51 protein-coding genes (1 of these 51 cut by a window edge) are annotated in these 55,405 nt (G+C 72.1%); 27 read left to right on the top strand and 24 right to left on the bottom strand.

The window, feature by feature from the left end; translation table 11 throughout:
- The 3 genes in view from DPQ23_RS03915 to DPQ23_RS03905 are tightly spaced (at most 16 nt apart) and all read left to right on the top strand, a layout consistent with a single transcriptional unit that may run on beyond the window.
- Nucleotides 1–618, top strand: partial view of a glycosyltransferase family 2 protein gene (locus tag DPQ23_RS03915; RefSeq protein WP_112873392.1) — the 3' portion only. It extends 351 nt beyond the left edge of the window; only the last 618 of its 969 coding nucleotides appear in the window; its start codon lies beyond the left edge, outside the window; its stop codon occupies nucleotides 616–618.
- Nucleotides 615–5,264 carry a MupA/Atu3671 family FMN-dependent luciferase-like monooxygenase gene (locus DPQ23_RS03910; RefSeq protein ID WP_112873391.1) on the top strand — a complete coding sequence of 1,550 codons (4,650 nt, stop codon included), beginning with the start codon at nucleotides 615–617 and terminating at the stop codon, nucleotides 5,262–5,264. Before DPQ23_RS03915 ends, DPQ23_RS03910 begins: the two co-directional genes overlap by 4 nt.
- A gap of 16 nt (nucleotides 5,265–5,280) precedes the next feature.
- Nucleotides 5,281–5,916: a 4-phosphopantetheinyl transferase gene (locus DPQ23_RS03905; RefSeq protein ID WP_112873390.1), complete on the top strand. Its 636-nt coding sequence runs from the start codon at nucleotides 5,281–5,283 to the stop codon at nucleotides 5,914–5,916.
- On the opposite strand, the gene DPQ23_RS03900 is transcribed toward DPQ23_RS03905, so the two are convergent.
- On the bottom strand, nucleotides 5,879–7,063 hold the full coding sequence (locus tag DPQ23_RS03900; protein WP_112873389.1) for a glycosyltransferase family 4 protein: 1,185 nt from the start codon (nucleotides 7,061–7,063) through the stop codon (nucleotides 5,879–5,881). The genes DPQ23_RS03905 and DPQ23_RS03900 overlap by 38 nt on opposite strands.
- A gap of 174 nt (nucleotides 7,064–7,237) precedes the next feature.
- On the opposite strand from DPQ23_RS03900, the gene DPQ23_RS03895 reads away from it, so the two are divergent.
- Nucleotides 7,238–7,465, top strand: a complete 228-nt coding sequence (locus DPQ23_RS03895; protein ID WP_112873388.1) for a hypothetical protein — start codon at nucleotides 7,238–7,240, stop codon at nucleotides 7,463–7,465.
- Here DPQ23_RS03895 and DPQ23_RS03890 read toward each other — a convergent pair.
- From DPQ23_RS03890 to DPQ23_RS03845, 11 genes are all read right to left on the bottom strand, one after another.
- Entirely contained in the window at nucleotides 7,459–8,139 is a 681-nt protein-coding gene (locus DPQ23_RS03890) for a sugar transferase (protein ID WP_112873387.1), read from the bottom strand. The two genes, DPQ23_RS03895 and DPQ23_RS03890, sit on opposite strands and share 7 nt — an antisense overlap.
- A gap of 259 nt (nucleotides 8,140–8,398) precedes the next feature.
- Complete coding sequence (locus DPQ23_RS03885; RefSeq protein ID WP_112873386.1) at nucleotides 8,399–9,226, bottom strand: glycosyltransferase; 828 nt, start codon at nucleotides 9,224–9,226, stop codon at nucleotides 8,399–8,401.
- Nucleotides 9,223–10,212 (bottom strand): glycosyltransferase family 2 protein, encoded by a 990-nt coding sequence (locus tag DPQ23_RS03880; protein ID WP_112873385.1) that lies wholly within the window; start codon nucleotides 10,210–10,212, stop codon nucleotides 9,223–9,225. Before DPQ23_RS03880 ends, DPQ23_RS03885 begins: the two co-directional genes overlap by 4 nt.
- Nucleotides 10,213–10,346: 134 nt before the next feature.
- Nucleotides 10,347–11,894, bottom strand: a complete 1,548-nt coding sequence (gene xrtE, locus DPQ23_RS03875; RefSeq protein ID WP_112873384.1) for an exosortase E/protease, VPEID-CTERM system — start codon at nucleotides 11,892–11,894, stop codon at nucleotides 10,347–10,349.
- Nucleotides 11,895–11,965: 71 nt separating this feature from the next.
- On the bottom strand, nucleotides 11,966–12,112 hold the full coding sequence (locus DPQ23_RS15315; protein ID WP_162630631.1) for a hypothetical protein: 147 nt from the start codon (nucleotides 12,110–12,112) through the stop codon (nucleotides 11,966–11,968).
- A 143-nt stretch (nucleotides 12,113–12,255) separates the two neighbouring features.
- On the bottom strand, nucleotides 12,256–13,584 hold the full coding sequence (locus DPQ23_RS03870; RefSeq protein ID WP_276310545.1) for an oligosaccharide flippase family protein: 1,329 nt from the start codon (nucleotides 13,582–13,584) through the stop codon (nucleotides 12,256–12,258).
- Between the two features lie 24 nt (nucleotides 13,585–13,608).
- Nucleotides 13,609–14,550 (bottom strand): hypothetical protein, encoded by a 942-nt coding sequence (locus tag DPQ23_RS03865; protein ID WP_162630630.1) that lies wholly within the window; start codon nucleotides 14,548–14,550, stop codon nucleotides 13,609–13,611.
- 39 nt (nucleotides 14,551–14,589) lie between these two features.
- A complete protein-coding gene (locus DPQ23_RS03860) occupies nucleotides 14,590–15,423 on the bottom strand; it encodes an SDR family NAD(P)-dependent oxidoreductase (protein ID WP_112873381.1) in 834 nt (277 codons plus the stop codon).
- Nucleotides 15,424–15,447: 24 nt separating this feature from the next.
- The gene (locus tag DPQ23_RS03855) at nucleotides 15,448–17,031 is read right to left on the bottom strand and encodes a GMC oxidoreductase (protein ID WP_112873380.1); all 1,584 of its coding nucleotides are present in this window, start codon (nucleotides 17,029–17,031) and stop codon (nucleotides 15,448–15,450) included.
- Nucleotides 17,032–17,040: 9 nt separating this feature from the next.
- Complete coding sequence (locus DPQ23_RS03850) at nucleotides 17,041–19,107, bottom strand: acyltransferase family protein (protein WP_112873379.1); 2,067 nt, start codon at nucleotides 19,105–19,107, stop codon at nucleotides 17,041–17,043.
- A gap of 43 nt (nucleotides 19,108–19,150) precedes the next feature.
- Nucleotides 19,151–20,563 (bottom strand): hypothetical protein, encoded by a 1,413-nt coding sequence (locus DPQ23_RS03845; RefSeq protein WP_112873378.1) that lies wholly within the window; start codon nucleotides 20,561–20,563, stop codon nucleotides 19,151–19,153.
- Between the two features lie 335 nt (nucleotides 20,564–20,898).
- Between DPQ23_RS03845 and DPQ23_RS03840 the strand changes: the two genes are divergently transcribed.
- From DPQ23_RS03840 to DPQ23_RS03805, 8 genes are all read left to right on the top strand, one after another.
- Complete coding sequence (locus DPQ23_RS03840; RefSeq protein ID WP_112873377.1) at nucleotides 20,899–21,762, top strand: P-loop NTPase family protein; 864 nt, start codon at nucleotides 20,899–20,901, stop codon at nucleotides 21,760–21,762.
- Entirely contained in the window at nucleotides 21,763–23,226 is a 1,464-nt protein-coding gene (locus DPQ23_RS03835) for a GumC domain-containing protein (protein WP_112873376.1), read from the top strand.
- Nucleotides 23,196–24,404, top strand: a complete 1,209-nt coding sequence (locus tag DPQ23_RS03830; protein WP_112873375.1) for a GDSL-type esterase/lipase family protein — start codon at nucleotides 23,196–23,198, stop codon at nucleotides 24,402–24,404. Before DPQ23_RS03835 ends, DPQ23_RS03830 begins: the two co-directional genes overlap by 31 nt.
- Before the next feature lie 115 nt (nucleotides 24,405–24,519).
- Nucleotides 24,520–25,575 (top strand): glycosyltransferase family 61 protein, encoded by a 1,056-nt coding sequence (locus tag DPQ23_RS03825; protein WP_162630629.1) that lies wholly within the window; start codon nucleotides 24,520–24,522, stop codon nucleotides 25,573–25,575.
- Nucleotides 25,572–26,186 (top strand): serine O-acetyltransferase, encoded by a 615-nt coding sequence (locus DPQ23_RS03820; RefSeq protein ID WP_112873373.1) that lies wholly within the window; start codon nucleotides 25,572–25,574, stop codon nucleotides 26,184–26,186. Before DPQ23_RS03825 ends, DPQ23_RS03820 begins: the two co-directional genes overlap by 4 nt.
- A 67-nt stretch (nucleotides 26,187–26,253) precedes the next feature.
- Nucleotides 26,254–27,780 (top strand): AMP-binding protein, encoded by a 1,527-nt coding sequence (locus tag DPQ23_RS03815; RefSeq protein WP_112873372.1) that lies wholly within the window; start codon nucleotides 26,254–26,256, stop codon nucleotides 27,778–27,780.
- Nucleotides 27,767–27,994, top strand: a complete 228-nt coding sequence (locus tag DPQ23_RS03810) for an acyl carrier protein (RefSeq protein ID WP_112873371.1) — start codon at nucleotides 27,767–27,769, stop codon at nucleotides 27,992–27,994. Before DPQ23_RS03815 ends, DPQ23_RS03810 begins: the two co-directional genes overlap by 14 nt.
- Nucleotides 27,975–29,273, top strand: coding sequence for a type III PLP-dependent enzyme domain-containing protein (locus DPQ23_RS03805; RefSeq protein ID WP_240602403.1), 1,299 nt, complete (start codon nucleotides 27,975–27,977; stop codon nucleotides 29,271–29,273). Before DPQ23_RS03810 ends, DPQ23_RS03805 begins: the two co-directional genes overlap by 20 nt.
- Nucleotides 29,274–29,342: 69 nt before the next feature.
- On the opposite strand, the gene DPQ23_RS03800 is transcribed toward DPQ23_RS03805, so the two are convergent.
- Nucleotides 29,343–30,554, bottom strand: coding sequence for a glycosyltransferase (locus DPQ23_RS03800; protein ID WP_162630628.1), 1,212 nt, complete (start codon nucleotides 30,552–30,554; stop codon nucleotides 29,343–29,345).
- A complete protein-coding gene (locus DPQ23_RS03795; RefSeq protein WP_112873560.1) occupies nucleotides 30,547–31,833 on the bottom strand; it encodes a glycosyltransferase family 4 protein in 1,287 nt (428 codons plus the stop codon). The genes DPQ23_RS03800 and DPQ23_RS03795 overlap by 8 nt, the downstream gene beginning before the upstream one ends.
- A gap of 145 nt (nucleotides 31,834–31,978) precedes the next feature.
- On the opposite strand from DPQ23_RS03795, the gene DPQ23_RS03790 reads away from it, so the two are divergent.
- Nucleotides 31,979–32,677, top strand: coding sequence for a fumarylacetoacetate hydrolase family protein (locus DPQ23_RS03790; RefSeq protein WP_112873370.1), 699 nt, complete (start codon nucleotides 31,979–31,981; stop codon nucleotides 32,675–32,677).
- Between the two features lie 180 nt (nucleotides 32,678–32,857).
- Here the strand turns inward: DPQ23_RS03790 and DPQ23_RS16040 are convergent, their stop codons facing one another.
- The gene (locus tag DPQ23_RS16040) at nucleotides 32,858–34,381 is read right to left on the bottom strand and encodes a M10 family metallopeptidase (RefSeq protein WP_112873369.1); all 1,524 of its coding nucleotides are present in this window, start codon (nucleotides 34,379–34,381) and stop codon (nucleotides 32,858–32,860) included.
- Between the two features lie 154 nt (nucleotides 34,382–34,535).
- Nucleotides 34,536–35,540 carry an alpha/beta fold hydrolase gene (locus tag DPQ23_RS03780; protein WP_112873368.1) on the bottom strand — a complete coding sequence of 335 codons (1,005 nt, stop codon included), beginning with the start codon at nucleotides 35,538–35,540 and terminating at the stop codon, nucleotides 34,536–34,538.
- Between the two features lie 427 nt (nucleotides 35,541–35,967).
- Here DPQ23_RS03780 and DPQ23_RS03775 point away from each other — a divergent pair, with 427 nt between their 5' ends.
- Nucleotides 35,968–36,714: a YoaK family protein gene (locus DPQ23_RS03775; protein WP_112873367.1), complete on the top strand. Its 747-nt coding sequence runs from the start codon at nucleotides 35,968–35,970 to the stop codon at nucleotides 36,712–36,714.
- Between the two features lie 78 nt (nucleotides 36,715–36,792).
- Here the strand turns inward: DPQ23_RS03775 and DPQ23_RS03770 are convergent, their stop codons facing one another.
- Both DPQ23_RS03770 and DPQ23_RS03765 read right to left on the bottom strand, forming a co-directional pair.
- Entirely contained in the window at nucleotides 36,793–37,491 is a 699-nt protein-coding gene (locus DPQ23_RS03770) for a GntR family transcriptional regulator (RefSeq protein ID WP_112873366.1), read from the bottom strand.
- A complete protein-coding gene (locus DPQ23_RS03765) occupies nucleotides 37,491–38,852 on the bottom strand; it encodes a formimidoylglutamate deiminase (RefSeq protein WP_112873365.1) in 1,362 nt (453 codons plus the stop codon). The genes DPQ23_RS03770 and DPQ23_RS03765 overlap by 1 nt, the downstream gene beginning before the upstream one ends.
- Before the next feature lie 101 nt (nucleotides 38,853–38,953).
- On the opposite strand from DPQ23_RS03765, the gene hutI reads away from it, so the two are divergent.
- The 9 genes from hutI to DPQ23_RS03720 all read left to right on the top strand — a co-directional run bounded on the left by hutI (nucleotide 38,954) and on the right by DPQ23_RS03720 (nucleotide 47,834).
- Nucleotides 38,954–40,153, top strand: coding sequence for an imidazolonepropionase (gene hutI, locus DPQ23_RS03760; RefSeq protein ID WP_112873364.1), 1,200 nt, complete (start codon nucleotides 38,954–38,956; stop codon nucleotides 40,151–40,153).
- Nucleotides 40,150–41,676 carry a histidine ammonia-lyase gene (gene hutH / locus DPQ23_RS03755; RefSeq protein WP_112873363.1) on the top strand — a complete coding sequence of 509 codons (1,527 nt, stop codon included), beginning with the start codon at nucleotides 40,150–40,152 and terminating at the stop codon, nucleotides 41,674–41,676. Before hutI ends, hutH begins: the two co-directional genes overlap by 4 nt.
- Nucleotides 41,673–42,503 carry an N-formylglutamate deformylase gene (hutG, locus tag DPQ23_RS03750; RefSeq protein WP_240602401.1) on the top strand — a complete coding sequence of 277 codons (831 nt, stop codon included), beginning with the start codon at nucleotides 41,673–41,675 and terminating at the stop codon, nucleotides 42,501–42,503. Before hutH ends, hutG begins: the two co-directional genes overlap by 4 nt.
- A 3-nt stretch (nucleotides 42,504–42,506) precedes the next feature.
- On the top strand, nucleotides 42,507–44,189 hold the full coding sequence (gene hutU, locus DPQ23_RS03745) for a urocanate hydratase (RefSeq protein WP_112873362.1): 1,683 nt from the start codon (nucleotides 42,507–42,509) through the stop codon (nucleotides 44,187–44,189).
- Complete coding sequence (locus tag DPQ23_RS03740) at nucleotides 44,186–44,860, top strand: HutD/Ves family protein (RefSeq protein ID WP_112873361.1); 675 nt, start codon at nucleotides 44,186–44,188, stop codon at nucleotides 44,858–44,860. Before hutU ends, DPQ23_RS03740 begins: the two co-directional genes overlap by 4 nt.
- Nucleotides 44,857–45,678, top strand: a complete 822-nt coding sequence (locus DPQ23_RS03735) for a transporter substrate-binding domain-containing protein (RefSeq protein WP_112873360.1) — start codon at nucleotides 44,857–44,859, stop codon at nucleotides 45,676–45,678. The genes DPQ23_RS03740 and DPQ23_RS03735 overlap by 4 nt, the downstream gene beginning before the upstream one ends.
- A gap of 79 nt (nucleotides 45,679–45,757) precedes the next feature.
- Nucleotides 45,758–46,405 (top strand): amino acid ABC transporter permease, encoded by a 648-nt coding sequence (locus tag DPQ23_RS03730; RefSeq protein WP_112873359.1) that lies wholly within the window; start codon nucleotides 45,758–45,760, stop codon nucleotides 46,403–46,405.
- Complete coding sequence (locus DPQ23_RS03725) at nucleotides 46,405–47,061, top strand: amino acid ABC transporter permease (protein WP_112873358.1); 657 nt, start codon at nucleotides 46,405–46,407, stop codon at nucleotides 47,059–47,061. The genes DPQ23_RS03730 and DPQ23_RS03725 overlap by 1 nt, the downstream gene beginning before the upstream one ends.
- 2 nt (nucleotides 47,062–47,063) lie before the next feature.
- Nucleotides 47,064–47,834 (top strand): amino acid ABC transporter ATP-binding protein, encoded by a 771-nt coding sequence (locus DPQ23_RS03720; RefSeq protein WP_112873357.1) that lies wholly within the window; start codon nucleotides 47,064–47,066, stop codon nucleotides 47,832–47,834.
- 187 nt (nucleotides 47,835–48,021) lie between these two features.
- Here DPQ23_RS03720 and DPQ23_RS03715 read toward each other — a convergent pair whose 3' ends face one another.
- Both DPQ23_RS03715 and DPQ23_RS03710 read right to left on the bottom strand, forming a co-directional pair.
- Nucleotides 48,022–49,155 (bottom strand): acyl-CoA dehydrogenase family protein, encoded by a 1,134-nt coding sequence (locus DPQ23_RS03715; protein ID WP_112873356.1) that lies wholly within the window; start codon nucleotides 49,153–49,155, stop codon nucleotides 48,022–48,024.
- Nucleotides 49,152–50,306: a CaiB/BaiF CoA transferase family protein gene (locus tag DPQ23_RS03710; RefSeq protein ID WP_112873355.1), complete on the bottom strand. Its 1,155-nt coding sequence runs from the start codon at nucleotides 50,304–50,306 to the stop codon at nucleotides 49,152–49,154. Before DPQ23_RS03710 ends, DPQ23_RS03715 begins: the two co-directional genes overlap by 4 nt.
- A gap of 84 nt (nucleotides 50,307–50,390) precedes the next feature.
- On the opposite strand from DPQ23_RS03710, the gene DPQ23_RS03705 reads away from it, so the two are divergent.
- Together DPQ23_RS03705 and DPQ23_RS03700 are read left to right on the top strand one after the other, a co-directional pair.
- Nucleotides 50,391–51,329 (top strand): LysR family transcriptional regulator, encoded by a 939-nt coding sequence (locus DPQ23_RS03705; RefSeq protein WP_112873558.1) that lies wholly within the window; start codon nucleotides 50,391–50,393, stop codon nucleotides 51,327–51,329.
- 165 nt (nucleotides 51,330–51,494) lie between these two features.
- Nucleotides 51,495–52,619 carry an HWE histidine kinase domain-containing protein gene (locus tag DPQ23_RS03700; protein WP_112873354.1) on the top strand — a complete coding sequence of 375 codons (1,125 nt, stop codon included), beginning with the start codon at nucleotides 51,495–51,497 and terminating at the stop codon, nucleotides 52,617–52,619.
- Between the two features lie 153 nt (nucleotides 52,620–52,772).
- On the opposite strand, the gene DPQ23_RS03695 is transcribed toward DPQ23_RS03700, so the two are convergent.
- Together DPQ23_RS03695 and DPQ23_RS03690 are read right to left on the bottom strand one after the other, a co-directional pair.
- Entirely contained in the window at nucleotides 52,773–53,177 is a 405-nt protein-coding gene (locus DPQ23_RS03695; protein WP_162630627.1) for a M20/M25/M40 family metallo-hydrolase, read from the bottom strand.
- Nucleotides 53,171–53,395, bottom strand: coding sequence for a peptidase dimerization domain-containing protein (locus tag DPQ23_RS03690; RefSeq protein ID WP_112873352.1), 225 nt, complete (start codon nucleotides 53,393–53,395; stop codon nucleotides 53,171–53,173). The genes DPQ23_RS03695 and DPQ23_RS03690 overlap by 7 nt, the downstream gene beginning before the upstream one ends.
- Before the next feature lie 249 nt (nucleotides 53,396–53,644).
- On the opposite strand from DPQ23_RS03690, the gene DPQ23_RS03685 reads away from it, so the two are divergent.
- Nucleotides 53,645–54,148, top strand: coding sequence for a MarR family winged helix-turn-helix transcriptional regulator (locus tag DPQ23_RS03685; protein ID WP_112873351.1), 504 nt, complete (start codon nucleotides 53,645–53,647; stop codon nucleotides 54,146–54,148).
- Here the strand turns inward: DPQ23_RS03685 and DPQ23_RS03680 are convergent, their stop codons facing one another.
- On the bottom strand, nucleotides 54,149–54,532 hold the full coding sequence (locus tag DPQ23_RS03680) for a hypothetical protein (RefSeq protein WP_112873350.1): 384 nt from the start codon (nucleotides 54,530–54,532) through the stop codon (nucleotides 54,149–54,151). It abuts the gene before it with no gap.
- A 91-nt stretch (nucleotides 54,533–54,623) separates the two neighbouring features.
- Here DPQ23_RS03680 and DPQ23_RS15310 point away from each other — a divergent pair, with 91 nt between their 5' ends.
- Nucleotides 54,624–54,785 (top strand): hypothetical protein, encoded by a 162-nt coding sequence (locus tag DPQ23_RS15310; RefSeq protein WP_162630626.1) that lies wholly within the window; start codon nucleotides 54,624–54,626, stop codon nucleotides 54,783–54,785.
- Here DPQ23_RS15310 and DPQ23_RS03675 read toward each other — a convergent pair.
- A partial coding sequence (locus tag DPQ23_RS03675) for a PfkB family carbohydrate kinase (protein ID WP_112873349.1) occupies nucleotides 54,782–55,405 on the bottom strand: 624 nt, incomplete at its 5' end. The genes DPQ23_RS15310 and DPQ23_RS03675 overlap by 4 nt on opposite strands.

Raw genomic sequence — 55,405 nt, 5'->3', positions numbered from 1 at the left:
GACCACCTCGACCGCCACCCCCGGGCCGGGATCGCCTGCTCGCGCCTGCAGGGGCCGGACGGCGTGCCGCATTCAAGCGCGTTCCGCTTTCCCTCGGCGGCGGGCGAGTTCGAGGCCGCCGCCCGAACGGGGCCCATCTCGCGCCTGTTGCGCCGGGCCGTCGTGGCGATGCCGCAGCCCGAAGGGTCGATGCCCGTGGACTGGTCGGCCGGGGCCAGCATGATGATCCGGCAGGACGTGCTGGACCAAGTCGGCCTGTTCGACGAGACGTTCTTTCTGTATTTCGAGGAAACCGATTTGTGCCGCCGCGCCGCGGCGGCGGGCTGGCAGACGCATTACGTCGCGGAAAGCCTGGTCGTCCACATCGGGTCGGCCAGCACCGGGATGAAGGAATGGTCCCGCGTTCCCGACTACTGGTATGATTCCCGCCGTCATTACTTTTCCAAGCACCACGGCCGGGGCGGCGCCGCCGCGGCCACGGTGGCGCATGTTGCGGGCGGCGCGCTGTGGCGGCTGCGCTGCGCCCTGACGCGGCGTCCGGTGGACGTCCCGCCGGACCACCTGCGCCGGCTTGTCGCCCACGCCATGCGGCCACACCTGAGGAACCGTCCGGAATGACCCCCTTCTCCGCCATCGTCGTCGGCAACGAAAGCCTGCTGCGCCATTGCACCCAGCGCCTGATCGAGCGCGGCCATGCGGTCCGCGCGGTCGTCACCCGCGACCCGGACCTGGCCCGCTGGGCCACCGATGCGGGCCTGACGGTCGAGGATCAGGACGCCCCCGGCGACACCGCGGCGGACTGGCTGTTTTCCATCGCCAACCTGTCGCTGCTGCCGCCCGCCATGCTGGCCCGAGGCACCCGCGGCGCCATCAACTTTCATGACGGGCCGCTGCCCGCGATGGCGGGGCTGAACACCCCGGTCTGGGCGATCCTGCAAGGCCACGCGCGTCACGGCGTCAGCTGGCACCTGATCGCCGGCGGCGTGGACGAGGGCGACCTGCTGGTCACGCGCGACATCGCACTGGACCCCCGCGAAACTGCGTTGACCCTGAACGCCAAGGCCTATGCCGCCGCCGCCGACGGGTTCGAGGACGTGATGGCCATGCTGGAAACGGGCGCGCTGTCGCCCGTGGCGCAGGACCTGACGCAACGTGCCTATTTCGCCCGCGACCGCCGCCCCGACGCGGGCGGGATGCTGGACTGGCGCGCGCCTGCGGCCACGCTGGACGCGCTGGTACGGGGACTGGACCACGGCCCCTATTGGAACCCGCTGGTCGCGCCCTGGGTCGCGCTGCCAGACGGGCGGGCCTTTGTCACCGGCGCACAGCCCGCCGCGGGCGCGGGCGCGCCGGGCGCGGTGCTGGCGGTGGACGACGACGGCGTGACCGTGGCCGCGGGCGAGGGCGCGCTGCGCGTGGCGCTGGACGGCGGGACACACGGGCTTGCGCCCGGCGACCGGCTGCCGGTGGCCGACGATGCCGCGCGGGCCGCTCTGACCGATGTGGCGGCGCGGGCCGCGCGCCATGACGGCTGGTGGCGGGCGCGGCTGGACCGGTTGGTTCCGGCGGCCTGGCACGGCGCGGCGGGCGACGGCGGCGATCCCCTGCCCCTGCCCGACCACCCGCTGACGCTGGCGGCGGCGGTCTGGGCGCTTGCCCGGCTGGACGGGCGCGACCGGATCGACGTGGGGCTTCGTCCCGCCGACCTGCCCGAAGGCCCGTTGGCGGCCGACTGGCTGCCGCTGGGCGTGGACCTGACCTCGGCCCCGACGCTGGGCGCCCTGGCCGATCAGATCGCGGCCGCGCAGGCGGGGATTGCGGCGCACGCGTTTCCGCTGGCCGACCTGACCCGCCGCGCCCCCGAACTGCGCGACCAGGCGCAGCCCCGGCTGGGCGTGGACCTGACCGGACGCGCAACCGGCGCGGACATGGACCTGTGGGTCACGCACGGCCCGGCGGGCTGGCTGCTGCATCCCGGCCGCGTGCCCGCGCAGACGGCGGCGCTGGCCGCCCAGGCGATCACCGCGATCCTGGACCAGGGGGCGGATGCGGCGCTGGCGGGCCGTCCGCTGATGGACGAGGCCACCGCGCGCGCGCTGACCGCGGCCGGCAACGACACGCTGCGCGCGGTGCCCGACGCCACCATCCACGACCTGATCGCCGCGACGCTTGCGCGCGATCCCGACCGCACCGCGCTGGTGTTCCAGGACCGCAGCCTGACCCGCGCCGAACTGGACCGCGCCAGCGCGGCGCTGGCCGTGCGGCTGCAGGCGCTGGGCGTCGGCCCCGACCAGCCGGTCGGGCTGTTCGCCCGCCGCGGGCCGGAACTGGTCATCGGCGCGCTGGCGATCCTGCGCGCGGGCGGCGCCTATCTGCCGCTGGACCCCGACTATCCGGCCGAGCGTCTGGCGCATTACCTGGCCGACAGCGGCGCCGCGCTGGTGCTGGTGCAGCAGGGCCTGGCGGCATCGCTGCCCGCGTCGGACGCGATCCTGATGCCGATCCCGGCCGCGATCCCCGACAGCGCGCCCGCCCCGGCGGCGACCGCGCGGCCCGACAACCTGGCGTATCTGATCTATACCTCGGGGTCGACCGGGCGGCCCAAGGGCGTCATGGTCGAGCATCGCAACGTCGTGAACTTTTTCGCCGGCATCGACGACACGATCCCGGCGGCCGAGGATGACTGCCTGCTGGCGGTGACATCCCTCAGCTTCGACATCTCGGTGCTGGAGATCTTCTGGAGCCTTGCGCGCGGCCTCAAGCTGGTGGTGGCGGGCGAGGATTCGCGGCTGGCCGTGTCGGGCGGCACCCATGGCGGGCAGATGGATTTCAGCCTGTTCTACTGGGGCAACGACGACGGGCCGGGGCCGCAGAAATATCGCCTGCTGCTGGACGGCGCGCGCTTTGCCGACCAGAACGGCTTTGCCGCGGTCTGGACGCCGGAACGGCATTTCCATGCGTTCGGCGGCCCCTATCCGAACCCCGCCGTCAGCGGCGCGGCCGTGGCGGCCGTCACGCGCAACCTCTCGGTCCGGGCGGGCAGTTGCGTGCTTCCGCTGCACCATCCCGCCCGCGTGGCCGAGGACTGGGCGGTGATCGACAACCTGACCGCGGGCCGTGCGGGCCTGGCGGTCGCATCGGGATGGCAGCCCGAGGATTTTGTCCTGCGCCCCGAGAACACGCCCCCCGGCAACAAGGCCGCCCTGACCGAAGGGATCGACCAGCTGCGCCGCCTGTGGCGGGGCGAGCGGGTGGACTTTCCGTCCGCGCGCGGCACGCAGGGCGTCGTGACCCAGCCCCGCCCGGTCCAGCGAGAGCTGCCGCTGTGGCTGACCATCGCCGGCAACCCCGACACCTGGATCGAGGCCGGGCGCTTGGGGATGCACGTGCTGACCCACCTGCTGGGGCAGGACATCGCCACCGTCGCCGCGCGCATCCGCGACTATCACGGCGCGCTGCGCGAGGCGGGGCACGATCCGCGCGACTTCACCGTCACGCTGATGCTGCACAGCTATCTGGCCGACAGCCGCGATCAGGCCCGCGAGATCGCGCGCGGGCCGATGAAATCCTATCTGCGCAGCGCCGCGGGGCTGGTGAAGCAGTTTGCCTGGGACTTTCCCGCGTTCCGCCGCCCGGCCGGCATGACCAACCCCATGGCCGTCGATCTGGGCAGCCTGACCGAGGACGAACTGGACGGCATCCTAGAGTTCGCGTTCCTGCGGTATTTCGACGACTCGGGCCTGTTCGGCACCGTCGAGGACGGCATCGCCCGCGTCGAGCAACTGCGCGCCATCGGCGTGACCGAGGTGGCCTGCCTGATCGACTATGGCATCGCGCCCGACGTGGTGATGGACGGACTGCCGCGCCTGGCTGCGCTGCGGCAGGCCGTGGGGGTCGCCGCGGGTCCGTCGGACGACGACTTCAGCATCGCCGCCCAGATCGTGCGCCACGGGGTCACGCATCTGCAATGCACGCCCAGCATGGCGCGCATCCTGCTGGACGATCCGGTCGCGGCGCGCGCACTGGGGCGGCTGGACTGCCTGATGCTCGGGGGCGAGGCGCTGCCGCCCGCGCTTGTGGCCGGGCTGCGGGCGGTCACGCAGGCGGCAATCTGGAACATGTACGGCCCGACCGAAACGACGATCTGGTCCGCCGTGGGCGAGGTCACGGGCGCCCCGGTGCTGGTTCCCGGCTTTGCCAACACCCAGCTTTACGTCCTGGACACCGAAGGCGCGCCCGTTCCCCCCGGGGCCGAGGGCGAGTTGTGGATCGGCGGCCACGGCGTGACCCGCGGCTATTGGCGGCGCCCCGACCTGACCGACGCGGCCTTTCGCCCCGACCCCTTCGTCGCGCCCGAGGCTGCGGCGCCGGGCGGCGCGCGGATGTATCGCACGGGCGATCTGGTGCGGCGGCGGGCCGACGGGATGCTGGATTACGTCGGTCGCGCCGATCACCAGGTCAAGCTGCGCGGCTTCCGCATCGAACTGGGCGAGATCGAGAGCCGGCTGGCCGCGATCCCCGGCGTGACCGAGGCGGTGGCGATCGTGCGCGAGGACAGTCCCGGCGACCGGCGGCTGGTCGCCTATGTCTGCGGCACGGAGGCCCCGGACGAGGCTGCGATGCGCGCGGCGCTTGCCGCCGACCTGCCCGCCCACATGCTGCCCGGGCGCATCGTGGCGCTGCCGCGGATGCCGCAGACCCCCAACCGCAAGACCGACCGCAAGGCCCTGCCCGCGCCCGAGACGCTGGCTGCGCGCGCGGCCGTCGTGGCGCCGCCGGTCGCGGCCGCCAACGCGCCGGCGGCCCCTGCGGCCGCGCCCGCTGTCGCCGCCCCGCCCGCAAAGCCCGGCGCCGTGGCCGAGGGCGTGCGGCGCATCTGGGCCGAGACGCTGGGCGTGGCGCAGGCGCGGGCATCCGACAATTTCTTTGCATCCGGGGGGCACTCGCTGCTGGCGATCCAGCTGCACCGGACCCTGCGCGACGGGTTGGGGCTGTCACGCCTGGCGGTGACCGACATCTTCCGCTTTCCGGTGCTGGGCGACTTCATCCGGCACGCGGAATCCCTGTCTCCGCGCCCGGCCCCTGCCGCCCTGGCCCCCGCGGCGGGCGTCGCCATGCCCCCCGCGGCCTCAGGCCAGCCTGCCGCGCCGCAGGCCCAGGCGCCCCAGCCTGCGCCGCAGCACTCCCCCGCCGCGGCCGAGGGGGACAGCGACCCCATGGCCCGCAGGCGTGCGTTGCGAGAGCAGTTCCGGCGCGGGCTGTAGGCGCGGGGCGCCTGTGATGTCGGGGGCTGCGGCCGTCAGCCCCGCCCAGGCGGCGGCGGTTCAGGCGGCGGTCGCGGCCCTGCTGCCGCCGGGCTGGGCGGCGGCGGTGTGCCGGCTTGCGGATGCTCCTCCCCTCCTCGCGGCCGAGGCCGCCTGCGTCGCCGGCGCCGTCCCCCTGCGCCGGCAAGAGTTCGCGGCCGGGCGCGCCGCCTTGCGCCACGCGCTGGCGGCAGGGGGACTGGCGGTGCCCGGCCCGATCCTGCCCGGACCCGACCGCAGGCCGGTCCTGCCTGCCGGCCTGACCGCCAGCCTCGCGCATGACCGGGGGCTGGCGCTTGCCGTGGCGGGGCCGATCGGCAGCCACTGGCCCGGCGTCGATGTCGAGCCGATGGACGCCGGCCTGTCCGACCTGGCGCGCGCCGTCGCGCCGTTCGATGGCTGCGGCGCGCTGGCCGCCTTTGTCGCCAAGGAGGCCGCGTTCAAGGCGCAGTTTCCCGAAACCGGCGCCTTGCTGGAGTTTTCGGACGTGGCGCTGACCGTGGTGTCCGATGACATGGTGGCGCGGATGCCGGGCGGGGTGGCGCACGGGCGGCTGCTGACGGCCGCGGGGCGCATCATCGCGCTGGCGTGGTTTCCGCGATCAGCGCCGTAAGGCGGCGCGCCGATTCGGTCACGTCGTGACGCGCGATCACCCGCGCCCGGCCGGCCTGCCCCATCGCGGCCCGCTGATCGGCACTTGTGCCCGCCACCTCGACCATCGCGTGCGCCAGGGGCGCGGCATCGCCGGGCGCGACAAGCCAGCCGGTCTGCCCCGGCACGACCAGTTCGGGAATGCCGGCGATCCAGGTGGACACCACCGGACGGGCCAGGGCCATCGCCTCCATGATGACCACGGGCAGGCCCTCGGCAAAGCTGGGCACGACCAGGGCATCGGCCTGCGCGATCTGCGCCCGCACCTCGGCAGGCGACAGCCAGCCGGTCAGGCGCAGGGCCTCGCCCAGGCCGGCCCGCAGCGCCTGCGCCTCGATGGCGCCGCGCAGCGGCCCGTCCCCCACCAGGGTCAGCGTCAGGTCGGGATGCACCGCGCGCGCCGCGATCAAGGCCGGGACCAGCAGGCCGAAACCCTTCTGCTCGGCCAGTCGCCCCACGGCGACAAGGCGAGGGGGGCCGGGCGGCGAGGCCGTGGGGGTGAACTCGTCCAGGCTCAGGCCGCAGTGAACCACGCGCAGCCGGTCCCAGTGCGCCGGATCGACCCAGCGCATCAGCTGCGAGCGGCCAAAGCGGCTGACCGCGACCGTAAAGGCGGCTGCCGCGGCCTTGCCGGCAAGATCCAGCGCCTCGGGGCGGTCGAACTCCTCGGGACCGTGGACGGTGACGCTGAATGGGGGACCGCCGAACAGCCGGGAAAAGGCCGCGACGCGTGCCGGGTTGGTCCCGAAATGCGCGTGCACATGCGTTATGCCGCGGGCCCGGCACAGATCGGCCAGCATCCGGCCCTGCGCGGCATAGGCCATCATGCGCCGCAGCGGCGCCTCGCCCGCCGCGGCGCGCGCGCGCGCCAGCGGCAGCGCGCGGCCTGCGCGCAGGGCCGCGCGCGCAAGCGCCGGGCGATCGTCGTTGAGGTAGACGGTCTGCGCCTGTTCCTCGGCAATGCCTGGATCGGCCGGCGCCTCGTCGGGCCGGCGCGCGGCGATTCGCGTGACGGCCATGCCCCTCTGCTCCAACGCGTGGATCTCTCGCCAGATAAAGCTGTGGGAGCCACGCGGATAAGTGTTGACCAGATAGGCTATCGGCTGCATCAATACATCCGTGACACGTTGAAGTTGAGTTTAGGCTAATTTTCGCCCATGTTTAAGGTCTTCTTAGGCAAATTTTGGTCAAATGACGTTGTTCAAGATCTGTCGCGCTTGTCGTCAGACGCAAACGCGATTTTAAGTTGAGGTGAGGAAAGTGTCCCAGCCTGTGATCCTGCGATGCGTGCGATGACTGGCAGTCTGATCCTGTCCGCCCTTCTGGCCTTGGCGGCCGGGCTGGCGATGGTCGTCTGCACGGGTTCGATCACGAAGGCGGTGTTGGCTTATGCGGGGGTGGGCGTTCTCGCGATGCTGGTATTCGCCGTCATGCGATTAGCCTGTGTCGCGCGCCAGGATCGTGGCCGGCCTGTCCGGCTGCAAACGGCTGGCAGGCCAGTCGGTCAGTAACCCGTGCAGCGCAGCACCACCCCGACGGTGCGAAACAGGATTCGCATGTCGGTCATGAACGACATCTGGGCCGCGTAGAGGGCGTCGAACGTTGCACGCTGGGCAAAGGCCGAATCGTTCCGGTCGCTGACCTGCCACATGCCGGTCACACCGGGGCGCAGGCGATAATAATCCGTGCCCGGGTACAGCTGCGCCTGTGACAGCAGCATCGGCCGCGGGCCGACCATGCTCATGTCGCCGATCAGCACGTTGTAAAGCTGCGGCAGTTCGTCCAGCGAGCTTTTCCGAAGGAAGGCCCCGATCGGCGTGATCCGCGGGTCGTTCTTCAGCTTCTGGTCGCGGTCCCACTCGAGCCGCGCGGCAGGGTCGCTGTCCAGGTACTGCTGCAGCGCCTTGTCCGCCTCGGGGACCATCGTGCGGAGCTTGAACAGGCGGAATGCCTTGCCGTTCCGCCCGGCGCGCAGCTGGGTATAGAACGGCTTGCCGCCGCCCATCAGAATGGCCAGCGCCAGGATCACCAGCAGCGGCACCACGAACGGCGCCACGGCCAGCACGGCCGACACGTCAAGCGCCCGCTTGACGCGGCGCGCATAAAATCCATCCGCCGGAGAGGGAGTGACCTCGGCGTCCGCAATGTCCAGATCGCCTGCGTTCAGTGTCCCGATTCGCTTCATTATGGTCCCTCCTTCGGCTGGCGTGACACTCGGTTGGGAGGCGTTAGAAATAAAGGAAAAATTTGATCGATTGGTCTGCGAAAAGCGGGTAATCTTCTGCGATGCGCAGTGTAAGTCCATGAAAGATAACAGACGTTTTCAGGGACCCTGCCCTTATGGTCAGGCGACGTGCAAGGGAAATCCTCAACCATTTGGCGAACAAGGCCACAAATGGATGAAAGCGGAACTTTATATAATGAAAAGAATGGGTTGGTGCAGATCAGCGGCCACGGGTCCAGGCTGACCCCTGACGCCTGAGACGAACCGCCCCAGCCACCGCCGCATAGATCACGAATCCGGAAACATCCGTCAGGGCAAGTCGGAAAATTGTCGCACGTGTCGGGCGGTCCTCGGTCGTTCCCGAGGCCAGCGCCGGATAGCGCTGCGCGATCTCGGCGACCCCCGCGTTCTGGCGGCGACGCACGACGACCAAGGCGCCGAACCCCTCGACCGCCGGCCACAGGTAAGGGGCATCGACCAGAAGGCGCTCGGCCGGCGCAAACTGCAGCCGGACGAAGGTGTCATCCGAGATGATGCCCGGAAACTGACCCCAGCGCGCGCGGCCTGCGCCGTTCACCCCGAACAGCCCCGCTCCCGGCACGCCCTGCGCGACAAAGGGCAGGCGCGTCCAGAACCGGGCATAGGCGCGGGTGATCGGGCTGCGGGCGGGCGCCACGACAAGCCGCCCGCTGGCATAGGCCGCCTGCGGCCGGTCCAGGGCCTCCGCCAGCCCGGCCAGCAGGCCCGGTCCCAGCGTGATGTCGGCATCCAGATAGACACGCGCCGGGTAAACGGCGCAGGCGTCCCCGTGGTTCAGCGCACCGGGCTTGCTGCCCTGCGCAAGATCCTCGACCCGCAGCGTCCAGCCGCGCGCGGCAAAGGCCGCGGCATGGCGCCGGGCGCGGTCCGCGGTGTCGTCGCGGCATCCGTTGGCCACGACAACGATCTGAACCTTGCCGGCGTGATCCTGCGCCAGCAGGCTGGCCAGACAACCGTCGATCCACGCGGCCTCGTCATGGGCCGGGATGATGATGCTGAGAGGGGTCATTTGTACTCGATCAGCCGGTCGCGTCGGCGGCCCGCCAGCCGGCGCATGTGGTATTCGGCCACGCCCAGGGCCTCGGCGGACTTGCCCAGCATCATCAGCCCAGCACGGCGCAGGCGGTGGGGGCGGCCGGTCCGGTCGCGCCGCGCAAGGCGCAGCCCCTGCAGGGGCCAGACCAGCGCCAGCGCCCAGCCGGCCGGGTGCAGGGCCCCCGCCACCACGACCGCCAGGGGCAGGCCCGCGCCCCAGATCAGGGCGCGCCGCGTCTCGGCCCGCCAGAAGCCCTGCCCGTCCGCCCGATGACGCCACGACACCTCGGCAAAGGCGTGGCCGCCCCGGCGCATGCGCCGCCACCACTGGCCAAAGCGGTCCATCGCGGCATCATGGCGCGTCATCGGGGCGTCAAGGCGCGCAATGCGCCAGCCGGCGCGGCGCAGGCGCAGGCACAGTTCGGGCTCCTCTCCGGCGATAAGGGTGGGGTCAAACCCGCCCACAGCCGCCAGCGCGTCGATCCGGGCCAGCATGTCGCCGCCCACGGCCAGTGCGGGGCCGACCGGCGTGTCCCATTCGACATCGCACGCCAGGTTGTACAGCGATCGGTCCGGCGCAACCTCGGCCCGGCGTCCCGCCACGCAGGCCAGCCACGGATCGGCGGCCAGCGCCGCCCGGCCGCTGTCCAGCCAGCCGGGCTCGACGATGCAGTCGCCGTCCACGAACTGCACCAGCCCCGACGCCCCCAGCGCGCGGGCGCGGTCCAACCCGGCATTGCGGGCCCGCGCGGCGGTAAAGGGCTGCGCCATGTCCAGGGCCACGACGTCGGCGCCCGCGCCGCGCGCCCGCGCCAGGCTGTCGTCGGTCGAGCCGGAGTCGACATAGACCAGCGGCGTTGCCTGCCCGGCCAGCGAGGCAAGGCAGGCCGACAGCCGCGCCCCTTCGTTGCGGCCGATGACCACCGCGGCGGGCGGATGCAGGGGGTCTGGATCGGGCATCGGGCGTCCTGTCCGTGTCGGCGCAACGCTAGCACACGCAGCGGTTGCGGCAAGCCCGGCCGCACCGGACCGGGTCCAACGGCGGTCGGTGTGGCAATCCGACCGCCGCCGCCCGTATTCAATGCGCCGGGGGCTCAGACCACCGCCCAGTTGCCCGACAGGGCCGCCGCCGCGGCCGTGACCAGATTGGCCGCTGCGTGCGCCCAGACGGCATCGGCCAGGCGCATCCGGCGCAGATAGACGGCCCCGAACACCAGCCCCACGACAAGGGCCGCCGGGTGCGCGTGCAGCAGCGCAAACAGCGCGGCGGAGACGACCAGCAGCACAAGCCGTCCTGTTCTGGTGCCCCCGAGGGTGCCGATCAGGAAGCCGCGGAACGCCGCTTCCTCGACCAGCGGCACCAGCAGGATCGCGCCCGCCAGGCGCGAGACGATCCACAGCGCCGACAGGGCGGGCGGCAATGCGGCCAGTGCTGCGGACAGCGCCGGGTCGGCGGCAGCCGTGGCCGTGACCAGCCAGAAGGCCCCCGCCATCAGCCCCGCCGCCACCGGCACGGCCGCCGGCCGCCAGTCCAGCCCGCGCCAATAGGGGATGAACAGGGCCAGCGCCCCCGCCACAGCCAGCGCGCGGGCGGGATAGGCCAGCGACGGCACCGACACCAGGGTCGCCGCGGCAAGCCCGGTCAGCAGCATCACGATCAGCGGCACCAGCATCGCCGCCGCGGGGTCGCGGCGCATCGGCGGCAGCGGGGCTGCGGCAAGACCCGTCGCGGGCCGGGCGAACACCCCATGGCCAACCCCGATCAGCGCAAAGCTGAGCAGGGTGAACGTCAGCCAGCCCGCGTGGCTGTGAAACCCGTCCACCGCCAGCTGCGGCGAGACCCGCGCCCCGATCCAGACCAGCACCGCGATCCGCAGCACGTTCAGCACGAAGCTGGCCGCGATGCCGATCGGGATCAGGACCAGCGCCTGCGGCAAGGCCAGCCGGTCGCGGAACAGCGTGAGGTAGACGGTCAGCATCAGGGTGATCAGGGCAAAGCCCTGCAGCCCCGAGCAGGGGCCGCCGACCTCGACGAAGAACGCATCGAAGCCCAGGATCAGGGCGTCAGGCTCGACGTGCAGCGTTCCCGGAACAAGCGTCAGCAGGCGCGCCACCAGGTCGAAGGTCAGGCGCGTCAGCGCGGGCCAGTCCCAGGCGTATTCGGCCAGCGCCGTCAGCTCGGGCGAGATCAGGGCCAGCAGCAGCACCCCGGCCATGACCGGGCCGGCGCCGCGCACCGCCCCCGTCCAGTCGCGCAGGCCGCCCGCAGATCCCAGCACGGCCGCGGCCATCAGGCCCAGCCCGACCGCCCACAAAAGGGCAAACAGCGGCAACAGCGGCTCGAACGCCGGGGTCGGCGCCAGGGCCGGCAACAGCGCGATCGCCAGGCCCGCCAGCGCCAGAAGGACAGACCGGCGAGCAAACAGCCCGCCCGATCCGCCCCGCTGCCACAGGAACCCGAAGGCACGCCGCCGGGCCGGGATGGCAAGGGCAAGCACCGCCATGACGGCCAGCGCGCGGCCCAACCCGTCGCGCACGGCATCGCAGGCCGCCTGGTTGCCGAAGGTGGGACAGTCGATGTCGCGGATGAATTGATAAACAAGGGCAATAAGAAACAGCTGAACCAACAGCAGCGCGGACATGGCCCCCAGGCGCTGCAGGTTTGTCCAGCCCGGCGTAAGAACTGCCGGGCTGGACAAGGCCGTTGTCGTGGTCAGGACCGGACCGACCGGCGGCGGCGGTCCCACAGCAGCAGGCCCAGCGCGACGACCGCCATCGCGGCGCCAGTGCCGTTGTACAGGTCGATCTCGGGCACGCGATGGACCGGCGGGCGCGTCGGCCACCACCAGGGCTTTGCCATGGCCGGGCTGGACAGGGCCGCGACAGCGGCTACGGAGGTTGCAAACAGACGATGCATTGGGCAATCACCTCAGGATAAAAAACAGCGTAAGGCGATCCTAGGGTCGGCGAAAATCCGCGCAACTGTCTGTTTGGACAGGTCGCCTAGAACAGTCCCACGACCTGACTCGGGCGAACAAAGGCGGCGGCGATGGCCAGCCCCGCCGCAACAGCCAGCACGTCATGCAGCGGGTCCCAGGCCCCGTGGCGGCGGGCCAGCCAGACCGTCGCGGGATACGCCAGGATCGCGCCCAGGGCCTGCCCGGCCAGCCCGCCCGCCAGGCCCCAGTGATGCACGCCAAGCCAGAACAGCCCCAGGAACAGCACCGCCCGGATCACCGTCAGCGCAAAGAACCGCCGCGAATCGCCAGCGGCCAGCGCCGACTGGTCATAGCTGAGCAGGATGATCTGCGGGATCGTGGCACAGGCGATCAGCCGGACCATCCCGCCCGCCGTGGCATAGCGGTCGTCGTACAGCACCTCGACCAGCCACGGCCCCAGCGCCGCCATCACCGCCAGCGCGCCCAGGAACCCCGCCGTCAGCGCCATGCGGATGCGGCGGACGCGCAGGAAGTTCTCGTGGCTGAGGCCGGGGGGCGATTCGCGATAGATCGGGATCATCACCCGCCAGATCACCGTCATGCCCATCTGCAGCGCAAAGCTGGCCAGGAAGAACGCGATGTTGTAGAGGCCCAGGCCCGCCAGGCTGAGGTACTTGCCCAGGATCGCCTTGTCACCCTGGGCCAGCCCGAACCCCACGATCGTGCTGGGAAAGATCCACTTGCCAAAGCCGATCATCTCGCGCGCCGCCGCCGCATCCCACCGGAACCGGTTGCGGTGCCCCGGCAGCATCCGGTCGGCGGCGATCACCTTGACCACCGCCCCCAGCACAAGCGCGATCACCAGCGCCCAGGCCGACTGCATGACCATCGCCAGCGCCACGGTCATCGCGGTGGTGACAAGCTGGCACAGCATTTCCATCCGGGTCAGCTGGCCCAGCCGCAGATGGCGATTCGCCTCCTCGATGCGGGTGGTCTGAAGGCCCCAGATGACCGAGGTGAACCCCGCCACCGGCAGGTAGAGCGCCAGCTCCGGCACCTCGTAGAACTGCGCGGCAGGCCAGGCCAGCGCACAGCACGCCAGCCACAGCGCCACGCCCCGGATCGCCTGCAACGTGAAGGCCGTGTCCAGGAACGCCGGGTCGTCGCCGCGCTTGCTTTGCAGCACGGCCGGGGTGATGCCCACGTCCGAGAAATTGTTCAGGCCCTGGATCATCACCATGACCAGGGCCATGACGCCGAACACCTCGGGAAACAGCAGGCGCGTCAGGATCAGGTTCGACACCAGCCGGATGCCCTGCGACCCGAAGACGCCGATGATCGTCCAGGCCGACCCGCGGGCCGCGCGGTGCAGAAGGCTCTCGCCCCGGCTCATCCGTGTCAGTGCGGCGCGCATGGATCAGCCGGCGCCCGGCGCCATCGCCGCCCAGATGCGGTCTGCAAGCCCTTCGTAGCCTTGCGCGACCACCGGCTCGATCCCTTCGGGGACCGTGAACCCGGCCGGCGGCCGTTCGCCATAGACCGCCGCATAGGTGACCATCGCCGCCAGCAGATAGGTCGTCGCGGTGCCATGAGGCGAGATGTCGGAATAGAACGCCTCGACTGGCAGGGCGGCCAGGTCGGGCTGCGTCATCAGCTCGGCCATGACGCGGCTGACCGGGATCAGCCGGATGTCGCGGCCCGGGCGCTCGCGGTTCAGCGCCGCGACGAACGCGCGGTTCCAGTCGTGATACTCGCCCTGTGCAAAGGCGTGATAGCGGGCCAGCTCGCGCGGGCGGGGCGGAAAGCTGCGGACGAGCGGGGTCATGTCGGGCCAGCCCTCATAGATCCAGAAGGGCGTGGCGGGGTTCGCCGCGGCCACCCAGTCGGTGACGGCAAGCGTCGCGCTGACCGGCGATTCGCCGGTGGGGTTGTCGCCTTCATAGCGACGCTCGGGCCCCCGATAATGGACATAGTTCTCGGTGTTCAGGATCACCAGGTCATAGCGGGCGGCGTCCAGCTTGCCCCAGCCGGTGGTGACGGGACGCGCCTCCTTGAAGGCCCAGTTGCCGGTGGGCGGAAGGTCGGCCGAGAACTGGCGCGGAAAGCCCCACACCCCGTCCACGGCAAAGGATTTTCCCGCATGCCGCGCCATCAGCGCCAGCCAGTGGGGCACCGTGGTGGTGTCGCTGTCGGTCAGATGATGGACAAGGCTGTTGCCGAAGAACAGCACCCGCGCCTGATCGCGCACCGGCCAGGGTTCGGCCACCGCCGGCGTTGCCGCTGCCGTCATCAGAACCGCCGCGATCACGCGGCGCAGTCGCGCCAGTCCCATCGTCTCACCCGCCCCGTCCCGTGACATTGCCGCCACCCGATAGCATGGCAGGCCCACCGCCTTCCATCACAACCTTAGCGGTTGCACCGGCAAACGCATCAAAAGCAGATCCTTCAGCCGCTGCGCGGTCCCGCGCGGCGGCAGCAGCTGCCTGTCCCTGAGGAACACGGCCCCATGCAACGCCGGGTTGTTGTCCAGGGCCAGATTGGCGCCCCACACGGCGGCCGTCGCCGGGTCCAGCGAGTCCGGCAGGCCCATGCCGGTCCGCAGGACGCCGGGAAGCCATTCGCTGATGACAATGTCGGGCAGGCGCGCGCGGGTCTCGGCCGCGAGCGCCGGGGTCAGGGCGCGCACGGCGGCCTTGCTGACGCTGTAGCCCAGGCTGCCGGCAAGCGGCTCGCCCCCGGCAAAGCTGCTGACATTGACGATCCGCCCGCGCCCGCGCGCCGCCATCCCCGGCAGCACGGCACTGGCCGCGTTCACATAGCCGTTCAGATTGATGGCAAGCTCATCCACCACGGCTTCGGCCTCGACCGCCAGGAAATCGTGGCGGCGATAGACGGCGGCGTTGTTGATCAGGATGTCGATCGGGCCGATCCGCTGCTCTGTCTGCGAAACGATGTCGCGCAGCCGCTGCGCGTCGCGCACGTCGCCGGTCAGCGGATGGAACAACCCCCCGGCGCACAGTGCCCCGGTCGCGGCCAGCGAGTCGGGCCGGCGGGCGACGCCGATGACCGTCACGCCGCGATCGGTCAGTTCGACCGACAGCGCCCGCCCCAGGCCGGAACTGGCGCCGGTCACCAGCGCAACCCGGCCGCCCCCCGACCCGCCCGCCTGCGCGGTGCGACCGTCCACGGTCGGCCGGTCGGCCGGAGCCACCTGCCGATCAGCGCCTCGCATATCCTCCACCGTCCTGCCTCGTCCCTATCGCCCTGCCGGCTGGCCCTGCCTGCGGGCGATCACGTCGGCAACGCGCAGGGCGTTGGCCGCAATGGTCAGGCTGGGGTTCACCCCTGTCGAAGTGGGCATGAAAGAGGAATCTGCCACATAAAGATTGTTAATTCCATGCGCCCTGCAATCGCGGTCCAGCACGCCGCGCCGGGGATCGTCGGAAAACCGCAGCGTGCCGCAGGGATGGGCCAGGTTCAGTTCCGGCTGCAGCGACAGAAAGATCGACCGAATGCCGCGCAGCCCCTGCTTGATGCGGCGGCGAAACAGCGCCCGCCGCGCGCGCAGGTCGTCGGACAGGCGATAGACAAAGGTGAAGGCGTCGGGATGCGCCGGGTCGTGGGTCACGCGGTTGTCGTCCAGCGGCAGATCCTCGAGGATGCCGACGAACACCCGCGCCTCGCCCAGCAGGCGCGCCGCGATCAGCGCCGGGATGCGCGTGAACTCGCGCCCCGGCCGGAACCGGCGCAGGACCGAGCGGTCGTAGCGTTCGTTCAGCAGGTGCACGATGTTGCCATAGCTGGCGGGCACCCCCAGCGACTGGAACAGCCCGAGGCGGCGCCCCTCGTGCGCATAGAAATCGCGCAGGCACAACGTCTTGAGCGGTCCTGTGCGGTCCAGGCCGCGCGGCGGCCAGATCGCCACCCGCTCGCCCAGGTGGAACATCAGCCCGCGGCCGACCAGCCCGCTTTCGTTGGCGCAGCCCTGCGGCCAGGTGCGCCCGGCCGAGGCCAGCAGCAGATGCGGCGACCCCAGCGCCCCCGCGGCCAGCACGAAGACCTGCGCGCGCAGCGTCACGGGCACGCCGGCCGTCTCGGCCTCGACATGGGTGATGCGGTCCGGCCCGCCGCACAGGCGCCGCACGACGGTGTCGCCCAGAAAGGCCGCGCGGCCCGTGGCCAGCGCCGGTTCGACCCCGGCCGAGCGTCCGTCCTGCTTGCAGTCGCGCGGGCATTTGTGGCCGATGCACTCCATGCAGCCCGGACCGCCCCGAATCGCCAGGTGCATCCGGTACGGGTGCAGGCCGCGCGCCTGCAAGCGCTCGACCAGCCCTGTCTCGGCCGGCGACAAGGGGGGCGGGTCGCGCAGGGGGGCCACCGCATCGGGCCGCAGCGGGTCGGGCGTGCCCGACAGCGCCATCAGCGCCTGCGCGCGGTCGAACCAGGGGCGAAACTCGTCAAAGCCCACCGGCCAGCCACCCGTGGGGTGCGGCATTGCGGCGGTCGATTCCAGGTCGTGCCGCTCGGGGCGTTCCAGCGAGGCGGCGTAGAAGACCGAGGTCCCGCCCGGCCCGGTGCCCTGCATCGCATAGTCGGTGACGGGCCTGCCATCGAAGCGGCCGCGCAGCCGGGTGGGCCAGCAGCCGTGCAGGCTGCGGGCAAAGGCGTCGTCATCGGCGCAGTCAAGGGCGTTGACGGCGCGCCTTGGTCCCTCGCGCCCGCGATCCACGAACAGCACGGACAGCCCCGCCTCGGCCAGCGCGCGGCCGCACAGCCCGCCGCCCATCCCGGCGCCGATCACGATCACGTCCCAGACCTTGTCCATCGCCGCCTTGTCCATCGCCGGACCCTAATGCGCCCACAGCGGGGCGAACAGCGCCGAAAGGCCGCGCGCGCCGGTGTTGGTCAGGTGGTTGTTGTCGAAATAGACCGGCGCGGGCCGGTCCGCGTCGGGCCGGACGCCCAGGGCAAGGCAGCGGGCCGCATCGCACAGGCCGGGCCAGGGGTCGAGAATGGCGACCTGCCCCGCCGCCTCGGCCGCGCGGAACGGGGCAAGGCCGGTGTCGTCGCGGGCCTCGGCCACAGGGCGGGGGACCGAAAGCGCCTCGGGCGGGATCGGCACGCCGCGCGCCATGGCGCGCGCCACGTCGGCCGAGCGATAGCGCGGCAGTTCCGGCACCTGCCGCAGCACGAACAGCCGCCGCCCGGGCGCGGACAGCGCCGTCAGGGTGCGCGCGACCGCATCCGCATAGGGGTCGCCAGGGGCCTGCCCCGCCACGTCGCCGCCTGCCGGGGCGAGGCCCGCGGGCGGCGCCCCGACGGGCGGCGCCGGTTGCCGGGCATCGGGCTGCGTCGTCAGCGCGATCCGGTTGTCCGCATCCACCCCGCTGCCCGCCCCGGTGGCGTAATAGCTCCAGCGCCCGACCAGCAGGATGGCGGGAACGTCGGTGTGCGCCATCGCTTGCGCGATCTGGCGGTTGGCGGCGGAACAGGCGGCGTCCTCGGCCCGCGTCGCCGCGGTTTCGCGCTTGTCCACCCCGAACAGCGGCGGGCAACCCGCGTGCCAGATCAGCAGCACCGGAACCCCGGCGCGATGGGCGGCCTCGTCCAGCCCCTCCTTGATCGCGCGCAGGTGCGAATCACCCCAGGCGAGCACCTGCGGCGGGCCGTCCGGCCCCAGCGCGCAGGTCTCGACCCCCGCCCAGGGGCCGTCCCGCGCCGTGGTGCAGCGCGACCAGTCCTGGATGAAATCCTGCGCCGCGGCGGCATGGACCAGAACCTGCGGGCCGAACCGCTCGGGCAGGCCCGCGCGCAGGAAGGGCCAGGCGCCCAGCGCCAGCAGGCCGCCCACCCCCACCACGACCCCGGCCGCCAGCGCGCGCGGCGGCAGCAGCCGCGGATCGCGCGCCGGACGTTCCACAAAGCGCCAGGACAGCCAGGCCAGCGCGAACGACAGCGCGATCAGCCCGGCGCGCACCGGCGCCGACAGGTCCGGGCCCAGCACGAACAGCGACAGGCTGCGCACCGGCCAGTGCCACAGATACAGCGAATACGAGATCAGCCCGATCATCACCATCGGCCGCAGCGACAGCAGCCGGTTGACGGCGTTCCCGTCGCGCCCGTTCAGGATCAGCAGCACCGTGCCGGCGACCGGAACCGCCGCCACCCAGCCCGGAAACCCCGCCCCGGGCCGGATCAGCACGACCCCCGCCAGCACCAGCCCCAGCCCCAGCGCGGACACCGGCCAGCCCAGCCGCGCGGGGCCGGCACGCTCGTCGCGCATGGCCAGCAGGACGCCGGCCAACAGTTCCCAGGCGCGAAACGGAAACAGGTAGAAGGCCGCGACATGATGGCTGCGCGTGCCCAGGACCGAGGCCGCCAGCGACGCCGCGGCCAGCGCGGCAAGAACCGCCACCGCCGCCCGGGGTCTGCGCGCCAGCACCAGCAGGACCAGCGGCAGGACCAGGTAGAACTGCTCCTCCAGCGACAGCGACCACATGTGCAGCAGCGGCTTTTCCTCGGCCGCGGCGTCGAAATAGCCGGCCTGGCGATACTGGTGGATGTTGGCGGCGAACAGGGTGGCGGCAATCAGCGACTTGCCCAGCTCGCGGAAGTCGTGGGGCAGCAGCACGGCATAGCCGACCGCCCAGACCGCCAGCGCCATGACCGACCAGGCCGGTGCCAGGCGCCGGAACCGGCGCAGCCAGAACCGACCCAGCGCGATCCGGCCGCTGCCGCTGGCCTCGCGCCACAGGATCGCGCCGATCAGATAGCCCGAGATGACGAAGAACACGTCCACGCCGACGAACCCGCCCCCCAGGCCCGGAACGCCGAAATGGTACAGCACCACCGCCAGCACGGCGACGGCGCGCAGCCCGTCGATCTCGGGGCGATAGCTCAGCGCGGCATGGCTCATGCGGTCGCCCCCGCGCAGCGGGACCGCGGGCAGGGCGGCGCCGTCACGTCAGGATCACGCGCAGGGGCTCGGCCCCGCCGCGCGCCGGGGCCGCGGCGGCGGCGGTGCTGTCGGTCTGCCGCCGCACGGCCCAGCCGGCCAGCACCCCGGCCGAGACCCAGGTCAGCGAGGTCAGCGTGCCGTTGGGGATCAGGTCGACCAGGTTGGCGGCCAGGATCAGCGCCAGCCCCGCCGCCGGGATGTCGGACGACGACGCGGCGCGGCGCACGGCCCGCCCGGCCCGCAGGACCGACCCCGACAGCAGCCCGAACATCCACAGGAACCCGATCAGCCCGCCGCCCGACATCTGCACGATCCATTTCCCGTCCGTGACGGTGGTCACGCGGCCGCTGAACGGATCGACCTCGTGGTTGCGGTTCCAGCCGCCCCAGCCTGTCAGCGGCTTTTCGGCCGCGCGGGCCAGCAGCACGTCCTCGTTCATCAGCCGGAACTCCAGCGACCCGCCGCGATCGGCGTCCAGGCCCATGACGAAATCGCTGACTGCGCGGACGGGAAGCGCCTCCACCCACCGCAGCAGCGGATAGAACAGCACGACCAGCGCCAGCACGGCGGCCAGCCGGAACTGGACCCGGGGGGGCGCCAGCAGGATCAGCGGCACGAGGAGGACCGCATAGAGGATCGAGGCCAGGCTCTTGCACAGCACCAGCAGCACCAGCAGGCCGGCCAGGATCGCCAGCCGCCGTCCGCGCGCCGCGCCGTCGATGGCGCGGTCGCGCAGCCGCACCGCCGCCGCCAGCACGGCCGACGCGGTGAAGATCGCCACCCACAGGCCATGGGTCAGGAACACCATGGGGCGGAACCCGCCATAGCGCATCATCTGCCCGAAATCATGCGCGAAGAACCCGTAGACCCAGACGTTGATCTGCGGGCTGACCCGGATTTCCAGCAGCATCAGCGGCGCATAGGCCAGCGCGCCCAGCACCAGCGCCCGCAGCCACGCCCGCAGGGCCTGCGGCGAGGACAGCACCAGATAGCCCAGGATGAACGGGATGATGTCGATGGCGGCGGCAATCGCCCCGGTGAAGCCGTCATAGGGGCCCATCGGACGGCGAAAGCTGACGCCGTCGATCAGGGGCTCGGTGTTGGCCATCGCGGTCAGCACGGGCGACAGCACGCCCATCGCCAGCATCACCTTGATCCAGCCGGGCATGGCCGGGGCCGGCCCGGCGCTGCCTGTTCCCAGGATCAGCACGCCCGCCAGCGCCGACAGCGCCGCGACCGAGTTCTTGTCCAGTAGGGGCACCATCGGCAGGTCGATGCCGACCACTGGGGGCAGCGCCAGATACCCGCCCAGGATCGTCCAGATGACCGCGTTGACGCGGTCCAGGCGCGAAAACAGCACCGCCGCCACCATCGGCCACAGTGTCAGGACGATCAAGCCCAGCGGCGAATGCACCGTAAACCCTCTTTGCCTTACAACCGGCGCTAGCATAGGCAGGCCGCGCGCCCGGGCAACCCTGTCCGAAAAGACAGGCCTTCATTGAAATGATTGCATTTTCATCTGAAAATGCGCGACATCGACCCAGGCGCCATGCAATCTCTCGTTGAGAGAGCAGGAAAGTCGCGTATTATTCAAGACGAAAGCAAACCGGGGATATCGTGGACGGCACCGCAAAGAACAGTCGTGCGGCGAAGGCGCTGCACGGGCACCGATCGGCCGATCTGGACAGGGGCGCGGTGGTGCCCTCTCCGGTGTCCCCGTCCCTCCCTCCGGGCGCGCCAGGGGCGCCGATGGCCGATCCGCCGCGCGGCGGCAGGCAGCAGGAATCGCATCCGCAGGGCGAGACCGTGCCCCTGCCCCGTGACGCAGCCGTGATGCCGACGGGCACGCCGGCCGCCGCGACGCTTGCCGGCAGCACGGGCCGTCCTGCCGCAGGCGCCCCGCGGGCCGCGCCCGGCGAAACCGATCAGGCGCGCAGCCCCCAGGGCGACGCCTGGGCCACGCTGCTGCCGCTGGCCTGGCCGCACGGCGCGGCCCTGCGCCGCAGGCTTGCAGGGGGGCCGCCCGGCCATCCCGGCCTGGCCGCCACCCACCCCTATGACGTGCTGCGGACGCGCGCGCTTCACGTGATGGCGGATGCCCACTGGTCACGCCTGGGGGTCACGCAATCCAGCCCGGGACCGGCCTCGGCCACGACGGCGCTGAACCTGGCGCTGGCCGCCGCGCGCCGGCCGGATCAACGCGTGGCGCTGGTGGACCTGGACCTGGAACGCCAGCCGGTGCTGGGCCTTCTGGGCCAGACCCTGACGGCGCCGAACGGACCGACCCGCAGCTGCCGGTCGCGGGTGCAGCCGAACCTGGCGCTGATCAGCTTTGCGGCGGCGGCCGGGCGCGGGTCCGAAACGCTGCTGGCCGAGCAGTTCCACCGCCATGTCGCCGACCTTCTGGCCGAGCTTGCGCCCGACCTGGTCGTGGTTCATGTCCCGCCGATCCTGGCGGGCGATGCCGGCATTGCGGCGGTCGAGATGGTGGACACCGTGCTGATCGCCGTCGACGGCACCCAGGACACCGCCACGAGCGTGCGCGGTGCCGAACGGCTGGTGGCGGCGCGCCGTCCCGTCCTGGGCCTGTTTCTCTATGATGCCGAGGGCTGAATGGGACCGATCGTCGGACTGCGCGAACTGATCTCGATGCTGGTGCGCCGCGCGCCGCTGATCGCGGCCGTGCTGGTCGCGGGCATCGTGGCCACGCTGACCTATGCCACCTCGCTGCCGCGCACCTACCAGGCCATCGAGGTGATCCAGCTGCAACCCTCGGCGATGCAGGGCGTGGCGACGGGCGGGCAGCTCTCGGATGCGCCCGCGCGGCTGCGGCTGATCGAGCAGCGGGTGATGACCCGACAGAACGTGATCGACATGATCGCGCGCCACCACCTGTTCGACGACGCGCCCGAGATGACCGAAGGCGACCGCATCGCCCGGTTCCGGCAGGATGTGCGCATCGACCTGATCCCGTCCGCGGGCGCGCCGGGGGCGGATGCGGGGGTCTCGGCGCTGATGGTCACGGCGAACGCGGGGACGGGGGCCACCGCCGCGGCCGTGGCCAACGACATTGCCGACCAGATCGTCGAGGGCAACCGCAACGTGGTCGTCCAGCGCCTGGCCGACCTGGTCGCCGCGCTGAACGTCGAGGATCAGCGCCTGCTGGCGCAGACAGCCGCCCTGCGGGAGGAGGTCGAGGCCCTGCGCCGGGACGAGGGCGAGGCCCTGCCCGAGAACCTCGAGGTGCTGCAGACCGAAATGACCACCCTTCAGGTCCAGCGCGTGGACACCACGCGCAGCATCCAGACGCTGGAACGCGAGCGCCTGACGCTGGAGGTCAGCGGCGGCAGTACCGAGGGCGGCAACGCCACCGTGTCGTTGTCCGAGCAGATCGGCCGGCTGCGCGTCGATCTGGCGCAGGCCCGCCGTCGGCTCAGCAATACCCACCCCGAGGTGCTGCGCCTCGAAGCCCAGATCGAGGAGTTGCAGCGCGGCGGGGTCAGCAACCTGTCGCCCGGCGTCCAGCGCCAGGTGGCCCTGATCGACGACCAGCTGTCCACCATGGAGGATGAGCGGACCGCGCTGGACAGCCGGCTGGCCGATATCGACCGGGCCATCGCCCGGATGCCCGAGGTCGCGCAGCGGCTGGACACGCTGAACCGGCGGCTGCAGGCGCTGGACACCCAGCGCGACGCGGTGGCGACCCGTCTGGCGGCGGCCCGTCTGGACGAGGGGCTGATCTCGGGCGAGCATGGCGAGCGGATGGTGATCCTGGAACGCGCGGCGGTGCCCGAGCAGCCGCAGTCCTCCAGCCGCCGGCGGGTGGCGGTGCTGGGGCTGGCGGGCAGCATGGGGGCGGCCCTGCTGCTGGCGCTGCTGCTGGAACTGGCGCGGCCCATCCTGCGGACCCCGCGGCAACTGGAAAAGGCGCTGGGGATCGGCGTGATCGCGGTCGCGCGGCGTGTGCCCACGCCGGCGGAACGGACGGCCGGACTGGTCCGCCTGGCTGTCACGGTGGCGATCCTGGCCGCGGGCGCCTGGTATTCATGGCGGCTGATCGTGCCGCCCGTGGCGTGACCCCTTTCCGCACGGCCGCCGCCCGCGTCCCCCGGCCCCGGCCTGCCGGCTGGGGCGGCGGGGCTCGGTCGCCCCTGCGCGTGGCGGTCGTGGCGACGGCTCTGCTGGCTTGGGGCGGAACCGGCGCTGCACAAGCGGACAACGACTGGGCCGAGGTGCCGACGCGGGTGCAGGGCCGGGTGGCAATCCAGAACGGAAAGATTTTCCACCAGTGGCCCGCCATCCGGGCCGAAGCCGAGTTCACCGGACCCAAGGCGGCGCTGGCCCTGTCCGACAGCCCCGCGCGCTATCGCGTGACGCTCGATCCCGGCGCGCCGGACACCTCGGTCGTGGTGCTGGACCGTCCTCCGGCGGGCACGCTGGATCTGGCGCCCCGCGGTCCGGGTCCGCACCGGCTGACGATCGAGACGCTGGGCGAGACGCCCGACGCGCCTGGCGTCCTGCCGCGCCTGCTGGTCCCCGCGGCAGAGGCGGCGCGGCCCGCGCCCGCGTCCCCAAGGCGCCGCATCGAGGTCATCGGCGATTCCGACAGCACCGGCCACGGCATTCTGCATGACGGCCGGGACTGCGACGAGGCGACGACGCGGGCGTCCAGCGACAGCACCGCCGCCTGGCCGGCGCAGGTGGCCCGCGCGCTGGGGGCCGACCTGCGGCTGCACGCCGCAACCGGCCTGGGGCTGATCCGCAACTATGGCGGCGCGGCGCCGGACCGCACCCTGCCCGCGCTGTATCCGCGCACCCTGTGGGCGGGGGAGGGACCGAGGGTCGACACGCCGCCGACTGGCGCTGACCCCTGGCAGCCGCAGTTGATCGTGGTGGCGATCGGGTCGAACGACTTCGCCTCGCCCCTGCAGCCCGGCGAGCCGTGGGACAGCCCGCGCGCCGTCGGCCGCGATTTTGCCCCGGCCCTCGCCGAGTTTCTGGCCGAGGTGCGGGCGGGCGCGCCGGATGCCGCCATCCTGCTGGCGGTCTGGCCCGAATACGGCCGCCCCTATCTGCGCGCGCACCGTGCGGCGCTGGACCTGCGGGCCAAGGCGGGCGACCACGCCGTCGCCCTGCTGGCCCTGCCCCGGATGGGCAAGACCGCCTGCGGCTGGCACCCTTCGGTCGCCGATCACGCCGCCATCGCCCAGCGGGTGCTCGACCATCTGGCAGCCCAGCCGGCGGTGTTCCGGTGACGGCCGCGCCCCCTGCCCGTCCGGCAGAGCCGGCCGTCGAGGGCCTGCGCCGGCCAGTGGTCCGGCCGGACCGCCGGCCATGGCCCCGCCGGGCCGTTCAAAAGGAGAACGCGGCATGATCTCGATTCGCCCCGGCCTGAACGCGGTGCTGTCCCGGCTTGGCCGGGCGGTGCCCGACATCCTGTCCCGGGCCGAGGTCGCCGACGTCGAACCCGGCGGCAGCCTGGCCGTCGCGCCGGTCCTGTGCCTGCCCGGCATGATGGACCGGATGCGGGGGACCGAATTCGCCTCGCCGGCCGACGTGATGCAGCATTTCACCGGCGGCTTTGATGCGCCCCAGCCGCCGACGCGGGCCCTGCGGCTGCGCGACGTCGATCTGGTGAACGGGGTGCTGTACGCAGGCGGGGCGTCGCGCCACCTGCAGCCGCGCCACGGTCACGCTGCCTGGTACCGCTCGCCCCCCGCCGCGGGACGCGCGACGCTGTATGAAAGCTGGATCGGCAACACCTATTTCGGCAACTGGCTGGCCGAGGATTGCGTGACCTGGCTGCTGGCCGAGCGCCTGGCCGACAGCCCCATCGCGACGACACGGTCGCCCCCGCCGGCCGGGCACATGACCGATTATCAGGCGCGGCTGGGGATGGACCCCGCGCCTCTCAGCTCGGGCCGGTTCGAGGAGTTGGTGCTCTACGACGATCACGGCGCCAACCCGGGCCAGCAGGCCCGCGCCGCCGAACAGCGGCGCCGGCTGATCGCGGGCGCGGACGCGACGCCGCATCCCGGCGTGTTCATCCTGCGCGGCGACAGCGGGATGAAGCGCATCCTGGCCGACGAACAGCGACTGGCCGAGCGGCTGGCCCGCGACCGGGGGCTGACCATCCTGGACCCCCGGCGCGACGATGCCGCCACGATCATCGCGGCCTGCGCCGGCGCCCGCATCGCCGTCGGGAACGAGGGCAGCCAGCTGGCCCATGCGCTCGTCTCGATGGCGCCGGGCACGGGCCTGCTGACGATCCACCCCCCTGACCGGGTGAACGGCGGACTCAAGCTGATGACGGACCGGCGCCTTCAGGATTACGGCATCCTGATCGGGACCGGCTCGGCCCGTCACTTTGCGGTGGAGGGCGACGAGCTGATGGCAACCTTTGATCTGATGGCGGACGCGGCATGACGGGCACGGGACCCCTCCCGGGCGGGACCGCCGGCGACGTGCCGGGCGCCGCCGGCGCCGAGCCCTATCGCCCGCTGCCGGACCTGCGCAGCCTGCACGCGGCGATCCACGGCGACTGGGTTGTCCATGGTCGGCGCCTGCAGGAGCCCGCCTTCCTGGCGATGGCGACGTTCCGCTTTGGCCAGTGGGCAATCTCGCGCCAGCACCGCTGGTCGCGGGCGATCGCCGGCAAGACCTATGGGCTGCTCAACGTCTTCGTTGCCGGGTGGACGCGGGTGTTCATCCCGCCCCAGACCCGGATCGGGCGCGAGTTTCACATCGTCCATTGCGAAGGCTCGATCTCGATCCACCCCGCTGCCGTGATCGGCGAGCGGTTCGGGGTGATGCACAACGTCACGATCGGCACCAACATGGGGCCGGGCGCGCCGGTGATCGGAAACGACGTGTTCGTGGGCGTCAACTCGTGCGTGCTGGGGGCGATCCGCATCGGCGACCGGGTCCGCATCGGGGCGAACACCGCGGTGACGACCGACGTGCCCGACGACTGCATCGCGGTGGGATCGCCCGCCCGCATCATGCCCCGCCTGGGGCCGCTGAGCCGCGGGTCCTGACGATGACGGGCCACCACGACCACAGGGCAACGGACGGGCGGCGCGATGCCCCCGCGGGGGAAACGCCATGACGCCGCTTGCCATGACCCTGCACGACCTGCTGGCCGACAACCTGCCCGCGCGCGCCGACGCCCCCGCGATCATCGAGCCGGACCGCACCGTCACCTACGCCGCCCTGATGGCCGAGGCGGCGGGCGTCGCAGGCTGGCTGGCGGCGCGGGGCGTGGCCCGCGGCGACCGTGTGATCGTGCATCTGCGCAAGTCGGCGTCCGAGGTGGCGGCGATGATGGGGGCGGCACGAATCGGCGCGGTGGTGGTCAACGTCAACGCGCAGTGGACGGCCGACCAGCTGGGCTATGTCATCGCCGACAGCCAGGCCGCGGCGGTGCTGACCGGCCCCGCGCAGGCCGCCCGCCTGGACCCCGGCGCCCCCCCGGTGCTGCTGCGCGGGCCGCAGGGTTGGGCCGATGCCGGGCCGCCGCCGCCGCCCGCCCCGGTGCTGGACAGCGATCTGGCGATGATCCTCTACACCTCGGGATCGACCGGGCGGCCCAAGGGCGTGATGCTGACGCATCACAATGTCCTGACGGGCGCCCGCGCCGTGTCGCGCTATCTGGGGCTTTCGCCCGACGACCGGCTGGTCAGCGTCCTGCCCTACAGCTTCGACTATGGGCTGAACCAGCTGACGACGATGCTGCTGCTGGGCGGCACGGTCATCCATCAGCCCGTCCCGATGGCGGCCGAGATCGTGGCCACCGTCAACCGCCACGGCGCGACGGGGCTGGCCTGCGTGCCGCCGCTGTGGGGGCAGGTGGTGCGGCATCTGGCCGACAACCCCACGCCCATGCCCACGCTGCGGCGCGTGACCAACACCGGCGGCAAGATCCCCGACCCGATCCTGGCCCTGATGCCGCAGGTGTTTCCCGGCGTGGCGATCCACCTGATGTACGGTCTGACCGAGGCGTTCCGGTCCACCCACCTGCCGCCCGCACTGTTTGCGGCCAAGCGCGGCGCGATCGGGCGCGCGATACCCGGCGCCGACATCCGCGTGCTGCGCCCCGACGGGACGCTGGCCGGCCCCGGAGAGGAGGGCGAGCTGATCCACGCCGGGCCGCTGGTCAGCCCGGGGTACTGGCGCAGCCCCGAACAGACCGCCGAGAAGTTCCGGCCCTGCCCCGCCCTGGGGGGTGTGCGGGTCGTGCATTCCGGCGACACGGTCCGCATGGATGCGGACGGCGACCTGTGGTTCGTCGGACGCCGCGATGCGATGATCAAGACGATGGGCTTCCGCCTCAGTCCCGAAGAGGTCGAGGAGCATGCCTACGCCAGTGGCCTTGTCGCGGACGCCGTGGCCTGGGGGGTCGACGACGATGCCCTGGGGCAGGCCGTGCATCTGGCCGTCAGCCCCCGCGACGGCTATTCCGAGGCGGCGCTGGTCGCGCATTTTCGCGCCCATGCCGCGCATTACATGATACCCCGGCGCATTCACGCATGGGACGGCCCGATGCCCCGGATTTCCAGCGGCAAGCTGGATCGGAAATCCGTGGCGGCGGCCAGCACCCCCAAGGACGGAGCCCCTGATGACCCAAGATGAGCTGTTGTATTTCCTGCGTCGCGTCGCCGGCGACGACAGCGTGGCGCCGGACACGCCGCTGTTTTCCTCGGGGCTGATCGACTCGATCGCGATGATGCAGGTGATCGGCTATATCGAGGACCACGGCCATGTCCGCATGGGGACCGAGGACGTGACGCTGGAGAACCTGGACACCGCGAACCGGATGCTGGCCCTTGTCGCCGCCCGCCGCTGAGCCCGCGGGGGTCGTGGACGGGGCGGCCTGCGACCTGTCGCCGGCCGACGACGCCATGCTGGCGCGCGCGGCCGCGGGGGGCACGCCCGTCTATCTTTACGACCTGCGCCGGGTGGCTGCGCGCGCGGCGCGGCTGCGGGCGGCCTTCGGCGGGCGGGTGGGGCTGAGCTTTGCGGTCAAGGCCAACCCCAACCCGGTGCTGCTGCGGGCGCTGGGCGGGATGGTGGACGGGCTGGACGTGTCGTCGGGGGGCGAACTGGCACAGGCCACCGCCGCCGGCTGGGACGCGGGCCGCATCAGCTTTACCGGTCCCGCCAAGCGCGACCCCGAAATCCGCGCCGCGCTGGCGGCGGGGATCGGGGATCTGGTGGTGGAATCGCTGGCCGAGGCGCGCGCGGCCGATGCCATCGCGGGCGAAATGGGCCTGCGGCAGTCGGTCCTGGCCCGCATCGCCCCCGACCGCGTGCCCAAGGGCTTCGGCGACCAGATGGCGGGGCGGCCCAGCCCCTTCGGCATCGACGCCGAAGAGGCCGCCGACACGCTGGCGCAGATCGCGGCGCTGCCCAATTTGCGGCTGGCGGGTCTGCATTTCTATTCCGGCACCCAGTGCCTGCGGCCCGAGGCGGTGGTCGAGAACTGGCGCATCTTCATCGCCCTGGCGCGCGCGCTGGCGCCGCTGTGCGCGGACGGTCCGCTGCGGCTGATCCTGGGGGCGGGCCTGGGCATTCCCTATCACCTGACCGACACGCCGCTGGACCTGTCGGCGGTGGCGGGCGACATCGCCCCCGACCTGGACGCGCTGGCGGCCGAGGGGCGGTTCGCCCGCCCCGTGCTCGAACTCGGGCGCTATCTTGTCGGCCCGGCCGGGTGGTTCCTGACCCGCGTGGTCGCGGTCAAGGACTCGCGCGGGCAGCGCATCGCGCTGTGCGACGGGGGCATGAACGCGCATCTGGCGGCCAGCGGGCATTTCGGGATGGTGATCCACCGCAACTATCGCCTGCATCTTGTCGGCGGCAGGGACGGCGGCGGCGACGGCGAAATCGAGCCGGTGAACCTGACAGGCCCGCTCTGCACCTCGATCGACCGGCTGGCGCAGGGGGCGATGCTGCCACGGGTGGACCCCGGCGCGCTGATCGCCCTGCACATGAGCGGCGCCTATGGCCCCACGACCAGCCCCGTGCATTTCATCAGCCACCCCATCCCGCGCGAGGCCGTCGTGACCGAGGGCGGAGAGATCCTCGCCGCCGACTGGCTGCCGCAGTCCGATCGGCCGAGGTGACGGGCGGCATGGCGCGGCACAAGGCGCGCCGGGCCGGTCCCGTTGCGCCGCGGCGGCGGTTGCGCGGGGTCAGTCCGCCCCGCTGACCGCGTCGATCTGATGCAGCAGCTTCAGCGCGTTGGCGTGGTGGTCGAACGCCTCGACCGCGCGGGCGCGCGCCGCCCGGCCGATGGCGGCGCGGCGGGCGGGGTCGTCCATCAGCCCGCGCAAGGCGCCCGCGATCGCCTCGACGTCCTGCTGCGGCACGAGGAGGCCGTCGTGACCGTCGCGGATCATGTCGGGCGTGCCCCCGATGACCGAGGCCACGACCGGCAGGCCGCAGGCCATCGCCTCCATCACCGCGACAGGGGCGGCCTCGCCCTGCCCGATCGAGGTCAGCGCCAGCGCGTCGGCCCCGTGCAGCAGGTCGCGCACCCCGTCCTCGGCCACGGCGCCGGTCAGCCGGGTGCAGTCGCCCAGGGACAGCGCCGCGATCTCGGCCAGGATGGCGTCACGGTCGGGGCCGTCGCCCGCGATCACGCAGGACAGCGCCCGCCCCTCGGCCCGCAGCCGGGCCAGCGCGCGCAGCAGGAACCGGTGCCCCTTGACCTGCGCCAGCCGCGCCACGGTGACCACGGTGAACGGCCGGTCGGGCGGCGAACCCGCGCGCGGACGAAAGCGGTCGGTGTCCACGCCCATCCAGATCACCGGGTTCGGCACCCCCGGCGCAACCCCCGCGACCTGCGCCGCAAGCGCCCCGGTGACGGTGCTGACAAAGCGCGCAGCGCCCATCTTGGCGGCGTGGTCGGTGCCATAGACATCCAGGTCGCCGTGCAGCGTCAGGCTGTAGCCGGGCCCGCCCAGCCGGTGCGCCAGCACCGCCAGATGCGCGGCGTCGGCGCAGGAATGGACGTGCAGATGCCGCGCGTTCACCGCCCGGCAGGCCTGCGCCAGATCGGCCGCGCTGGGGATCAGCGCCACCAGCCGGGCGCGGCCCCTGGCCGGGGTCTGGCGCAGCCCGGCCACATAGGCGGTCGCCCGGGCCAGCGCGACAGGACGCAGCGCCAGCGCCGCGGCGGGTCCGGGGCGGGGCGGGAACAGGTATTGCGTGCGCGCCCGCGCCTCGTCCCGGAAGGGGTGCGGGCAGGCGTCCAGCGGCGGGCGACGGGTCGAGAACAGGGCGACCTGCGCGCCCGCATCCTCGATCGCCGCGATCTCGCGCCAGAAGAAGGCGTGCGTCTGCTGCGGAAACTCGGGCACCAGATAGGCGATCGGGCGGGGATCGGGCGCGCGGTCAGGCATAGGCCGCAAAGTCCCCCAGCGGACGCCCGGCCAGCACGGCCTCATAGATCTGCGCGGTGTAGCGCGCCTTTTCGTCCCAGTCGAAGCGGGCGGCATGGGCCTGCGCGCGCGCCACCATACCGGCCAAGGGCGCGGGGTCGGTGACGCAGCGTTCCATCGCCGCGCGCAGGTCCACGATCAGATCCTCCAGCGGGGCCAGCGGCACGGCGATGCCGCGCCCCTCGGCCACAAGCGCGCCGGGCGCGCCATAGTCGGCCACAAGGCAGACCATGCCGCAGGCCATCGCCTCGATCACGACGCCCGCGCCCAGTTCGCGGATCGACGGAAAGACAAAGGCGTCGGCCTCGCGCATGGCGCCTGCCACCTCGGCCTGGGACTTGCGCCCCTCGAACACGATCCGGTCGGCCGCGCCGGCCTCGGCGACCATCGCCTCCAGCCGCGGGCGCTCGGGGCCGTCGCCGATGATCGACAGACGGTGGCCCGCCAGCGCCGGCGCGGTCGCAAAGGCCCGGATCGCCGCCTCGGGCAGCTTGTAGGGGACCAGCCGGCCCGCATACAGGAACCGGAACGGACCGGGCCCTGAGAACGCCGGGCGGCGGCCCTTGGCGTGAAAGATCGCGGGGTCGATGCCGATTTCGGGGAACGACACGATGCGCGCGGGATCGACGGCGGTCAGGTCGTCGATGGTGTGCTGGAACGCCGCCAGCACGCAGGCGGCCCGGCGCCACGTCCGGCGGGCATAGGGCAGCAGGCGGTAAGCCCCGCGCAGCGCCCGCAGCCGTTCCTTTTCGCGCCGCTGCTCGCCGGCATAGGCGGCGGGCCAGTCCAGGTTGCCGTTCAGCGGCCCGATCACGAACGGCTGCCGCGTCCGCCCGGCCATGGGCGAGGGCAGCGTCGGCGACATCGGCGTGATGCGGTGGACCAGGTCGAATTCGCCCCCCGCCAGCCGCGGACGAAACCGGCGAAGGGTCTGATGTTCGAACGCCAGATAGGGCAGATAGGCCATCATCTGGCTGGTGGACCACGCCACCTGGTCCCCGCCGCGCAGCGCCCGCGCCAGCTTGTACATCGGCGCGGCCAGCCATTCGGTGTCGATGTAGCTGACCGGCCCCGTCATGTCGCCCGCGGCCTCGATGTTGTCGCGGTTGCGCACATGCGTGACCAGCGTGATGTCGGCCGCCCGGCCCAGCGCACGGGCATAGTTGTAGCCCACGATCGGCAGCGAGGGCCACTGGGGGTTGCAGTCCTCGGCAAGGATCAGCACGCGCGGCCGGGCCATCAGCATCCCCCATGTGGCAGGTCGCACGCACCATAGGCAGGTCGCGCGGTGGTTGCAAACAGCCGGGAACGCGGCGGCGCACTCGACAAGACGGCGGGCATGGTCATGCTGGCGCTCGCCGCACGCACCCTGGGGGACCCCCGCCATGACGACGACGCTTTTCCCCTCGCCTGCCTGGCCCACGCTGCCTGTGCGGGGCGAGGACGCCGTGTTCCCCGTCCACCGCGTCTTCTGCGTGGGGCGCAACTATGCCGCCCATGCCGCGGAAATGGGGGCCGAGGTGGACCGCGAGGCGCCCTTCTACTTTACCAAGTCGGCGCTGGCCGTCGTGCGCGGCGGGGCGCGCCTGCCCTATCCGCCCGGCACCGCGGATTATCACCACGAGATGGAACTGGCCGTGGCCATCGGTGCGCCGGCCTTCCGGGTCACGGCGGCGCAGGCGATGGACGCGGTGCTGGGTTATGGCGCGGGGCTGGACATGACGCGGCGCGACCTGCAGGCGCGGTTCAAGGACCGCCGCCAGCCGTGGGACCTGGCCAAGGACGTCGAGGGGTCGGCCGTGATCGGCCCGATCACCCGCGCGGCCGATCTGGGGGCGCTGGGCAGCCGGCGCATCAGCCTGACGCTGGACGGCGCGACGCGGCAGGATGCGCGGCTGTCCGACATGGTCTGGTCGGTGCCCGAACTGGTGGCGGATCTGTCGCGGTTCTATCATCTCGCCCCCGGCGACCTGATCCTCACCGGCACCCCCGCGGGCGTGGGGCCGGTCGTGCCCGGCAGCGTGGTCCGGGGCGAGATCGACGGGCTGGACCCTGTCGAGCTGACCGTGACAGACCCCGAGTGACGCGCGGCCCTGACGGCCCCCGTCCACCGTCCAACGGGCACGAACGCCGTTCACCGGGCCTGCGACGCCGCCGGCGGCGCGCCCTGCGTCCCGCGGCGCCTGCCGCGGCCGCGCGCGGCGGGGCCACCGGACGGCACGGCGCAGGGCCGGGCAAGCAGGTCGCGGCAAGGGCGCACCCGCTCACCACAGGACATTCGTGGCATCCAGCGCGCCCCGGTCCTGATCCTCGATGGTCAGCGTGTGATCGCCCAGGCGGAACACCACATCGTCGCCCGACAGGGTCAGCCGGGCCCGGACGTCATCCCAACTGTCCAGACCGGCAAGGCCGCGCAGGTCGATCACGTCGGTTGCCGGATCGAACCACTGCACCCGGTCCGCACCGCTGGTGAACACAAAGCGGTCGCGCCCGGCGCCGCCGCGCAGCAGATCGTTCCCGGCCCCCCCGTCCAGCACGTCCGCCCCCGTGTTCGCGATCAGCGTGTCCGCCCCCGCGCCGCCGCGCAGCCAGTCGTTGCCGTCGCCCCCGCTGATCCGGTCCGCCCCGAGGCCGCCGGTCAGCGTGTCCCGTCCCGCCCCGCCCAGCATCTGGTCGGCACCGGCGCCGCCAGACAGCGAATCGTTGCCCGCGCCCCCGTCCAGAAGGTTTGCGCCCGCGGACTCGAACAGGCTGTCGTTGCCCGCGCCGCCCAGCAGCCGGTCGTCGCCCCTGCCGCCGAACAGCCGGTCGTTGCCGTCCTCGCCCGCCAGCGTGTCGCGCCCGTCCCCGCCCTGAAGGGCATCCGCGCCGGCACGGCCATAGAGGCGGTCGGCCCCGTTCCCGCCGGCCAGGCGGTTCGCGGCGCCATTGCCGACGAGGGTGTCCGCGCCCGCGCCCCCTGTGGCGTGCTCGATCACCGTGCCGGTGGCGATCTGCATGTTGCCCAGCGCGCCCATGACGTCCGAGATGGCCCCCGCCGCAAGGTTGATCCGCTGCGCGGCCGTGAAACCGGCAAAGTTGACGTGATCGACCCCGCCATGGTCGGCCACCAGGAACGTGACCCGCTGCTCGGACTGTCCCAGCGGGGCGGCCCGGTCCAGCGCCCCGCCCGCCGTCGAGCCGACGCCATAGGTGGTGTTGCCCAGGCGCATGGCAGGGGCGTCGTACATCTGCCGCAGGGCAAGATGATCGGCCATCATCGGCGTCAGGTGATAAGCCTTGTCGGCATCGACCCATGTGTTCTCGGTCTGGTCGAAATACGACATCAGGCTGATCTGCCAGCTGTCGTTCGCGACGCTCGACTGCGAGAACGCGCGCACGGTTCCGTAATCCTGCGGGTGGCCCAGCCCCAGCGCGTGCAGCGTCTCGTGCATATAGGTGCGGAACGCAAAGCTGCCATAGCCGTCGCCTGGGGCGACCCGGTCCGAGGCGATCCGCACGTCTGCCCAGTTGATCGTATTACCCTCCCCCGAGGTCTGCGTCTGCGCGCCCTTGCCGTCGTTCGAATACTCGATCTGCGCCGATCCCGTGGTGTCCGCAAAGCGCAACCCGGTCACGGACGCGATCTCGGCCAAAGCGGCGCGGGCCAGACCCTTTTCCTGACCGGTCAGGTCGGTCAGGTTGACGGTGATCCCCGACGAACCGGGGCGCATCGTCCGCGTCTCGCCGTCGGGATACGAGGTTGTCATCAGCCGGTCGGCGAACTGCTGGGGCGTCAGAACTTGCATGCGATTCTCTCAGCGTGGCAAAGGTGATCCATGGCCCAGATGGGGCCAGCCCATGCGAATGCATAGCCCAGAAATGCCGATCAACCAATGGTTGTGTTTCGGCTCACGTCACAATCAAGGGTCATTGCAAGTCCCGTCAGCCCGGGCGCGCCTGTCAGGACGCGACCCTGGCGATCGCGTCCAGAACAGCCTGTGTGGCGGTCTGGTGGACCATATGGCCCGTGTCGGGAACGCAAACAAAGCTGCTGCCGGCAATCTCGCGGTGCAGCCGGGCCGACTGGTCGTCGGGGGCCACGATGCGGTCCCCGGCCCCGGCGATGATCGCCACCGGAAGCCGCAGCGCGCCATAACGCCCTTGGGCCCTGGCGGCGCAGGGGACCATGAAGGCGGTTTCCTCGGCGCTGGCGCGCAGTTGCGACGGGCGCAGGGCCATTGCGCGGGGAAACGCCCGGAACTTGCGGGGCATCGCCGCGGGGCCAAAGATCTTGCGCATCAGCCCGGGCCAGATCAGGCGCCCCATCAGGGGGGCCACGGTGTGGCGCATCGCATCGCCCACGACCGGAACGGCCGGCATCGACAGCGCGACCACATCGACACGGGGCGAGGGATAGTAGTACCCGGCCTCCAGCACCAGGGCGCGGACCAGGTCGGGATGGCGGTGCGCCATCGCCAGCGCGACCGCGCCCGACCAGGAATGGCCCAGCACCACCGCCGGCCCGGCCCCCAGCCTGCGCAGGGCCGCGGCCAGCAGGTCCGCCTGCGCGTCGGGCGTCCACAGCCTGTCGCGCGGACGCTCGCTGTAGCCATACCCCGGACGGTCGAAGACGATGACCCGGTGCCGCCGGGCGGCCTCGTTCACCAGCCCGCTGGACAGGAAGTCCTGGATCATGCTGCCGTTGCCATGCAGCAGCACCAGCGGCGATCCCGTTCCGCGTTCCAGATAGTGCAGCCGGACCCCGTCCACCTGCACGAACGCGCCCAGGGGCGGGTTGTCCCGTTCGGCCCGGCGGGCGTTGCGATGGTTCAGGACGGCCGCGGCCGTCAGCGCAGCGGCCGTCCCGACAAGGGCCAGCGCCCGTGCCCGTGCCCGTGGCCTTGGCCGTGAACGGCGGCGCGCGGCCGCGGGAACGAACGGATCGTGAGAGCGGCGAGAGGTCATCGGGGTCATCCTGCAAGGGGCATCCGGGCAACCTTCGGTCAGGCCGATGCTGCATTGCAGCGAAACGCATCCGGCCCGCGCGGGTTCCGCGCAGGCAGGCGGGGCAACCGGCGCTGTGGCCGAAAGCAGCGCAAGGGCCGTCCGAAAGGTGCCGCCGCCGCGTGGCCAGCCGCCCGCCGGACCCCGGCCGGCACCGCGCCCCGTGGCAGGGCCGAAACGCCCGTCCTTTGCAGGGGCGACGATTCGGGACGGACAGGACGCCTCCGCCTCCGGTGGTCTCTGGCCCTGACGCGGGCGGCGCGGGCTGGTATCGTCCCGCCTGCCGCCCCCCCTGGGCCGCAGACGTGGAAAGGACGACCGGCGTGTGTACTCTCTCCGATTCCGCGCGGAACGCGGCCGTCTCCTGCCTGCGGGCGGGCCGGCCGCGATGACGCCGCGCCCCCGCATCCTGCGGCCGATCGCCCTGGCCCGCGTTCTGACGGGGCACCGCCGCTCGCGCGGGTCCGATCTCGTGCTTGCGACGGTGCTTGCGGCGGTCGCGGGGGCGTCGAACGCCGGCGGCTTCTTTGCGCTGGGGGCCTATACGTCGCACATGACGGGGTATCTCTCGCAGGTGGCCGACAGCCTGGTGATCGGCCAAGTGCGCGTGGCCTTGGTCGCGGTGGCCGCCATCGGGGCCTTTGTCACGGGGGCCGCGTTCAGCACGATCCTGATCAACTGGGCCCGCATCCGGCACGTCGGCGGGCAGTATGCCTTGCCCATCGCGGTGCAGGGCGGCCTTCTGGCCTGCTTTGCCGGGGGCGGCGTCTTCACCGGAGAGTGGGGCCGCGTCTTTTCGCTGACCTGCCTGTGCTTCATCATGGGCATGCAGAACGCGACGATCACCAAGATATCGGGGGCGCGCATCCGCACGACCCATGCGACCGGCATGATCACCGACATCGGCATCGAGCTTGGCCGCGCAGCCTTCCGGCGCGCCCATCCCGGCAGGGGACGGGGCGCGGACCGTACACGGCTGGCGATCCATCTTCAGCTTGTGGGCACGTTCGTCGCGGGGGGCGTGGCCGGTGCGCTGGGGTTCGCGCACGCAGGCTTTGCCTTTGCCCTGCTGCCGGCCGCGATCCTGCTGGCGCTGTCCGTCCCCGCGCTGTGGCGCAGGCGAGGCCGCGCGTGATGCGGCGCGCGGGGCGGCGTGGCCTGCACAGGCCGACCGCAGGCGGGGGGCACGGCCGCTGCGGCGCGGGGGGCGCGCTCAAAGCTCGGTCGCCAGCCGGTGGCCCGGCGGGTAGGATTGCCGCACCCAGGTGATCGGCCGGTCGCCGGTCCAGGTGGTGCGCTCGGCCAGAAACAGCGCGTCGCCGGGGGCACAGCGCAGGATCTCGGCGGTGTCGGCGTCGGCGGTCGCGGCCGACAGGATCAGCTGCCCGCGGGTATAGGGGACGTTGCGGACCAGCCAGGCGTTCGCGCTGACCCGTTCAAGGTCCACGTCCAGCAGGGCGGGCACCGCCTGCGGGTTCACCCAGCGATCCTCATAGGCATAGGGCGCGCCGTCCGACAGGTGCAGCGCGCGCAGGTGCAGCAGCGGGTCGGCCGCGGCCAAGCCCAGGGCGCTGCGGACCTGCAAGGGGGGCTGGGCGGTTTCGCGCCCGATCAGGGCATAGCCGTAGGTGCCGCCCCGCGCCTCGATCTCCTCGTGGATGACGGGGATCTGCAGCGTGGCCTTTCGCACCGGGTTCAGCGCGACATGGGTGCCCGCCTTGCGCCGCCGGGTCAGCAGGCCGGCGTCGGCCAGTTCGCGCAGCGCGCGGCTGACCGTCGCGCGGGCGCAGCCGAACTCGGCCGCCAGGTCGGTCTCGTTGGGGATCAGGGCGCCGGGCAGCCATTCGCGGCTGCGGATGCGCCGCAGGACCTCGGCGTGGACCGACTGCCAGCCGACCGGCGCGGGCGGCATCAGAGCGCGTCCCGCAGGCCGGCGCAGGCCCGGGCATAGCGCCGGGTGATCGCCTCGCGCGCGATGTGGTGGCCGTCCTGCACCAGATGCCGGCCCGCCGCCCAGACATCGCGCACCATCCGGTCGTCGCCGGCAAAGATCCAGGCGTCCAGGATCGCGTCCCCCTTGCGGCCCTGAAGGTCCACCGCCCCGCCGTCCAGCGCCACCAGATCGGCCCAGGCCCCCGGCGCGATCGCGCCCGCCGCCCGCCCGGCCGCCTGCGCGCCGCCCGCGGCCGCGCCTTCGAACAGGACCCGGCCGGTGGACCGGTCCGCCGTGGCCAGCGCCGCGCGCGAGCGGTCGCGCAGCCGCTGCGAATACTCCAGCGTCCGCAGCTCCTCGGACAGCGCGATGCGGATGTTGCTGTCGGACCCCACGCCGAACCGGCCGCCCGCCCCCAGGAACCGCACCCCGTCGAAGATGCCATCGCCCAGCGACGATTCGGTGATCGGGCACAGGCCCGCGACCGCCCCGCTGGCGGCCAGGTCCAGCGTCTCGGCCGGGTCCATCTGCGTGCAGTGGATCAGGCACCAGCGCCCGTCCACCGGCGCATGGTCCAGCAGCCAGCGCGTCGGACGCGCGCCGCGGGCGGCCAGCACCTCCTCGACCTCGGCCGTCTGCTCGGCCAGATGCATGTGGATCGGGCCGTCGCCCAGCGCGATGGCGGCGGCCAGCCCCTCGGGCGTGACCGCGCGCAGGCTGTGGGGGGCCACGCCCAGCCGGGTGTCGGCGGGCAGGCCCGCCAGCGCGGCGCGCGCGCCCTCGACCAGGCGCGCGAACCCGTCGGGATCGTTGCCGAAGCGGATCTGTCCTGCGCCCAGCGGCCGCCGGTCGCAGCCGCCGAACTGGTACAGGACCGGCAGCAGCGTCAGGCCGATGCCGCTGGTCCGCGCCGCCGCGGCGATGCGCGCCGACATCTCGGCCGGGTCGTCATGGGGCAGGCCGCCGGGGCGGTGGTGCAGATAGTGGAACTCGACGTTGCAGGCGTATCCGGCCTCCAGCATCTCCATCTGCACGAAGGCGGCGATGGCCTCGACGTCGTCGGGCGTCAGCCGGTCGAGAAACCGGTACATCAGCTGCCGCCATGTCCAGAAGCTGTCGCGCGGATCGGGGCCGCGCCGCTCGGTCAGACCCGCCATCGCACGCTGAAAGGCGTGGCTGTGCAGGTTTGCGGGCGCGGGCAGCAGGATGGCGTGGCGGTCCCCCTGGGGTGCGGCGCCGGACTGCACGCCGGCGATGCGCCCGGCGTCGTCAACCTCGACCCGGACGGCCTCGGCCCATCCCCCGGCCAGAAGCGCCTGTTCCGCCCACAAAATCGTCATGTCGTGCCTCGCGTCAGGATGGTGTTGACAGTCTCGTTATGTACATGCATATTATCGTTAAGCGCGCATTAAACAAGCCGCCCCGCACACAGGAACGATGAATGGCCGGCGATCTTTATCACAACGCCCGAATCGCGACGCTGGATGGCCCCGACCTGGGGCTGATCGAGGGTGGGGCGGTCCTTGTCCGGGACGGGCGCATCGCCTGGGTCGGCGCGATGGCGGATCTGCCCCCTGATCATGCCGGGGCGGCCCGGCACGACCTTGACGGGCGGCTGGTGACGCCCGCGCCCATCGACTGCCACACCCATCTGGTCCACGGCGGCGACCGCGCACGCGAGTTCGAGATGCGCCTGCAGGGCGCGAGCTATGAGCAGATCGCCCGCGCGGGCGGCGGCATCCTGTCCACCGTCGCGGCCACCCGGGCCGCGACCGAGGACGAGCTGGTCCGCCAGGCCCTGCCCCGGCTGGACGCGCTGATCGCCGAGGGCGTCGCCACGGTCGAGATCAAGTCCGGCTATGGCCTGGACCGCGACGCCGAGCTGACGATGCTGCGCGCCGCCCGGCGTCTGGGGACGCTGCGCCCGGTGCGGGTGCGGACCAGCTTTCTGGGCGCGCACGCCTGCCCGCCGGAATATGCCGGCCGTCCCGACGCCTATCTGGACGAGATCTGCCTGCCCACCCTGCGCGCGGCGCACGCCGAGGGGCTGGTGGACGCGGTGGACGGGTTCTGCGAGGGCATCGCCTTCACGCCCCATCAGATCGCGCGCGTGTTCGATGCCGCGCGCGGGCTGGGCCTGCCGGTCAAGCTGCACGCCGAGCAGCTGTCCCACCAGGGCGGCACGGCTCTGGCCGCGCTGCACGGGGCGCTGTCGGCCGATCACGTCGAATACGCGACCGAGGCCGACGCGGTGATGATGGCCGCGTCCGGCACCGTGGCGGTGCTGCTGCCCGGCGCGTTCTATACGCTGCACGAAACCCAGGTCCCGCCGATTGCGGCGTTCCGCGCGCACGGCGTGGCGATGGCGCTGTCCACCGACTGCAACCCCGGCACCTCGCCCCTGACCTCGATCCTGCTGACGATGAACATGGGCTGCACGCTGTTCCGCCTGACCCCGGCCGAGGCGCTGCGCGGCGTGACCGTGAACGCGGCGCGCGCGCTGGGGCTGGACGATTGCGGGCGGATCGCGCCCGGACTGCGCGCCGACCTGGCCGTCTGGGACGTGGCGGACCCCGCCGAACTGGCCTGGCGGATCGGCTTCAACCCGCTGCACCGCCGCATCTTTGGAGAGTCGGAATGACCATCACCCTGACCCCCGGCCACGCCACCCTGGCGGACCTGGAACGGCTGTGGCGCGAGGGCGTCCCCATGCGCCTGGACCCCGCCGCGCGCGGCCCGGTCGAGGCGGCCGCCGCGCAGATCGCCGCGGCCGCGCAGGGCGAGGCGGCGGTCTACGGGGTCAACACCGGCTTCGGCAAGCTCGCCTCGGTCAAGATCGCCGCGCAGGACACCGCCACGCTGCAGCGCAACCTGATCCTGTCCCACTGCTGCGGGGTGGGCGATCCGATCCCGGAACCCGCCACGCGGCTGATGATGGCGCTCAAGCTGCTCAGCCTGGGCCGCGGCGCCTCGGGGATGCGCTGGGACATCATCGCCCTGATCGAGGCGATGCTGGCGCGCGGCGTGGTGCCGGTCATCCCGGCGCAGGGCTCGGTCGGGGCCTCGGGCGACCTGGCGCCGCTGGCGCACATGACCGCCGTGATGATCGGCGAGGGCGAGGCGACGGTGGGCGGCCAGCGCATGGCCGGGGCGCAGGCGCTGGCGCAGGCGGGCCTGACCCCCGTGACGCTGGGCGCGAAAGAGGGGCTGGCCCTGATCAACGGCACCCAGTTTTCCACCGCGCTGGCGCTGGTGGGGCTGTTCGAGGGCTGGCGCAACGCGGTGTCCTGCATGGTGACGGCGGCGCTGTCCACCGACGCCATCATGGGCTCGACCGCGCCCCTGCAGCCCGAGATCCACGACCTGCGCGGCCATGCCGGCCAGATCGAGGTCGCCCGCCAGATGCGCGCGCTGATGGACGGCTCGCAGATCCGCGAAAGCCACCGCGAGGGCGACAGCCGCGTGCAGGACCCCTATTGCATCCGCTGCCAGCCGCAGGTGGCGGGCGCGGCGCTGGACGTGCTGGGATTCGCCGCCCGCACCCTGCAGATCGAGGCGAACGCCGTCACCGACAACCCGCTGGTGCTGGGCAACGGCCGCATCGTGTCGGGCGGCAACTTCCACGCCGAGCCGGTGGCCTTTGCGGCCGACCAGATCGCGCTGGCCGTGGCCGAGATCGGCGCGATCGCCCAGCGCCGCGTCGCGCTGATGGTGGACCCCACGCTCAGCCACGACCTGCCGCCGTTCCTGACGCCGGAACCGGGGCTGAACTCGGGCCTGATGATCGCCGAGGTGACGACCGCCGCCCTGATGAGCGAGAACAAGCATCTCGCGAACCCCTGCTCGACCGACTCGACCCCCACCTCGGCCAACCAGGAGGATCACGTCAGCATGAGCGCGCATGGCGCCCGCCGGCTGGGCCGCATGAACGACAACCTGTCCGTGATCCTGGGGGTCGAGGCGATCTGCGCGGCGCAGGGGATCGAGTTCCGGGCGCCCCTGGTGACGTCGGCGCGGCTGCAGGCCGTCTTGGCCGCGCTGCGCGCCGAGGTCCCGGCCATCGGCAAGGACCGCTACCTGGCCCCCGATCTGGTGCGCGCGGCCGAGATGATCCGGTCGGGCGCGCTGATCCGCGCCGCCGGCCTTCAGGACGTCGCCCCGTGACGGGCGCCGTGACCGGCGTCGTGACCGGCGTCGCCCCCGACCCCGTGGTGGTGCAGCGCGGGGACGGTCCTGTGGTGCTGGGCCTGCCGCATGTCGGAACCTGGCTGCCGCCCGCCGTCCACGCCGCGCTGAACGATCGCGGCCGGCGGCTGGCCGACACGGACTGGCACGTCGAGGCGCTGTATGACGGGCTGCTGGCGGGCGCGACGACGGTGCGCGCGACCTTTCATCGCTATGTCATCGACGCCAACCGCTCACCCGCGGACGACAGCCTGTATCCGGGGCAGAACACCACCGGGCTGGTGCCGCTGACCGACTTCGACGGCCATCCGATCTGGGACACGCCCCCCGACGCGGCCGGGATCGAGGCCCGTCGCGGCGCCTTCCACGCGCCCTATCACGGGGCGCTGGCGGCCGAGCTGGACCGCGTCCGCGCGCGGCACGGCGTGGCGATCCTGTATGACTGTCATTCGATCCGCTCGCGCATCCCGTTCCTGTTTGCCGGCACGCTGCCCGATTTCAACATCGGCACCGCCGACGGCACGACCTGCGATCCCCGGATCGAGGACGAAGCCGCCCGCCGGTGCCGCGCGACGGGGCGCACGACGGTCGTGAACGGCCGCTTCAAGGGCGGCTGGACGACGCGCCATTACGGCCGCCCCGACGGGGGCATCCACGCCATCCAGATGGAACTGGCGCAATCCACCCACCTGACGGCCGAGGCGCCGCCGTTCGACCTGGACCCCGGCAAGGCCGCGGCCCTTCGTCCGGTGCTGGCCGACATCCTGCAAACGCTGGCCGCCCTGGCCCCTGACCTGCGAGGCTGACCCATGACCGACCGCCGCCACAACGCCCGCGACATCTATCCCGCGACGGGGACCGAGATCACGGCGAAGAGCTGGCTGACCGAGGCGCCCTTGCGGATGCTGATGAACAACCTGCATCCCGACGTGGCCGAGAACCCGCACGAGCTGGTCGTCTATGGCGGCATCGGGCGCGCGGCGCGGACCTGGGACGACTTTGACCGCATCGTCGCGTCCTTGCGCGCGCTGGAGGAGGACGAGACGCTGCTGGTGCAGTCGGGCAAGCCGGTGGGCGTGTTCCGCACCCACAAGGACGCGCCCCGCGTGCTGATCGCGAACTCGAACCTGGTGCCGCACTGGGCGACCTGGGACCATTTCAACGAGTTGGACAGGAAGGGCCTGGCCATGTACGGCCAGATGACCGCCGGGTCCTGGATCTATATCGGCACGCAGGGCATCGTGCAAGGCACCTACGAGACCTTTGCCGAGGCCGGGCGCCAGCATTACGGCGGCAGCCTGAAGGGCAAGTGGATCCTGACCGCGGGCCTGGGCGGCATGGGGGGCGCGCAGCCCCTGGCCGCGGTGATGGCCGGGGCCTGCTGCCTTGCCGTCGAATGCGACGAGACGCGCGCCGACTTCCGCATCCGCACCCGCTATTGCGACGCCAAGGCCCACACGCTCGACGAGGCGCTGGCGATGATCGACCAGTGGACCAAGGCCGGAGAGGCGAAGTCCGTGGCCCTGATCGGCAACGCCGCCGAAGTGTTCCCGGAGCTTGTCCGTCGCATGAAGGCGGGCGGGCCGGGCCCCGACATCGTGACCGACCAGACCAGCGCCCACGATCCGATCCACGGCTATCTGCCGCTGGGCTGGAGCGTCGCCGAATGGCGCGCCCGGCAGGAGACCGAGCCCAAGGCCGTCGAGCACGCCGCCCGCGCCAGCATGATGGTCCATGTCGCCGCGATGGTCGATTTCTGGAACGCGGGCGTGCCCACGCTCGACTATGGCAACAACATCCGCCAGGTCGCGTTGGAGGAAGGGTTGGAGAACGCCTTCGCCTTCCCCGGCTTCGTGCCCGCCTATATCCGCCCGCTGTTCTGCCGGGGCATCGGCCCGTTCCGCTGGGCGGCGCTGTCGGGCGACCCCGAGGACATCTACAAGACCGACCAGCGCATGAAGGAGCTGTTTCCCGACAACGCCCATCTGCACAACTGGCTGGACATGGCGCGCGATCGCATCGCCTTCCAGGGCCTGCCGGCGCGGATCATGTGGATCGGCCTGGGCGACCGCCATCGCGCGGGCCTGGCGATCAACGAGATGGTGCGGACCGGCGAGCTGAAGGCCCCGGTGGTGATCGGGCGCGACCATCTCGACTCGGGGTCGGTGGCAAGCCCCAACCGGGAAACCGAGGCGATGAAGGACGGCTCGGACGCGGTGTCGGACTGGCCGCTGCTGAACGCGCTGCTGAACTGCGCCTCGGGCGCGACCTGGGTGTCGCTGCACCACGGCGGCGGCGTCGGCATGGGGTTTTCCCAGCATTCCGGCATGGTGATCTGCTGCGACGGGTCCGAGGACGCCGACCGCCGGATCGAACGGGTGCTGTGGAACGACCCGGCCACGGGCGTCATGCGCCACGCCGACGCGGGCTATGACATCGCGCTGGACTGCGCGCGCGAACATGGGCTGACCCTGCCCGGCATCCTGGGATGAGGCCGATCCGCCGCCGCGACCTGCCCGCGCAGCCCTGGAGGAACGGCGGCGGGGTGACGCGAGAGATCGCGGTCCATCCCCAGGGCGCCGGCCTCGACGGCTTCGTCTGGCGCATCAGCCTGGCCGAGGTGGCGGCGGACGGCCCCTTCTCGGCCTTTCCCGGCATCGACCGGACGCTGACGGTGATCGAGGGCATGGGCCTTGCGCTGGATTTCGGCGGCGGAACGGTCGCCCTGCCCCCGGGCCAGCCCCTGCCCTTTCCCGGCGAGGCGCCGGTCGCGGCGCGGCTGGCGCAGGGACCGATCACCGACCTGAACGTCATGACCCGGCGCGGCGCGGCGCGGCACGTGGTCACACGGCTGGGGCCGGGCGATCCGGTTCCCGCGGGCACCACGGCGCTGGTCGCACTGGGTCCCGCAGCGGTGGACGGCCACGGCCTTGCGGCCGGCGACACCCTGCTGGCGGCCCCGGGCGACGCTTGGGAAGGCGCCGTTTCAGGCGGGCCGCTGCTGGCGGTGACGATCGCCACGATCCCTGCGACAAGGGACCACCCCGCCGGGGAACTGGCGTTTCCGCGGCAGCCGGCGATAGACTCGGCGCCGCACGACCACCCGGCGCCCGCGGGCGCGGCCGCCGGTTCACCCTTGCCCCACCAACAGGAGACGACATGACCATCCGCACCACCCTGAAATCCGCGGCGATCGCCGCGGTGGCCCTGGGACTGGCCGCCTCGGGCGCGCTGGCCGACCAGCTGGCCGACATCAAGGCCGCCGGCAAGATCGTGACCGCGACCGACATGCACTATGCCCCCTTCGACATGCTCAACAACGGCACCTACGAGGGGATGACCAAGGACCTGTTCGACGAGGTGGCCAAGGAGATCGGGGTCGAGCCCGTCTATCAGGACATCCCGTGGACCGCCGAGCTGCCCGGGCTTGAGGTCAAGAAGTTCGACATCGTGATCGCCCCTGTGACGATCACGCCCGAGCGGCTGGAGCGTTACACCTTTACCCTGCCGATCGCCGACGCCACCGTCTCGCTGGTCAAGGCCGCCGGCAACGCCGACATGACCAAGCCCGAGGACATCAAGGGCAAGACCGTGGGCGTCCAGCAGGGCACCGCGCAGTTCAAGCAGCTTCAGGCCTATGGCGAGCAGCTTGGCGGGATCACGATCAAGGAATACGGCACCACCGACGAGGCCTATGCCGACCTGTCGGCGGGCCGCCTGGACGCGGTGGCGGGATCGCTGCCGAACCTGACCTATCTGGTCAAGTCGCGCCCCGAATCCTTCGCCCTGTTCGAGCCGGCCAAGTTCGGCCAGCCCACCTACTTCGGCTGGGTGCTGCGCAAGGACCCCGAGACCGAGAGCTTTGCCAAGGCGATCAACGACGCCATGCTGAAGATGACCGACGACGGCCGGATCAAGGCGATCCAGGAAAAATGGCTGGGCTCCTACACCGAGCTGCCGCGCGAAGTTCCCGTGAACTGAGCCCCCACGCGGGGCGGGAGCGATCCCGCCCCGATCCCCCCTTCCGTTCCCGTCGCCCCCGGACGGACCCGAGGTTCGCATGTTCTCGATCCCGACCTTCCTGGAAAGCCTGGTGCCGCTGTTCTGGGCGGCGCGATACACGCTGCTGATCTCGGTGGCGGGGATCGCGCTTGGACTGGTGATCGGCACGCTGGTCTGCGCCGCCCGGCTGTCGCCGTCGCGGGCGCTGCGCCGCGCGGGCGCGGTCTGGGTCAGCTTTCTGCGCGGCGTGCCGCTGCTGGTGCAACTGCTGGTCTTCTACTACTCGCTGCCGCTGTTCGGCCTGGACGTGCCGGCGATGGTCGCGGCCATCGTGACCGTCGGCATCTGCGCCAGCGCCTACATCTCGGAAATCTGGCGCGGCGCGATCAACGCCCTGCCGCGCGGCCAGGCCGAGGCGGCGGTCGCCATCGGCATGACGCCGCAGGACGTCTGGCGCCGGATCATCCTGCCGCAGGCCTTTACCCTGTCGCTGCCCGCGCTGATCAACGAGCTGATCCTGCTGGTCAAGGCGTCCTCGCTGGTGTCGGTGGTCGGCATCCTGGAAATCACCCGCGCCAGCCAGGCGCAGGCGGCCACGACGTTCCGCCCGCTCGAGGTCTATCTGGCGGCGGCCTGCATCTATCTGGTGATCAACCTGTGCCTTGCGGCCCTGGGGCGCTATCTCGAACACAGGACGGCCGTGTGATGGACCTGCTGCAAACCTACGGGCCGGCGCTGCTGCGCGGCTTTGGCGTCACCGTCCTGTGCTGGGCGCTGGGCACCCTGTTCGGCATGACGCTGGGCCTGCTGATCGCGCTGATGCGCCACTACGGCCCGCGCTGGCTGAACTGGATCATCCAGGTCTATATCGAGGTCATCCGCGGCACGCCGTTCCTGGTGCAGCTGTTCGTGCTGTATTATGGCGGGCCGCTGATCGGGCTGCGGCTGGACGCGGTGCCCGCAGGCCTTCTGGGCCTGACCCTGTACGGCAGCCCCTATTTCGCCGAGATCTTCCGGTCGGGGTTCCGCGCCGTGGCTCCCGGCCAGATCGAGGCCGCCCGTGCCATCGGCATGTCCGAGCCGTCGATCGTGCGGCGCATCCTGCTGCCGCTCAGCCTGGTGTCGGCGCTGCCGGCGCTGGTCAACTTCTCGATCATCCTGACCAAGGAAACGGTCATCCTGTCGATCATCACGGTGCCCGAGCTGATGTACCAGGTCAGCCGGATGTCGGCCGAGACCTTCCGTTTCGTCGAGGCGAACCTGGTGCTGGCGCTGTTCTTCTGGGGTCTCGTCGAGACCATCTCGCGGCTGGGCCGCCGGCTCGAGACGCGCATCACGAAACATCTTCTCGAAAGGACCTGACGATGCAGGCCTCGTCCGTCGAAATCCGCAACGTCAGCAAGTTCTACGGGCCGTTCCAGGCGCTGCGGGACGTGAACCTGTCGATCCCGCCCGGCAAGGTGACGTGCCTGATCGGGCCGTCCGGTTCGGGCAAGTCCACGCTGCTGCGCTGCATCAACTTCCTCGAGGACTACAGCGCGGGCGAGATCCGCATCGACGGGCGGATGATCGGCTACGAGGCGCCGGGCAGGCGCATGCGCGGCCGCGCGCTGCGCGAGATGCGGCGGTCAATCGGGATGGTGTTCCAGCAGTTCAACCTGTGGCCCCACATGACCGCGCGCGAGAACGTGGCCGAGGGGCTGATCCGCGTCCGGGGCCTGTCGCGGCCGGACGCCGCGGGACGCGCCGCCGACGCGCTGGCCAAGGTCGGGCTGGCCGACAAGATGGACAACCACCCCTCGCGCCTGTCGGGCGGCCAGCAGCAGCGCGTCGCCATCGCCCGCGCCATCGCGATGGAGCCGCGGCTGATGCTGTTCGACGAGCCGACCTCGGCGCTGGACCCCGAGCTGGTGGGCGAGGTGCTGCACGTGATGAAGGCGCTGGCGGGCGAGGGCATGACCATGGTCGTCGTCACCCACGAGATGGGCTTTGCCTCGCACGTGGCCGATCAGGTGGCCTTCATGGAACGGGGCGAGCTGGTCGGCGTGGACACGCCCGGCCGCATCCTGCACCAGCCGGAAGACCCGCGCATCCAGGGGTTCCTGCGGACCTATCACGAGCGCAACAGCTTCTGACCCGTTCGGTCCCCGCCAGGACGAGCGAGGGCCATGGCCTGTCGTCCCGGAAACCCCGCGGCAGCATCGCCCCCTCGCCCGCGACGCGCGGCCGCGCTGGTTCGCACCCAGCGTCACGAACGCCGTCCCGGCAGCCTAACGCGGGCGCGAACGCGCCGGTCAGGCTGCGCAAGGGACGGGCGGTCCGTCAGGCCAGCAGGCCGCGCGCGATGATCGTGCGCTGGATTTCCGAGCTGCCCTCGTAGATGCGGAAGATCCGCAGGTCGCGCAGATACCGCTCCAGCGGAAAGTCGCGGCAATAGCCATAGCCGCCATGGATCTGCAGGGCGCGGTCGGCGATGCGCCAGGCGGCCTCGGACGCGAACAGCTTGGCGTGCGCGCTTTCGGTCGAGTAGCGCGCGCCCGTGCCGCGCAGCCGCGCCGCGGCCAGTCCCAGCGCGCGTGCCGCGGCCAGGTCGTTGGCGCTGTCGGCCAGCATCCACTGAAGGCCCTGGAAGTCGGCGATGGGATGCCCGCCCACCTGGCGGTCCCGGGCATAGGCGATGGCGGCGGCCAGCGCGGCCTCGGCGATGCCGGTCGCCTGGGCGGCCACCTCGATGCGGCCGTTGTCCAGCACCTTCATCGCCGTGCGGAACCCCGTGCCCTCGTTGCCCAGCCGGTTCGCGGCCGGAACATGGCAGTCGTCGAAGCTGACCCCGAAGACATGGCCGCCGCGCAGGCCCATGGTCCGTTCGGCCGGGCCGATGGTGATGCCGCGGCTCGCCTTCGGCTCGACCACAAAGGCCGACACGCCGCGGGCGCCCGCGCCGGGGTCGGTCTTGGCAAAGACCACCATGAAATCCGCCGCCCCGGCGTTCGAGATGAAGCATTTCGACCCCTGCAACCGATAGCCATCGCCGTCGCGCCGGGCGGTCGTGCGCATGTCGGCCGGGTTCGACCCGGCCTGCGGTTCGGTCAGCGCGAATGCCCCCAGCGCCCCGGCCGCCGCGGGCGGCAGGAACCGCGCCCGCAGCGCCGCGTCGCCCCCCAGATGCAGCGCATCCGTCGCCAGGTAATGCGCCGTCAGCATCGAGGCCGTGGCCCCGCAGGCCCCGGCGATCAACTCGACCGCCCGATAAAGGGCGGGCCCGGACAGGCCCAGCCCGCCGTCCGCCTCGGACAGGTTCAGCCCCATCAGGCCCAGCGCGGCCATCGCGGGCAGGTGGCAGGTGGCGAATGTCGCGGTCTCGTCCAGCGCGGCCGCGCGCGGGGCCAGCACCTCGGCGGCAAAGCGGGCGATCTGGTCCAGCAGCGCGCCCTCGTCCTCGGTCCAGTCGGTCATTGCACATCCTCCAGTTCGGCGCGGATCTGGGCGCCATGTTGGTCAAGCGCGGGGGCGGCCCGGCGCCCGCCGCGCGGGCTGTCCGAGAAATGCACCGGCTGTTCCGGCAGGCTGAGGGGCCCCAGGGCGGGGTGCTGCGCCACCGACGACAGGCCCCGCGCCTGCGCCTGGTCCGACAGCCAGGCCTGACGCGCGGTGGCCAGTTCCGACGCCGGCACGCCGGCCGCTGACAGCGCGGCGACGGCCTGCGCGGCCGTCAGGGTTCCCGCCCAACCGGCGATGGCCTCGGCCAGCTGCGGCTCGTTCGTGCGGCGCGCCGCGTCGCCGGCAAACCGCGGATCGGCGGCCAGTTCGGGCCGGCCGATGACGTGGCAGAAGGCGGCGAACAGCTTGTCGTTCAGCACGGCCACCGCAAAATGGCCCTGCCCCGCGGGATAGACCCCGAAGGGCGCGGACAGCGCATGGCGGTTGCCGGTGCGGACGGGATCGGCGTCGGTCACAAGGACCCGCGCGCCGGCGGTCGGCATCATCGACAGCAGCGCGTCGAACAGCGCGATGTCCACGACCCGGCCCCGGCCCGTCCGGCTGCGGTCGAACAGGGCCACCATGATCCCCCAGGCGGCGAACAGCCCGCCCGCCACGTCGGCCAGCGCCTCACCGACCATCGTGGGCGGGCCGTCCGCCTCTCCGGTCTGGGCCATCAGCCCGGCCATGGCCTGCACGATGATGTCATAGGCGGGCCGTGCCGCGTTCGGGCCGCCCTGCCCGAACCCCGACACCGAGGCATAGACCAGCCCTGCGTTTCCCGCCTGCAGGGTGGCGGCGTCCAGCCCCAGCCGCGCCATCACCCCGGGCCGGAAATTCTCGACCACCACGTCGGCGCGGTCCGCGAGGCGTCGTGCAAGCGCCAGGTCGTCGGGCGCGCGCAGGTCCAGCACGATCGACCGCTTGCCGCGGTTCACGGTCTGGAACAGCGCGCTTTCGCCGTCGCGGAAGGGGCCGACATGACGATACTCGTCGCCGTCCGGCGCCTCGACCTTGATGACGTCGGCGCCCAGGTCGGCCATCAGCGCGGTCGCATAGGGTCCGGCCAGGACGCGGGTGAAGTCGAGCACCCGCACCCCCGCCAAGGGTTGTTGTTGCTGTGGCATGGGTCCCCCGTGTTCAGCCTTGGGGACCGCGCTATCACGCCGCGCGCTATTGGCGGAAATAGCGATCCGGCATAGACTGGATTGGTGAAACCTATTCCCTTCGACTTTCGCCAGATCCGCTATCTGCTTGCCGTGGCCGAGACGGGTTCGACGGCGGCCGCCGCCCGGGCCGTCCATGTCTCGCAGCCCTCGGTCTCGCAGGCCGTCGCCCGTATCGAGGCGCATTTCGGGCAGCCGCTGTTCCTGCGCCGCCCCGGCCAGGGGATGCAGCCCACGCCCTTTGGCCGCCACAAGCTTGAGGCGCTGGCCGGCCTGATGGCGCAGGGACGCGCGATCCTTGCCCCCGACGCGGGGCTGGTGGGCGAGCTGTGCCTTGGGGTCTATTCCACGCTGGGTCCGCGCCATGCGCCGCGGCTGATCCGCGCCTTTGGCGCGCGCCATCCCGGTGCCCGCGTGCGGCTGGTCGAGGATGACCTGCACGGGCTGGCCCAGGGGCTGCGCCGCGGCCAGGTCGATCTGGCGCTGGTCTATGACATCGGGCTGTCGGCCGATCTGGACATCGTGCCCTTGCGTGCCAGTCCCCCCTTTGCCCTGGTCGCACCCGATCACCCGCTTGCGGGGGCGGGCCGCGTCGGTCTGGCGGACCTGGCGCAGGACCCAGTCGTCCTGATCAACCTGCCGGAAAGCCGGGGCTATTTCCTGTCCCTGTTCCAGTTGGCGGGGGTGCGGCCGCGCATCGCGGCCGAGACAGGCTCGATCGAGATGCTGCGCGCGATGGTGGCGAACGGCCTTGGCGTGGGGGTGCTGGCGACCGACCTGCCGCACGACCGGGCGTGCGACGGGGGGCGCGTGGTCAGGCTTGCGCTGCGGGACGCGCTGCCGCCCAGCCGCATCGCCCTGGCCCGCGCCGCGTCGCTGGCGCCGACGGCCCTGGCCGAGGCGTTCACGCGGCTGTGCCGCGAGCTGCTGTCGGACCGGCCCGGACCGGACGGGACGGACCCGCCGCCCGGCGGCGGCGCCTGACCGTCCGGCGGGGGTCGCGGCGCGGCCGGATCAGGTCGCGGTTGCCGCGCCCCGGCACCGCGGGGTAAGACGGGGCAAGCGTCGGGCGCCTGCGGATCGCGGCAGGCGGGACAGATTTCGGAGGGATGTCGGTCGTGTACGGGAACCAGGTCAAGGGATGCGGACATGACCGCTGACGGCGCGACCCCGCCGCCCGTGGCTTCGCCCGCGGCGGACGGCTGGAGCGAGGCCGACCGGCTTGCCGCGCTTTTGCGCTATGGCGTCCTCGACACCCCGCCCGAGCCCGAGTTCGACAACATCACGCGGGTCGCGGCACTGGTCTGCAAGGCCCCGATGGCGGTCGTCAACCTGATCGCCGACACGCGCCAGTTCTTCAAGTCCGAGATCGGCCTGGGGGTGCGCGAGATGCCGCTGGACGTGTCGCTGTGCGCGCGGGCGATCCTGGAACCCGACATGCTGGTGGTCCCGGACCTTGCGGCCGACGGGCGGTTCGACTGCAATCCGCTGGTGTCGGGAACGCCGCATCTGCGGTTCTATGCGGGGGCGCGGCTGGACACGCCCGAAGGTTTGCCGCTGGGCACGGTCTGCGTCCTGGACTATCACCCCCGGCCGGGCGGCCTGAGCACCGAGCAGCAGGAGGTCCTGCGCGCGCTGGCCCGCCAGACCATGGCGCATCTGGAACTGAAGCGGACGATCCAGACGCGCGACCTGCTGGCGCGCGAGCTGTCGCACCGCATCAAGAACGTCTTCAGCGTCGTCGGCGGGCTGGCCTCGGCCTCGGCCCGCGACAGCCAGGCGCACGGCTTTGCGGCCGCGTTCCGCGGGCGCATCGGCGCGCTGGCGCGGGCGCACGACTATGTCCTGCCCGACGGCACGGGGACCGAACGCGACAGCACCGTCCGGGGCCTGCTGACGGTGCTGCTGACGCCCTATGACGAGGACGGGCAGCGCATCAGGATCACCGGCGACGACCTGCCGCTGGGGCGGACCGCCGCGACGACGCTGGCCCTGATCCTGCACGAACAGGCCACCAACGCGATCAAGTACGGCGCGCTGTCGGGCGACCGGGGGTCGGTGCACGTGGACTGCCGCCGGCACGCCGACCGGTTCGAGATCGCGTGGGAGGAGTGCGGCGGCCCGCCGCCCGCAGGCCCCCCGGCGGCGACAGGGTTCGGCGCGACCATGGTGGCGGGCGGCATCGACAGCCTGGGCGGCGCCCTGACCGCCGAATGGGCGCCGCAGGGCCTGCGGGTCACGCTGTCCGTGCCGCTGCGGGCCTTGGCGGGCTGAGGTCACGCCCAGGGGACGCAGCCCGGCCGCCGGCAATTCGCCCGACACGGCGGGGCCGGGTCTGGCAGGGCGCCGCGCCGTCGCGCCGCGCGTTCCGACAGGCCGGGCCGCAGGATGGAAAGGCTGGGCCGCCGATCCCGCCGGCCCACCGGATCAGGCCCTCAGGCGATCTTCGGCCAACCGGACCAGGATCGTCGCGCCCAGCGGGATCAGGTCGTCGTTGAAGTCGAAGGCCGGGTTGTGAAGGGTCGGCCCGTGGCCCTGTCCCAGCCACAGGAACGCGCCCGGCGCGTGCTGCAGCATGTACGAGAAATCCTCGCTGCCGGTCAGCCGCGGCGCGTTGCCGTCCACCATCGCCGCGCCGACGATGCCGCCGGCGACGCGGATCGCCTGCGCCGCCTGTTCGGGCGCGTTGACCAGCGCGGGATAGCCGTCGTGGACGGTGACCTGCGCAGTCGCGCCAAAGCCCGCGGCGACACCGGCCGCCAGCGTGCGGATGCGCTCGACGATCAGGGCCTGCACCCCGGCGTCATAGCTGCGGATCGTCCCGTTCAGCACGGCGCGTTCGGGGATGACGTTGTAGGCCGAGAGCCGGCATGGATCTGGGTGATCGACAGCACCGCGGGCTGCTGGGGATCGACATTGCGGCTGACGATGGTCTGCAGGGCCTGCGCCAGGGCCACGGCGACCATGACGGGATCGACCGCCGCCTGCGGCATCGCGCTATGGGCGCCGCGCCCCTCGATCACGATGTCCAGGTTGTTCGAGGCGGTCATCGCCACGCCCGGCGGCGATCAGGCGGCTGGCCGAGATCTCGCCTCTCTGTTCGGTGGACGCGCCAAGACCCTCGGTCCCGGCCGGATATGCGACGGACATGACGTTCCTCCCTGTGGGCAATGTCGCAGACGCCCCCTCCTCAGGATGTCGATGCACGATCCCGCTGCCTCGATTAGTTGCATTCTGCAACAGTTGTGCTATGCCCGCATGCCCTCTAGCCTCTCCTCCGCAATGCCTGGTTGTCCTCCATGCTCAGACAAAGCCTGACGTATCAGCTCGCCTCGGTCGCCGAGGACGGGATCAGCAACGCCGGCCGCATTTTCGAGACCCGGTTCGGCCTGTCCGTGTACGAGATCCGGGTGCTGCGGCTGATCCGGGACAACCCGTCGGTGACCTTCACGCAGCTTGCGCAGCTGACCAAGTTCGAGCGCACGGCCACGTCGCGGATGCTGTCGCGGCTGATCAAGGCGGGGCTGGTGCAGCGCACCAACTCGCCCGTCGATGCGCGCCGGTTCACGCTGACCGTCATGCAGGCGGGGCAGGATCTGTGCGAACAGGCCGACCCGATCAGCCTGACGCTCGAGGCGATGATGCTGGAGCCGCTGAGCGAGCGGGAGCAGGAGGCGCTGCGCGCGATGCTGGGCCGGATCCTGACGTGGGTCCGGGCCGGCTACGCCGACAAGGTCGGAGACCGCTTTCCCGAGGCGCGCTCCGCCAGGCCCAGCCAGAAGGCCATACTGCGCGGGCGGTGACTATCTGCGCTTCCCGTGCCATGCCGACAGCGCGCCGGAGACCGACTGCAAGGGCAACCTCGGCGGGGCGATCACCCCGTCGATGGACGGGTTCACCGTCGGCCTGCGCGCCACAGGCGACAGCAGGCGCAGGTCGTCCGCTCCGGGCGACGATCCCGGCCCCGCTGCCGCCAGATCGTCCAGCGCGCAGACCGGCGTGCCCGGCTGCGCCGCCAGCCAGCCGGCGGGGTCGTCCATTTCCAGCAGGTCGCGCATCGTCGGCGCCTCGGGCGAGGTCACGTCGATCACCGCGCGATCGCGCAGGGTGACCAGCGCCGGGCCGATGCCGGGCCGCCAGACGCGCCCGGCCAGGCAGGCCCGGGCGGGCAGCCGCAACCCGGCCATCACCGTCCCCACCGCAGCGCCACGGGGTCCAGCGGCCGGACGAGGTCCAGCAGCATCGCGCGCGGCCCGCGTTCTGGCCGACCATGACGCGATGCTGCGCGCCCTGCAGACCCGTGACGCGGCCCTGATGGATGCGGCCATCACCGCGCATTTCGACGGGCTGGAACGCAACATCAGCCGCCTGCTGGGCCCAGCGTCCGGCCCGCAGGCCGACGAAGGCGCGGCGGGGGATGCCGGGGCGGCGGGGGGCTAGGCCAGGTCGACCAGCGCGCCGCGCCGGCGGATCACCTGGCGACTGACCGCATGGCCGGCGCGCACCGCGTCCGCACTGTCCTGCCCGCCCAGCCATGCGGCCAGAAAGCCCGCGTTGAAGCTGTCGCCGGCGGCGGTGGTGTCCACCGGCACCTCGGGCGCCAGATCGTCCACAAGGCCGCTGCCGCCCGCGCCGCCAAAGCGGATCGGGCCGCCGCCCGCCTTGACCACGACCGAGCCCGCGCCGGCGCCCAGATAACGCTCCACCGTCGCCTCGGCGCCGGTGTCGCCGAAATGCGCCGTCTCGTCGTCCAGGCTGGGCAGCACCAGGTCCGACAGGCCCGCGGCGCGCGTCACGCAGGCGCGCATGGTGGCCGCGTCGGGCCACAGCCGCGGGCGCAGGTTCGGATCAAGGGCGACCTGCACGCCGGCGGTGCGCGCCGCGGCCAGCGCGCACAGCAGATTGTCGCGGCCGGCCGGGGGCAGGATCGCCAGCGTGATCCCCGACAGATACAGCCAGTCCGCGCCCGACAGGCTTGCGGCCAGCGCGCCCGCGTCGTCGGCCAGCCGCCGGGCGGCCGAGTTGTCGCGCCAATAGCTGAAGCTGCGCTCGCCCCCGTC

Origin of the sequence: Paracoccus endophyticus (genome assembly GCF_003286075.1) — a bacterium.
Taxonomy (GTDB): Bacteria; Pseudomonadota; Alphaproteobacteria; order Rhodobacterales; family Rhodobacteraceae; genus Paracoccus; species Paracoccus endophyticus.
The sequence above is the reverse complement of the archived record's forward strand: the minus strand, read 5'-3'. Positions and strand labels throughout refer to the sequence as shown.

What these genes read in the sequence shown, in the direction of transcription:
- DPQ23_RS03810 (WP_112873371.1), top strand. Translation starts at nt 27,767, where the DNA reads ATGACCCAAGATGAGCTGTTGTATTTCCTGCGTCGCGTCGCCGGCGAC.
- DPQ23_RS03770 (WP_112873366.1), bottom strand. Translation starts at nt 37,491, where the DNA reads ATGCCGCCCGCGCCGGTCGGCTGGCAGTCGGTCCACGCCGAGGTCCTG.
- DPQ23_RS15315 (WP_162630631.1), bottom strand. Translation starts at nt 12,112, where the DNA reads ATGGCAAAGCCCTGGTGGTGGCCGACGCGCCCGCCGGTCCATCGCGTG.
- DPQ23_RS03890 (WP_112873387.1), bottom strand. Translation starts at nt 8,139, where the DNA reads ATGAAGCGAATCGGGACACTGAACGCAGGCGATCTGGACATTGCGGAC.
- DPQ23_RS03850 (WP_112873379.1), bottom strand. Translation starts at nt 19,107, where the DNA reads ATGAGCCATGCCGCGCTGAGCTATCGCCCCGAGATCGACGGGCTGCGC.
- DPQ23_RS03780 (WP_112873368.1), bottom strand. Translation starts at nt 35,540, where the DNA reads ATGACCTCTCGCCGCTCTCACGATCCGTTCGTTCCCGCGGCCGCGCGC.
- DPQ23_RS03855 (WP_112873380.1), bottom strand. Translation starts at nt 17,031, where the DNA reads ATGGACAAGGCGGCGATGGACAAGGTCTGGGACGTGATCGTGATCGGC.
- DPQ23_RS16040 (WP_112873369.1), bottom strand. Translation starts at nt 34,381, where the DNA reads ATGCAAGTTCTGACGCCCCAGCAGTTCGCCGACCGGCTGATGACAACC.
- DPQ23_RS03700 (WP_112873354.1), top strand. Translation starts at nt 51,495, where the DNA reads ATGACCGCTGACGGCGCGACCCCGCCGCCCGTGGCTTCGCCCGCGGCG.
- DPQ23_RS03870 (WP_276310545.1), bottom strand. Translation starts at nt 13,584, where the DNA reads ATGAGCCGGGGCGAGAGCCTTCTGCACCGCGCGGCCCGCGGGTCGGCC.
- DPQ23_RS03830 (WP_112873375.1), top strand. Translation starts at nt 23,196, where the DNA reads ATGGCGGCTGATCGTGCCGCCCGTGGCGTGACCCCTTTCCGCACGGCC.
- DPQ23_RS03720 (WP_112873357.1), top strand. Translation starts at nt 47,064, where the DNA reads ATGCAGGCCTCGTCCGTCGAAATCCGCAACGTCAGCAAGTTCTACGGG.
- DPQ23_RS03740 (WP_112873361.1), top strand. Translation starts at nt 44,186, where the DNA reads ATGAGGCCGATCCGCCGCCGCGACCTGCCCGCGCAGCCCTGGAGGAAC.
- DPQ23_RS03800 (WP_162630628.1), bottom strand. Translation starts at nt 30,554, where the DNA reads ATGCCTGACCGCGCGCCCGATCCCCGCCCGATCGCCTATCTGGTGCCC.
- DPQ23_RS03885 (WP_112873386.1), bottom strand. Translation starts at nt 9,226, where the DNA reads ATGACCCCTCTCAGCATCATCATCCCGGCCCATGACGAGGCCGCGTGG.
- hutH (WP_112873363.1), top strand. Translation starts at nt 40,150, where the DNA reads ATGACCATCACCCTGACCCCCGGCCACGCCACCCTGGCGGACCTGGAA.
- DPQ23_RS03815 (WP_112873372.1), top strand. Translation starts at nt 26,254, where the DNA reads ATGACGCCGCTTGCCATGACCCTGCACGACCTGCTGGCCGACAACCTG.
- DPQ23_RS03865 (WP_162630630.1), bottom strand. Translation starts at nt 14,550, where the DNA reads ATGTCACGGGACGGGGCGGGTGAGACGATGGGACTGGCGCGACTGCGC.
- DPQ23_RS03825 (WP_162630629.1), top strand. Translation starts at nt 24,520, where the DNA reads ATGATCTCGATTCGCCCCGGCCTGAACGCGGTGCTGTCCCGGCTTGGC.
- hutI (WP_112873364.1), top strand. Translation starts at nt 38,954, where the DNA reads ATGGCCGGCGATCTTTATCACAACGCCCGAATCGCGACGCTGGATGGC.
- DPQ23_RS03910 (WP_112873391.1), top strand. Translation starts at nt 615, where the DNA reads ATGACCCCCTTCTCCGCCATCGTCGTCGGCAACGAAAGCCTGCTGCGC.
- DPQ23_RS03710 (WP_112873355.1), bottom strand. Translation starts at nt 50,306, where the DNA reads ATGCCACAGCAACAACAACCCTTGGCGGGGGTGCGGGTGCTCGACTTC.
- DPQ23_RS03900 (WP_112873389.1), bottom strand. Translation starts at nt 7,063, where the DNA reads ATGCAGCCGATAGCCTATCTGGTCAACACTTATCCGCGTGGCTCCCAC.
- DPQ23_RS03775 (WP_112873367.1), top strand. Translation starts at nt 35,968, where the DNA reads ATGACGCCGCGCCCCCGCATCCTGCGGCCGATCGCCCTGGCCCGCGTT.
- DPQ23_RS03735 (WP_112873360.1), top strand. Translation starts at nt 44,857, where the DNA reads ATGACCATCCGCACCACCCTGAAATCCGCGGCGATCGCCGCGGTGGCC.
- DPQ23_RS03765 (WP_112873365.1), bottom strand. Translation starts at nt 38,852, where the DNA reads ATGACGATTTTGTGGGCGGAACAGGCGCTTCTGGCCGGGGGATGGGCC.
- DPQ23_RS03795 (WP_112873560.1), bottom strand. Translation starts at nt 31,833, where the DNA reads ATGGCCCGGCCGCGCGTGCTGATCCTTGCCGAGGACTGCAACCCCCAG.
- DPQ23_RS15310 (WP_162630626.1), top strand. Translation starts at nt 54,624, where the DNA reads ATGCTGCGCGCCCTGCAGACCCGTGACGCGGCCCTGATGGATGCGGCC.
- DPQ23_RS03725 (WP_112873358.1), top strand. Translation starts at nt 46,405, where the DNA reads ATGGACCTGCTGCAAACCTACGGGCCGGCGCTGCTGCGCGGCTTTGGC.
- DPQ23_RS03685 (WP_112873351.1), top strand. Translation starts at nt 53,645, where the DNA reads ATGCTCAGACAAAGCCTGACGTATCAGCTCGCCTCGGTCGCCGAGGAC.
- DPQ23_RS03715 (WP_112873356.1), bottom strand. Translation starts at nt 49,155, where the DNA reads ATGACCGACTGGACCGAGGACGAGGGCGCGCTGCTGGACCAGATCGCC.
- DPQ23_RS03880 (WP_112873385.1), bottom strand. Translation starts at nt 10,212, where the DNA reads ATGCCCGATCCAGACCCCCTGCATCCGCCCGCCGCGGTGGTCATCGGC.
- hutU (WP_112873362.1), top strand. Translation starts at nt 42,507, where the DNA reads ATGACCGACCGCCGCCACAACGCCCGCGACATCTATCCCGCGACGGGG.
- DPQ23_RS03840 (WP_112873377.1), top strand. Translation starts at nt 20,899, where the DNA reads ATGGCCGATCCGCCGCGCGGCGGCAGGCAGCAGGAATCGCATCCGCAG.
- DPQ23_RS03820 (WP_112873373.1), top strand. Translation starts at nt 25,572, where the DNA reads ATGACGGGCACGGGACCCCTCCCGGGCGGGACCGCCGGCGACGTGCCG.
- DPQ23_RS03690 (WP_112873352.1), bottom strand. Translation starts at nt 53,395, where the DNA reads ATGACCGCCTCGAACAACCTGGACATCGTGATCGAGGGGCGCGGCGCC.
- DPQ23_RS03730 (WP_112873359.1), top strand. Translation starts at nt 45,758, where the DNA reads ATGTTCTCGATCCCGACCTTCCTGGAAAGCCTGGTGCCGCTGTTCTGG.
- DPQ23_RS03790 (WP_112873370.1), top strand. Translation starts at nt 31,979, where the DNA reads ATGACGACGACGCTTTTCCCCTCGCCTGCCTGGCCCACGCTGCCTGTG.
- DPQ23_RS03895 (WP_112873388.1), top strand. Translation starts at nt 7,238, where the DNA reads ATGCGTGCGATGACTGGCAGTCTGATCCTGTCCGCCCTTCTGGCCTTG.
- DPQ23_RS03860 (WP_112873381.1), bottom strand. Translation starts at nt 15,423, where the DNA reads ATGCGAGGCGCTGATCGGCAGGTGGCTCCGGCCGACCGGCCGACCGTG.
- DPQ23_RS03905 (WP_112873390.1), top strand. Translation starts at nt 5,281, where the DNA reads ATGTCGGGGGCTGCGGCCGTCAGCCCCGCCCAGGCGGCGGCGGTTCAG.
- xrtE (WP_112873384.1), bottom strand. Translation starts at nt 11,894, where the DNA reads ATGTCCGCGCTGCTGTTGGTTCAGCTGTTTCTTATTGCCCTTGTTTAT.
- DPQ23_RS03835 (WP_112873376.1), top strand. Translation starts at nt 21,763, where the DNA reads ATGGGACCGATCGTCGGACTGCGCGAACTGATCTCGATGCTGGTGCGC.
- DPQ23_RS03680 (WP_112873350.1), bottom strand. Translation starts at nt 54,532, where the DNA reads ATGGCCGGGTTGCGGCTGCCCGCCCGGGCCTGCCTGGCCGGGCGCGTC.